This window comes from Pseudomonas sp. OG7 (assembly GCF_014192825.1).
GTDB classification, from domain to species: domain Bacteria; phylum Pseudomonadota; class Gammaproteobacteria; order Pseudomonadales; family Pseudomonadaceae; genus Aquipseudomonas; species Aquipseudomonas monteilii.
Window position 1 is genome coordinate 462,561 of the sequence record NZ_JACHYK010000005.1, and the last position, 42,811, is coordinate 505,371.

Below are 42,811 nucleotides of genomic sequence, written 5' to 3' on the forward strand. Positions count from 1 at the left end.
TTCCAGTTCGGCGTATTCCTTGGAGCTGGTGTATCCCAGCGGCAGGCTGATGGCCGCCAGCAGGATCACCAGTTGCCAGCCCCAGAAGGTGAACGCGGCCAGGCCCGGTGCGAACAGGGTGGTCTGGCAGGTGCGTTGCACCGAATAATAGGAGGTGGCGAACAGCGCGCAGCCGCCGAACGCGAAGATCACCGCATTGGTATGCAGGGGGCGCAGGCGGCCGAAGCTGGTCCAGGGGAGGTCGAAGTTGAGGGAAGGCCAGGCGAGCTGGGCGGCGATGAAGACGCCGAGCCCCATCCCGACGATTCCCCACACCACCGTCATGATGGCGAATTGGCGGACCACCTTGTAGTTATAGGCGGTACTGCTGGTTGTGTTCATGTATGGGTTCCCATCCACGGTTATTTGGCAGGCTTTACAGCGAGGCAAGCATGATTAATGGGCAAAGTGCCGGTATTGACGGGGATCAATGGGCGAAGGTCGGAAATGTCCCAGGCTTGCGCTGCGATCCTCCACAGGCTGAAGGTAAAGACGGCTACAAGGGCTGCCTGATCCTGGCCCATGGCGCCGGTGCGCCGATGGACAGCGGGTTCATGGACGAAATGGCGCAAAGGCTTGCGGCACTTGGCGTGGCGGTCGTGCGCTTCGAGTTCCCGTACATGGCCGAGCGCAGGGTTACCGGTGGCAAGCGGCCGCCGAACCCGCAGAAAGTGTTACTGGAATGCTGGCGCGAGGTGTACCGGCAGGTGCGACCTTTGGTCGCGGGCAGGTTGGCGGTGGGTGGCAAGTCCATGGGCGGGCGCATGGCCAGCCTGCTGGCCGACGAACTGGGTGCGGATGCGCTGGTGTGCCTGGGCTATCCGTTCTACGCGGTGGGTAAACCCGAGAAGCCGCGCGTGGAGCACCTGGCCGGGTTGAAAACACCGACGTTGATCGTGCAGGGCGAGCGCGATGCGCTGGGCAACCGTGAGGCGGTGGCAGGGTATGCGTTGTCGCCGGCGATCGAGGTGAGCTGGCTAGTGGCGGGGGACCATGACCTGAAGCCGTTGAAGGCTTCGGGGTTCAGCCATGAGCAGCATTTGCAGGCGGCGGCTGAAAAGGTTGCGGCATTCCTGAAGGGTTGTTAATGCTGGATTCTTCGCGGGCTAGCCCGCGAAGAGGCCGGATCGGGCTACGGCTTAGTCGCGGTACTCGCACAGGTAGGCGGTATCCACTTTCACCTGCAGCTGGAACTTGCTGTCAGCCGGTACATTGAACTTGTCGCCCGCCTTGAAGGTTTCCCAGTTGTCGCTGCCTGGCAGCTTCACGGTCAGCGCACCCGACACCACATGCATGATCTCGCGTTTGGCGGTACCGAACTCGTATTCGCCCGGGGCCATCACGCCGACAGTGGCCGGGCCTTCTTCGCCCGCGAATGCGATCGACTTGACGGTGCCGTTGAAGTACTCGTTGACCTGGAACATGGGCGACTCCTGAACAGGGTGATGAAAAAGAGCTGGCCAGTATGCCCAAGCCCATTGCCTGCGTCATCTGCTTTCAGGGGCGATTGGCGGGGAGCGTCAGCGGCAGCAACCGCGCCGTATTGCGCGCGTCTTCCAGCGCCCTGTGCTGCTGCCCGCAAAAGTGCATGCCGGCCAGTTGCAAGGCCCCGTTCAAACCCGTGGGGCGTTGCAGGTGGCGGGCTTTGGCAAAGCGCTGTTTGAGGTTGATGTGCGGCAGGGTGCGCAGCAGGCTGTCGAGCCCGTGCTGCTGCCATTCCTGGTGCAGTTGCTGGCGGTCGTAGTCGCCCCAGCTGACCCAGGCCTGAAGCTGCCCACGGTGGTGCCCGAGCCAGCGCTCGAAACTTGCCCACACCTCGTGAAACGGTGCGGCGCCGTCCACGCAGGCCTGGCTGATGTGCGTCAGCTCACGGCAGAACGGGGTAAGCTGCGGACGCCGCCGTGGCCGCACAAAACGCTGGAAATGGTCGACCTCGCGGCCTTCGCGGGTGACCAGGCTTGCGCCGATTTCAATGATTTCCATCTCTGTGACCGGCCACCCACCATCGTCGGTGGTGGCTTCCAGGTCGATCACCAACCAATGGCCCATACCAGGCTCCCTTGCAGATCCTGCTAGAGCGTAGCCAATGTCTGGGCATACGGCACCCTATGGCATTTTGCCGCCTGCTTTGGCACAAAGACTGGGAACCGGCAGTTGTGCCGCCAAGGGAAAACGCCTAGCTTAGACGGACCCAGGCATGAACCGTGATGAGTGTCCGTCTTGACTCCAGCGCCCGGCCTCAAGGCCCTGTCCTCCCTGATGCTGCTGGCCGTGTATTGGTTGGCGGTGCCGGCATGGGCCGCAGATGCCGTCGAGGTGAAGATCGGCGCTGCGCACTTCCCGCCTTACACGGTACGCCCCGAACAGGGGGCGGACACCGGCCTGCTGCCGCAGTTGGTCGACGCACTCAACCGCTTGCAACAGGGTTACCACTTTGTCCTGGTGCCCACGTCCATCCAGCGGCGTTTTGGTGACTTCCAGCAGGGCCGCACCGACATGGCCATTTTCGAGAACCCGCAATGGGGCTGGGAGCAGATTGCCCACCAGACCGTGGACATGGGCCTGGAAGATGCCGAAGTGTTCGTCGCCCGCCAGGCCAATGGCCGTGACCCGCGTTACTTCGACGACCTGAGTGGCAAACGCCTGGCCTTGTTCAACGGCTACCACTACGCGTTCGCCCGTTTCAACTCCGACCCGGACTACCTGCGCAAGGCGTACAACGCGACCTTGACGTACTCCCATGACAGCAACCTGCTGATGGTACAGGCCGGTCGCGCCGACATCGCCCTGGTCACACGCTCCTACCTCAGCGACTTCATGGCGCGCAACCCGGCCAGCAAGGCGCAGCTGGTGCCTTCGCAACGCATTGACCAGGTGTATCACCACTACGCCTTGCTACGCCCGGGGGCACCTATCGGCGAGCAGTCGTTCGCCGGCTTGCTGCGAGACCTGCGTGACAGCGGTGAGCTGGCACGGATCTTCGAGCCTTACCGCATCACGGTTTCGGCCCCGAAAGACTAAATTCATGCGCCACGGCAACGTTCTCAGCAGTGAGCCTTTTCTTCATTTTCGTGAGTCAAGCCCATGCCGTTCGATGCCGCTTCGCAGCCCCTGTCACCGCCACGCTGGCGCCACCTCAGTGCCGAGGAGGGGGGCGGCTGGCTGAGCCTTACCCTTGAAGGCCGGCCGTTGATCCAGGTGCGCCTGGAGGCCGGTGCCACCTTGCATGTTCACCTTGAACGCCTATGCCCCGAGCGCCCGTACCAGGCCTTGTGGGCTGCCTGTTACTGGTTGCTGTCTCGCGACACGGCCTGCCAGCGCCTGGTCTGGCACTTGCCGGATGCACAGCCTCAGGCGCTGGCTTGTGGTTTGCTGCGGGTGGGCGAGCAGCCTGGCCAATACCTGTGCGAGCGGTCGTTGTTCTGGCAGTTGCCACAGCCTTGGCTGGGGGAGTCGGTGGCGGCGGTGTACCCGCAGCAGATGCAGATCAGCAACGGCAAACGCCACCCACGCCGCGCGCCCAAGCCGCGTGGTGAGGTGTACCGGCGCTTCGATGCGCGCCTGGGCAGTTGGGTGTCGTTGCGCACCCTGGAGATCGAGCACGACCTGGAGCGTTTCAACCGCTGGCAGAACAACCCACGGGTAGAGGCATTCTGGCAGGAGGGCGGTACGCTGGCGCAGCACCGTGAATACCTGGACAAACTCGAAGCCGACCCGCATACCCTGACGCTGATCGGCTGCTTTGATGACCAGCCGTTTGCCTACTTCGAGGCGTACTGGGCCAAGGAAGACCGCATTGCTCCGTTCTACCCGGCCGATGATTACGACCGTGGCATCCACATGCTGGTCGGCGAAGAGAGCCATCGCGGGCCACACAAAGTGGCCAGCTGGCTGTCGGCGCTGGTGCACTACCTGTTCCTGGATGACCCGCGTACCCAGCGGGTGGTGGCTGAGCCGCGCGCCGACAACGGCAAGATGATCGGCTACATGCAGGACCAGTGCTTCCATTGCGACAAGGAGTTCGACTTCCCGCACAAGCGGGCGGCGTTGATGATTCTGGGGCGGGAACGCTTCTTCGATCGCTGCAAACTGGCTTGAGGGCCATGGGGCCGCTTAGCGGCCCCATAAGATCAGCCTTGGCGATTGGCCGTCTTGCGGCAATGCACCAGTGCATCGCGGATCATGAAGTTGACCAGTGTCGGCGACACGCCCAGCTCCTTGGCGATGTCTTTCTGCGGCACGCCATGCAGGCGGTACATCTCGAAGGCGTAGCGGGTGCGCTGCGGCAGCTCGTTCAGCGCCTCGGCGATGTCATCCAGCGCGGCGAGGTTGATGTGCGTGGCTTCGGGCGAGGCGTTCTGGATGACCACATTCAGGCCTTCCTCCTCGCTGCCGGAGTATTTCAGCTCCATCGCCTGCTTGCGGTAATGGTCGATCGCCAGGTTGCGCACGATCTGGAACAGGTAGCTGAGCTGCGCCTTGAACGACGATGTGATCTGCGGGGCGGCGCTGAGCCGGAAGAAGGCGTCCTGCACCACATCTTCGGCACGCGAGCGGCAGCCGGTAATGCGCGCAGCGATCTTGACCAGGATGCTGCGGTTGTCGACGAAGGCCTGCAGTAATGGTGAATCGCACTTACTTGTGGATAGTTGTTCCGCCATGGAAATCACCTTGTCACAGAGGGGAAAGGAGGCACCCAAGGTTGGGAAGCTTCCTACGACGTGCGACAAGCTATTCAGAATGATAATGATTGTCAAATACGAAACGTAATTAGTATCTGTATCTTTCAGTTCTAAGGGCGCGGGCCTCTGTCCCGTTAATTTCTGCCCCCGCCCATCCGTTCCCCTGTGTACATCCTTGGTCGCCAATTGCTGCCCGCCACGTTCGCGTTGCAGCCGGCCCGACTCAACCAGACACTGGCAGGAACACCCCATGACGGACGCCTTCGAACTCCCGCTCTCGCTGGTCCAGGCTCTGGCGCAACGCGCCGCACAGACCCCGGACAAGGTAGCCTTGCGCTTTCTGGCCGACGCCCCTGGCGAGCAGGCGGTGCTCAGCTATCGGGACCTCGACCAGCGCGCGCGCACCATCGCCGCCGCCCTGCAGGCCCGTGCCAGCTTCGGCGACCGTGCGGTGTTGTTGTTCCCCAGTGGCCCGGATTATGTGGCAGCGTTCTTTGGCTGCCTGTATGCGGGCGTGATCGCGGTGCCGGCCTACCCGCCGGAGTCTGCACGTCAGCACCACCAGGAACGCCTGCTGTCGATCATCGCCGATGCCGAACCACGCCTGCTGTTGACCGTGACGGCGTTGCACGAAAACCTGCAGGGCCTGGAAGCGCTGGCGGCGCACAACGCCCCCGAACTGCTGGCGGTGGACGGCCTGGACCCGGCGCTGGCGGCGAACTGGCGCGCGCCCACGCTGAAGGGCGATGACATCGCCTTCCTGCAATACACCTCGGGCTCCACCGCGTTGCCCAAGGGCGTGCAGGTCAGCCATGGCAACCTGGTGGCCAACGAACAGTTGATCCGCCAAGGCTTCGGCATCGACCTCAACCCCGACGACGTGATCGTCAGCTGGCTGCCGCTCTATCACGACATGGGCCTGATCGGTGGCCTGCTGCAGCCAATTTTCAGCGGCGTGCCGTGCGTGCTGATGTCGCCGGGCTACTTCCTGGCCCGGCCACTGCGCTGGTTGCAGGCCATCAGCGAGTACGGTGGCACCATCAGCGGCGGCCCCGATTTCGCCTACCGCCTGTGCAGCGAAAGGGTCAGCGAGGCCTCGTTGGCCGGGCTCGACCTGAGCCGCTGGCGCGTGGCCTATTCCGGCTCCGAACCGATCCGCCAGGACAGCCTGGCCACCTTCGCCGACAAGTTCCAGGCCTGCGGTTTCGATGCGTCCAGTTTCTTCGCCAGCTACGGCCTGGCCGAAGCCACCCTGTTCGTCAGCGGCAGCCGCCGCGGCCAGGGTATCGCCGCGCTGGAGCTGGACGCCGAAGCCTTCGCCGCCAACCGTGCCCAACCGGGCCAGGGCAGCGTGCTGATGAGCTGCGGCTACCCGCAGCCCGGGCACGCCGTGCGCATCGTCGAGCCCCGGCAACTGCAGGTGCTGGGCGATAACCAGGTGGGTGAAATCTGGGCTGGCGGGCCGAGCATCGCCCGGGGGTACTGGCGCAACCCCGAAGCCAGCGCCCGCACCTTCGTTGAAATGGACGGCCAGACCTGGCTGCGCACCGGCGACCTGGGCTTTATGCGCGAGGGCGAGGTGTTCGTCACCGGGCGCCTGAAAGACATGCTGATCGTGCGTGGGCAGAACCTCTACCCGCAGGACCTGGAGAAAACCCTCGAGCGTGAAGTTGAAGTACTGCGCAAAGGCCGGGTGGCCGTGTTCGCTGTCGAGCATCAGGGCGAGGAGGGCATCGGCGTGGCGGTGGAGATCAGCCGCAACGTGCAAAAGGCAATCAAGCCCCAGGACCTCATCAAGACCCTGCGCCAGGTAATCGCCGATGCCTGCCGCCAGGCCCCTGCCGTGGTCCTGCTGCTGAACCCCGGCGCGCTGCCCAAGACCTCCAGTGGCAAGCTGCAGCGCTCGGCCTGCCGCCTGCGCATGGACGATGGCAGCCTGGACTGCTATGCCCGCTTCCCGGATGTGAGCGAAGCCGCTACAGGCGCGGGTGCTGCCGATGAACTGCAGGCACGCATCGCTGCGGTGTGGCGCGACATCCTCAAGGTCGAGGCGATTGCGGCGCACGACCACTTCCTGCTGCTGGGCGGCAACTCCATCGCCGCCACCCAGGCCACCGCCCGACTGGCCGATGAGCTGGGTATCAACCTGAGCCTGCGCACCCTGTTCGAAGCGCCGGTGCTGGCCGATTACAGTAGCGCTGTGGCGTCGATCATCGCGCAGGGCGCTGCTGAAGGCGCCACTATCGCAACCCTGGAACGCGGCCACGCCTTGCCCCAGTCGCTGGCGCAAAACCGCTTGTGGCTGATGTGGCAGTTGGAGCCACAATCGGCAGCCTACAACATTCCGGCCGGCCTGCAGCTGCGTGGCGAGCTGGATGAAAGCGCGCTGGAGGCTGCCTTCCAGGCGCTGGTGGCACGCCACGAATCCCTGCGTACCGTCTTCAGTGAAGAAGACGGCCAGGCCCTGCAGCGTATCCTGCCGCAACAGCCGTTCAGCCTGCGCCGCCTGGACCTCGAAGGCCAGGCCGCAGAGCAGGTCAGCGCCCAGCGTGAAGCCGAAGCCCGTCAGCCGTTCGACCTGACCCAAGGCCCGTTGCTGCGCGTGACCCTGGCCCGGCTGGGCGACGAAGACCACCAGCTGTGGGTGACCCTGCACCACATCGTCGCCGACGGCTGGTCGCTGAACATCCTGCTGGATGAATTCGCCAAGCTGTACGCCGCCCGCTGCCAAGGCCTGGAGACCAGCCTGGCGCCGCTGACCCTGGGTTACGCCGACTATGGCACCTGGCAGCGACAATGGTTGGCCGACGGTGAAGCCGAACGCCAATTGCAGTACTGGAAGGCACAGTTGGGTGATGACCTGCCGGCGCTAGATCTGTGCACCGACCACCCCCGTGCCAGCCAGCGCGAGCACAGCGCCGCACGCTTCAACCTCAAGGTGCCGGCCAAGCTCGCCGAAGCACTCAAGGGCCTGGCCCGCGAACAACAGGCCAGCCTGTTCATGGTCCTGCTGGCCGGCTGGCAGGCGCTGCTGCACCGCTACAGCGGCCAGGCCGACATCCGCGTCGGCGTGCCCAACGCCAACCGCCCGCGCCTGGAAACCCAAGGCATGGTCGGCTTCTTCATCAACACCCAGGTGCTGCGCGCACAGCTCGACGGCCGCCTGCCGTTCACGCAGCTGCTGGCCCAGGTGCGCCAAGCCACCCTGGACGCCCAGGCCAACCAGGACCTGCCGTTCGAACAGCTGGTCGAAGCCCTGCCCGAAGCACGCGAGCAGGGCCTGTTCCAGGTCATGTTCAACCACCAGCAGCGCGACCTGTCGGCCTTGCGTCGCCTGCCGGGCCTGCTGGCCGAGGAGCTGCCGTGGCACAGCCGCGAAGCCAAGTTCGACTTGCAGTTGCACAGTGAAGAAGACCACCAGGGCCGCCTGAGCCTGGCCTTCGACTATGCCGCCGAGCTGTTCGACGTCAGCACTGTCAAACGCCTGGCCCATCACTTGCTGGCGCTGCTGGAGCAAGTCAGTGCTGCGCCACAGCGGGCCTTGGGCGAGGTGCAATTGCTGGACGAGGCTGGCCGAGCGCAGCTGCTGAGCTGGGGCCAGGCGCCGGCCATCGCGCCGCAACGGCTGCTGGTCGAGCAGCTTAACGAACAGGCCCGACTGACCCCGCAGCGCACAGCGCTGGCCTGGGACGGCGGCAGCCTCGACTACGCCGAGCTGCACCAGCAGGGCAACCGCCTGGCCCATTACCTGCGTGACAAAGGCGTCGGCCCCGACACCTGCGTAGCCATTGCCATCGAGCGTTCGCCGCAGTTGCTGGTTGGCCTGCTGGCCATCCTCAAGGCCGGCGGCGCCTACGTGCCGCTGGATGTCGACTACCCGGCCGAACGCCTGGCTTACATGCTCGCCGACTGCAACGCCGGCCTGTTGCTGAGCCACAGCAGCCTGCTGGGCAAGCTGCCACAGGTCGACGGCGTCAGCGCCATTGCCCTCGACCAGTTGCACCTGGACAGCTGGCCCAGCCACGCGCCCGGCCTGCACCTGCACGGCGACAACCTGGCCTACGTGATCTACACCTCCGGCTCCACCGGCCAGCCCAAAGGCGTGGGCAACACCCATGCGGCACTGGCCGAACGCTTGCAGTGGATGCAGACCACCTACGCGCTGAACGACAGCGATGTATTGATGCAGAAGGCGCCAATCAGCTTCGACGTATCGGTATGGGAATGCTTCTGGCCGCTGGTCACCGGTTGCAAGCTGGTACTGGCCGGCCCCGGCGAGCACCGCGACCCGCAGCGCATCGCTGCGCTGGTACAGGCCCATGGCGTGACCACGCTGCACTTCGTGCCGCCGCTGTTGCAAGTGTTCGTCCAGGAGCCGCAGGTGGCCGCCTGCAACAGCCTGCGCCGCGTGTTCTCGGGCGGCGAAGCGCTGTCTGCCGCCTTGCGCGACCGCGTATTGCAAGTGCTGCCGCAGGTGCAACTGCACAACCGCTATGGCCCGACCGAAACCGCCATCAACGTTACCCACTGGCACTGCCAGGTGGCGGATGGCGAGCGCTCGCCCATCGGCCGCCCGTTGGGCAATGTGCTGTGCCGCGTGCTGGACGATGAGCTGGAGCTGACGGCTCCCGGCGTACCGGGCGAGCTGTACCTCGGTGGCGCAGGCCTGGCCCGTGGCTATCTGGGCCGCCCCGGCCTTACCGCCGAACGCTTCGTGCCCCAGGCCGACGGCAATGGCGAACGCCTGTACCGCAGCGGCGACCGCGCCCGCTGGCAGGTTCAGCTTGAGGCCCTGGAGTACCTCGGTCGCCTCGACCAGCAGGTGAAGGTGCGCGGCTTCCGTGTCGAGCCTGAGGAAGTACAGGCCTGCCTGTTGGCCCAGGCCGGTGTCGAGCAGGCACTGGTATTGATTCACAAGGATGCCGTCGGCGCGCAACTGGTCGGCTATTACAGCGGCAGTGCCCAACCCGTCGAGTTGCTGGCGGTGCTGGCTGAGCAACTGCCGGCCTATATGGTGCCGGCGCAACTCATCCCGCTGGCACAGATGCCACTGGGCCCCAGCGGTAAAGTCGACCGCAAGGCGCTGCCGGCACCGGTGTGGCAGCAACGCGAACACGTCGAGCCAAAAACCGAACTGCAACAGCAGGTCGCTGCCATTTGGCGTGAGGTGCTGAAGCTGCCGCGTGTCGGCCTGCAGGACGACTTCTTCGCCCTGGGCGGGCACTCGCTGCTGGCCACCCAGATCGTCTCGCGCAGCCGCCAGGCTTGTGACGTCGAGCTGCCGCTCAAGGCCTTGTTCGAAGCCAGCGAGCTGGGCGCGTTCTGTGCCGAGATCGAACGCATCCGCGCCGCCGGCGAGCGCAACCTGCAAAGCGAAATCGCCCGTGTCGACCGCCGTCAGGCCGTACCGTTGTCGTATTCGCAGCAGCGCATGTGGTTCCTCTGGCAAATGGAGCCGGACAGCCCGGCCTACAACGTCGGCGGCATGGCGCGCCTGCGCGGCACCCTGCATGTAGACGCCTTCGAGCGTGCATTGCAGGCGCTGATCGTGCGCCACGAAACCCTGCGCACCACCTTCCCCAGCATCGACGGTGTGCCGTACCAGTGCGTGGCCGAAGACAGCGGCCTGCAACTGGACTGGCAAGACTTCAGCGCCTTGCCCGCCGATGCCCGCCGGCAACGCCTGCAACAACTGGCTGACGACCAGGCGCACCAGCCGTTTGACCTGGAGCGTGGCCCGCTGCTGCGCGCCTGCCTGGTCAAGGCCGAGGAGCGTGAGCACTTCTTCGTGCTGACCCTGCACCACATCGTCACCGAAGGCTGGGCCATGGACATCTTCGCCCGCGAACTGGGCGAACTGTACGAGGCCTTTGTCGATGACCGCGAATCGCCGCTGGCGCCGCTGCCGGTGCAATACCTGGACTACAGCGTGTGGCAACGGCAGTGGCTGGAAAGCGGCGAGGGGGCCCGCCAGCTGGATTACTGGAAGGCTCGCTTAGGCGACGAACACCCGGTGCTGGCATTGCCCGCCGACCGCCCGCGCCCGGCCGTGCAAAGCCACCGTGGCGAGCTGTACCGCTTCGAGCTCGACCCGGCATTGGTCGCTCGCGTGCATGCCTTCAACAGCCAGCGCGGCCTGACCCTGTTCATGACCATGACCGCCACCCTGGCCGCCTTGCTGCACCGCTACAGCGGCCAGCGAGACCTGCGCATTGGCGCGCCGGTGGCCAACCGCATTCGCCCGGAAAGTGAAGGCCTGATTGGCGCCTTCCTCAACACCCAGGTGCTGCGTTGCGAGCTGGACGGGCAGATGACCGCCAGCGAACTGCTGGAGCAGATGCGCCAGGCCGCCATCGAAGGCCAGTCGCACCAGGACCTGCCGTTCGACCAGCTGGTCGAGGCCTTGCAGCCACCGCGCAGCAGTGCCTACAACCCGCTGTTCCAGGTGATGTGCAACGTGCAGCGCTGGGCCTTCCAGCAAAGCCGTACGCTGGCCGGCATGCAGGTGGATTACCTGGTCAACGACGCCAGCGCCACCAAGTTCGACCTGTACCTGGAGGTGACCGACCTCGACGGCCGCCTGGGCTGCTGCCTGACCTACAGCCGCGACCTGTTCGACGAGCCACGCATCGCGCGGATGGCCGAGCACTGGCAACAACTGCTGGTCGGTCTGCTGGACAACCCGCAACAGCGCCTGTGCGAGCTGCCGATGCTGAGCAGCGCCGAGCAGCAGGTGTTGGTGGAGCAGTTGCAGGGTGAGCAGGACTTCGACCTTGACCACACGTTGCATGGCCTGTTCGCCGCCCAGGCGGCACGCACGCCACAGGCGGGTGCGCTGACCTTCGCCGGCCAGCACATGACCTACGCCGAGCTCGACCAGCAGGCCAACCGCCTGGCCCGCGCCTTGCGTGAGCGCGGTGTCGGTCCGCAGGTACGCGTGGGCCTGGCGCTGGAGCGCTCGCTGGAAATGGTCGTCGGCCTGCTGGCCATCCTCAAGGCGGGCGGCGCCTATGTGCCGCTGGACCCGGAGTACCCGCTCGACCGCCTGCGCTACATGATCGAAGACAGCCGCATTGGCTTGCTGATCAGCCAGCGCGAGCTGCTGCAAACCCTGGGCGAGCTGCCTGAAGGCGTGGCCCGCTGGAGCCTGGAAGACGATGCCGCCAGCCTGTCGGCCTACAGCGATGCACCGCTCGACAACGTCAGCCTGCCGCAGCACCAGGCCTACCTGATCTACACCTCCGGCTCTACCGGCAAGCCCAAGGGCGTGGTGGTCAGCCACGGCGAATTCGCCATGCATTGTCAGGCGGTGATTGCCGCATTCGGCATGCGCAGCGATGACTGCGAGCTGCATTTCTATTCGATCAACTTCGACGCGGCCAGCGAGCGCCTGTGGGTGCCGCTGCTGTGCGGTGCCCGCGTGGTGCTGCGCGCCCAGGGGCAGTGGGGTGCCGAAGAGATCTGCCAGCTGGTACGTGATCAGCAGGTAAGCATTCTGGGCTTTACCCCCAGCTATGGCAGCCAGTTGGCCCAGTATCTGGGCGGGCACGGCGAACAACTGGCGGTGCGCCTGGTGATTACCGGTGGCGAAGCGCTGACTGGCGAGCACCTGCAGCGTATTCGCCAGGCCTTTGCGCCGCAGCAGTTCTTCAACGCCTACGGCCCAACCGAGACCGTGGTCATGCCGCTGGCCTGCCTGGCGCCCCAAACGCTGCCGGCAGAGCTGGGCAGCGTGCCGATCGGCCGCGTCATTGGTAGCCGTACTGCTTACATCCTCGACGAAGACCTGGCCTTGTTGCCACAGGGCGGCATTGGCGAGCTGTATGTCGGCGGTGCCGGCCTGGCCCAGGGTTACCACGACCGCCCGGGCCTCAGCGCCGAGCGCTTCGTCGCCGACCCGTTCAACACCGAAGGCGGGCGCCTGTACCGCACCGGCGACCTGGTACGCCTGGGCACGGATGGCCTGGTGGAGTACGTCGGCCGTGCCGACCAGCAGGTGAAAATTCGCGGCTTCCGCATCGAGTTGGGCGAAATCGAAAGCCGCCTGCAGGCGCATGCCGATGTCGACGAGGCTGTGGTGCTGGCCCTCGACTTGCCCGGTGGCAAGCAACTGGTGGGTTACCTGGTGTGCAAGCAGGCGGCTGCCGGTAGCGAGGCGCAAAACGTGTTGCGCAACGCGGTGAAAGCCGATGCCCGCCAGCACCTGCCGGACTACATGGTGCCTGCGCACCTGGTGCTGCTCGAAAGCCTGCCGCTGATGGGTAACGGCAAGCTCGACCGTCGTGCCCTGCCGCTGCCCGATCTGGAACAGGCCCGCCAGCAATACCAGGCCCCCGGCAACGAAGTGGAGGCGCAACTGGCGCAGATCTGGCGCGATGTGCTCAACGTGGCCCAGGTTGGCGTGCAAGACAACTTCTTCGAACTGGGCGGCGACTCGATCCTGTCGATTCAGGTGGTCAGCCGGGCCCGCCAGGCCGGCTTGCAATTCACCCCGCGCGACCTGTTCCAGCACCAGACCATCCAGACCTTGGCAGCGGTGGTGAAGCACAGCGAAGCCGTGAGCACCATCGAGCAGGGCCAGCGCCAGGGCCAGGTCGGCCTGACGCCGATCCAGCACTGGTTCTTCGACAGCGAAGTGCCGCAGCCGCAGCACTGGAACCAGGCGGTGTTGCTGGAGGCGCGTCAATCGCTGGATGAGAATGCGCTGGCGCAGGCCTTGGCCGCACTGCTCGAGCACCACGACAGCTTGCGCCTGCGCTTCAGCGAGGCCCGTGGTCGCTGGCAGGCCGAGTACGCCCAGCCAGCCGCCGAGCAACTGCTGTGGACCGCCACGGTCGCCGACTTTGCCGATTGCCAGCCGCTGTACACCGACTTGCAGCGCAGCCTCGACCTGCAACAGGGCCCGCTGCTGCGTGCCTTGCTGGTGCGTGACGGGCAGGGCAGTCAGCGCCTGTTGCTGGCGATTCATCACCTGGTGGTCGATGGCGTGTCCTGGCGGGTACTGCTGGAAGACCTGCAGGCGTTGTACCGTGGCCAGCCGCTGCCGGCCAAGACCCACGCCATGGGCGACTGGGCCGCGCGCCTGGCCAGCTACGCGGGCAGCGATTCGCTGCGTGACGAACTGGGCTGGTGGCAAGGCCAGCTGGGTGGCGTGCGCCGCGAGTTGCCGTGCGACCACCCGCAAGGCGGCAACCTGCACCGCCACGCCCACACCCTGGCCATCGGCCTGGATGTGGAGCAGACCCGGCAACTGCTGCAACAGGCCCCGGCGGCCTACCACACCCAGGTCAACGACCTGCTGCTGACGGCGCTGGCGCGAGCCTTGTGCCGCTGGAGCGGCGATGAGGAAGTGCTGGTGCAGCTTGAAGGCCATGGCCGTGACGGGTTGTTCGAAGACATGGACCTGACCCGTAGCGTCGGTTGGTTCACCAACGCGTATCCGCTCAGCCTGCGCCCACAGCCAGGCGAGGACGATGCGGCGCGGGCCGGTTCGATCAAGCGCATCAAGGAACAACTGCGTCAGGTGCCGCACAAAGGCCTGGGCTACGGCGTGCTGCGCTACCTGGCCGACCCGCAAGGGCGCGAGCAGATGGCGGCCTTGCCGCAGGCGCGCATCACCTTCAACTACCTGGGCCAGTTCGACCAGCAGTTCGACAGCGCGGCGCTGTTCCAGCCGCTGGAAGCCCCGGCCGGCTTGGCGCATGACCTCGACGCACCGCTGCCCAACTGGCTGAGCGTCGATGGCCAGGTGTATGGCGGTGCCTTGCAACTGCGCTGGACCTTCAGTGCCGAACGCTACGACGAACGCACCATCGCAACGTTGGCCGAGGCCTACCGCCAGGAGCTGCTGGCGCTGGTCGCTCATTGCCTGGCCGATGGCAACGGCAGCTTCACCCCGTCGGACTTCCCGCTGGCACACCTTAGCCAGGAGCAGATCGACACGCTGCCTGTACCAGCAGCACAGATCGAAGACGTCTACCCGCTGACGCCAATGCAGGAAGGCATGCTGCTGCACACCCTGCTGGAGCCGGGCACGGGCCTGTACTACATGCAGGACCGCTACCGCATCAACAGCGCCCTGGACCCCGAGCGTTTCGCCCAGGCCTGGCAGGCCGTGGTGGCGCGCCACGAAGCGTTGCGCGCATCGTTCAGCTGGAACAGCGGCGAGGCGATGCTGCAGATCATTCACAAACCGGGCAACCTGGCGGTGGATTACCAAGACTGGCGCGGCCTCGCGGACGACGCTCAGGAGCAGCGCCTGCAAGCCCTGCACAAGCAGGAGCGCGAGGCCGGGTTCGCCCTGCTCAGCGAGGCGCCGTTCCACCTGCGCCTGGTGCGCGTGGCCGACGAGCGCTACTGGTTCATGATGAGCAACCACCACATCCTGATCGATGCCTGGTGCCGCTCGCTGTTGATGAACGACTTCTTCGAGGTGTACCAGGCCCTTGGCGAAGGCCGTCAGGCCCAACTGCCGGTGCCGCCACGTTACCGCGACTACATCGGCTGGCTGCAACGCCAGGGCCTGGACGATGCACGCGCCTGGTGGCAGGCGAACCTGGCCGGTTTCGAGCGCGCCACTGCCATCTCGAGTGACCGCCCGCTGCGCCATGACCACGCCGGCAGCGGCATGGTGGTGGGCGATTGCTACACCCGCCTTGACGCCAGTGATGGCGTGCGCCTGCGCGAACTGGCCCAGGCCCACCAGCTCACCGTCAACACCTTCGCCCAGGCGGCCTGGGCCTTGGTGCTGGCGCGTTACAGCGGCGACCGCGATGTGGCCTTTGGCGTGACCGTGGCCGGGCGCCCGGTGAGCATGCCGCAGATGCAGCGCACCGTCGGCCTGTTCATCAACAGCGTTGCCTTGCGCGTGCAGTTGCCGGAAGCCGGTGAGCGCCGCAGTGTGCGCCAGTGGCTGCAAGGCCTGCTGCAAAGCAACATGGAGCTGCGCGAGTACGAATACCTGCCGCTGGTGGCGATTCAGGAGTGCAGCGAGCTGCCCAAAGGCCAGCCGCTGTTCGACAGCCTGTTCGTGTTCGAGAACGCCCCGGTGGAAACCGCCGTGCTCGACCATGCCCAGCACCTGAATGCCAGTTCCGATTCGGGCCGTACCCACACCAACTTCCCGCTGACGGCAGTGTGCTACCCGGGCGACGACCTTGGCCTGCACCTGTCGTTCGACCAGCGCTACTTCGACTTCCCGACCGTCGAGCGCCTGCTGGCCGAGTTCAAGCGCCTACTGCTGGCGCTGGTGCAAGGCTTCGAGGGTGAGGTAAGCGAACTGCCGCTGCTGGGGGCAGAAGAACAGCGCTTCCTGCTGGAAGACTGCAACCGCACCGACCGCGACTACCCGCTGGAGCACAGTTACATTGCGCTGTTCGAAGCGCAGGTGGCCGCGCACCCGGAACGTACCGTGGCCCGCTGCCTGGAAGCGTCCTACGACTATGCCGGGCTGAACCTGGCAGCCAACCGCCTGGGCCACGCCCTGATCGCAGCGGGTGTGAGCGTGGACCAACCGGTGGCGCTGCTGGCCGAGCGCGGCTTGCCGCTGCTGGGCATGATCGTTGGCAGCTTCAAGGCCGGTGCGGGCTACCTGCCACTGGACCCGGGCCTGCCGGCGGCGCGCCTGCAAAGCATCATCCAGCTCAGCCGTACCCCGGTGCTGGTGTGCAGCGCGGCCTGTGCCGAGCAAGGTCGGCAACTGCTGGGCGAACTGGAGGCTGCGGTACGGCCACAGTTGCTGGTGTGGGAAGACATCCAGGCGAGTCAGGTTGCCAGCCATAACCCAGGCATTCACAGTGGCCCGGACAACCTGGCCTATGTGATCTACACCTCAGGCTCCACCGGCCTGCCAAAAGGGGTGATGGTGGAGCAGCGCGGCATGCTCAACAACCAGCTGAGCAAGGTGCCGTACCTGGCGCTGAGCGAGCAGGACGTGATCGCCCAGACTGCCTCGCAAAGCTTCGACATTTCGGTGTGGCAGTTCCTCGCCGCACCGTTGTTCGGGGCCAAGGTGGAGATTGTGCCGAACGCCATCGCCCATGACCCGCAGGGCCTGCTGGCACATGTGCAGGCTACCGGCATCACTGTGCTGGAAAGCGTGCCATCGCTGATTCAAGGCATGCTGGCCAACGACCACCAGGCCCTCGATGGCCTGCGCTGGATGCTGCCGACCGGCGAAGCCATGCCACCGGAGCTGGCGGCGCAGTGGCTGCAACGCTACCCGCACATCGGCCTGGTCAATGCCTACGGGCCGGCAGAATGCTCCGATGATGTGGCGTTCTTCCGTGTCGATGCTGCGTCGACCCAAGGCAGCTACCTGCCGATCGGCACACCGACCGACAACAACCGACTGTACCTGTTTGGTGAAGACCAGGCGCTGGTGCCGTTGGGTGCGGTGGGCGAGCTTTGCGTGGCGGGTACCGGTGTGGGCCGTGGCTATGTCGGCGACCCGGTGCGCACGGCCTTGGCGTTCATTCCTCATCCTTACGGAGCGCCGGGCGAGCGCCTGTACCGCACCGGCGATCTGGCGCGGCAGCGCCCGGACGGAGTGCTGGAGTACGTCGGGCGCATCGACCACCAGGTGAAGATCCGCGGTTACCGCATCGAGCTGGGCGAAATCGAAGCGCGCCTGCACGAACAGGCGGAAATCCGCGACGCTGCGGTGGGCGTGCAGGAAGGCGTCAATGGCAAGCATCTGGTCGGTTACCTGGTGGCCCACCAGGGTATCGCCGCTGACGCCGGGCTGCTGGAGCAGGTGAAGCAACGCCTGCGTGCCGAGTTGCCGGAATACATGGTGCCGCTGCACTGGGGCTGGTTCGACCACCTGCCGCACAACGCCAATGGCAAGCTCGACCGCAAGGCGTTGCCCGCCATCGACATCGGCGGCCAGCACAGCCAGGCCTATCAGGCGCCGCGCAACGAGCTGGAGGAAGTGTTGGCCGGTATCTGGGCCGATGTGCTCAAGACCGAGCGGGTGGGGGTGCGCGACAACTTCTTCGAGTTGGGCGGGCATTCGTTGCTGGCCACGCAGATCGCTTCGCGGGTGCAGAAACAGCTGCAACTGAACGTGCCACTGCGGGCGATGTTCGAGTGCAGCACGGTGGAGGAGCTGGCCGAGTATGTGCAGGGGTTGCAGGGCAGTGCGCTGGATGACGACAAGGTCGACCGGCTCAGTGACCTGATGGCCGAGCTGGAGGGGTTGTAGGGTTAGGGTTCGCCTTAGGTTTTGCGGGGCGGCGGAAATCGAGCGCCGCCCGCGCGGCGCATCGCGAGCTACGCTCGCTCCTACGTTTGTTTTTGGCCAGTAACGCCTGTTACAGCCGCGCGCGACCGCCTTGTTTGTACAACGCGATATCGTGCCATGCGCCAAGGCGTTCGCGCGCAGATGCCACAGGAATAACTGGCCCGAAACAAACGTAGGAGCGAGCGTAGCTCGCGATGCGCCGCGCGGGCGGCGCTCGATCTGCGCCCCACTGCAAAACTCAAGACATGCGCTAGCGTTTACCCAGAATTTTGCCCAGCATCTCCGGCCGAGGTGCCCCTTGCTGGCTCTGCAGGTTGCCCTGTTCATCCTGATAGAAAATCGCCGGGGTCGCCTGCAACCCCATCTCTTCCATCAACGCCATGTTCGCCGACAGCTTCTGCTGCACGGCCTCCGGCACCTGTTCCAGTGCCTTCAGCGTGCTGGCCTTGCCGGCTTTTTCATGTTGTTGCAGGGCCTTGGCCGGGTCTTTCGCGGCCAGCAGCGCCGCCGATTTACCCGGGCTGTCTTCGCGGATGATGCCGACCATGATATGGCGCAACTGCACCTTGCCCGACTCCACCCACGGCCGCGCCTGTTCCCAGAACATGTTGCAGTACGGGCAGTTCGGGTCGCTGAACAAATACACCTTGCGTGGCGCATCGGCCTTGCCGTCGGCGATCCAGGCGGTTTTCTCCAGCTTCGCCCACATGGCCTTGCTCATCGGCCCATACACCAGCTTTTCCAGCGGCTCGGCGCTCAGGTCCTTGCCTTGCTCGTCGAACAGGCTGCCAACCAGCACGTGCTTGCCGTCGGGTGTCAGGTACAGGGCCAGGGCGTTGTTCTGGTACTCGGCGGCGTAACCGCGCAGGCCGTTGGGCGCGTCGAAGCTGCCTTTGATCACGGCGCCCTTGGCTTGCAGTTGCTGAACGGCCTTGGGCAGCTCTTCGGCCTGCAAGGCGGGGGCGGCCAGCAGGGCCAGGGACAGGGGCAGCAGTGCAGTCAGTCGCATGTCAGTTTCCTTGTGCGGCAGGGGCGGGCGCGGTGGCCCGGTCGAAAGGCTCCAGGGCGTGGCGCAGGCTGGCCCGGGACAGCTCGCCCAGGTGGCTGCCGACCAGCCGCCCGTCGGCGTCGTAGAACAGGGTGGTGGGCAGGGCCATGGAGCCGACGCGCTGGGCCAGCAGGCCGGTGCCGTCGAACAGCACATGGGTCAGGCTCAGGCCGGTGGTGGCAAGGAAGGTGCTGACGTTTTCCGGGGTTTCGCCCTGGTTGACGAACAGGAAGGTCACATGCGGATAGTCGCTTTGCGCCTGTTGCAGCACCGGCATTTCCCTGCGGCAGGGCGGGCACCAGGTGGCCCAGATGTTGATCACCAGCGGCTTGCCACGGTAGCTGTGCAAGGCGACGGATTGGCCGCCAGCGTTGCGCAGGCTCAGTTCCGGCAGCTCGGTGCCTTTGCTGTACAGGTGCCCGCCCAGGCTGGCCAGGCCCCAGAACAACGCACCACTGAACAGCGCCCAACCCAGCGGGCGACGCAGGCCCGGTTGGCGCCAGCCCTGCCACAGGGCTGCGAGGACGATACCGGCCAGGCCCGACCAGAACAGGAAGCCGCCGTCGCGAATGTCGATGATCTGCAACGGCTCATCGCGGTACATCGGCCAGTAGGCCAGCACGAAGCCTGCGCGGGCAGCCAGCACACCGATCAGGAACAGGTTGAACAGTGCCGACTCGGGGCTTTCGCCGCCACGCCGGGCGACGAACCAGCCGACCACGCTGGCGATCCCCAGGGCGGCGAGCATCAGCAGGTGGTTGAGGGCCATGGTCAGTGGCCCGAGGGTTACGGTCAGCATCAGCCTTGGCTCCTGGTCTGGGCCCAGTGCTGCTGGAACGTGGCGGCGTCCACTTCACCCGTGATGCGCCGCGCGCGGCGTTCGTCGCCTTCCGGGCCGATCCAGATGATGCTGGGCGGACCGGGTACCTGGTAGCGCTGCAGCAAGGCTTTGCTGGCCGGGCTGTCGGCGGTCACGTCCAGGCGCAGCAGGTGCACACCGGCCAGGCCGGCCTGCACGTCGCTGCGGGCGAACACCTGCTTTTCCATGACCTTGCACGACACGCACCAGTCGGCGTAGTAGTCGAGCATCACCCACTGGCCACGGGCCTTTGCCGCATCCAGTTCACGTTGCAGGTCTTCAGGGCGGCTCACCGTCACGAAACGGTCTTCGGCTTGCTGGGCGGCGGCCGGCGTGGCGCCCCCAGCGAACGGGCGCAGGGGTTGCCAGAGGTCGTCGCCGCCGGCTGCTGCGCCTACCAGCAACAGGCCGCCCCACAGGGCGCCCAGCAGTGGCACGGCGCGCAATGCTGGCTGGCGCTGCAAGGCCGGCCAGCTGGCCCAGGCCAGGGCGATCAGCCAGGCGCCACTCAGCGCCAGCAGCAGGGTGGCGGGCAGCAGGCTGCGCAGGGTGTACAGCGCCATGGCCAGGAACACGAAGCCGAACACGCCCTTGACCCGCTCCATCCAGGCGCCCGGACGCGGCAGGTAGCGGTTGCCCAGGGTCACCAGCAACAGCAGCGGTACGCCCATGCCCAGGCCAAGGCTGAACAGCACCAGCGCGCCTTGCAACACGTCGCCGCTCTGGGCGATGTACAGCAGCGCACCGGCCAGTGGCGCGGTCATGCACGGGCCAAGCAGCAGGCCGGACAACGCCCCCAGCAGTGCGGCGCCATACAGGTTGCCGCCACGGGTGCCTTGCCCGGCGCGGTCCAGGCGGTCGCGCAGGGCGGCGGGCAGTTGCAGTTCGAAGGCGCCGAACATTGGCAGGGCCAGCAGCACGAACAACACTGCCAGGCTGCCCAGCAGCCAGGGTTGCTGCAGCCAGGCTTGCAGGCTGGCACCCAGCAGCGCGGCGACCACGCCCAGGGCGGCGTACACCAGCGCCATGCTTAGCACATACACCCCGGCCAGCAGCCAGCCGCGGCGGGCGCTGGCGCCGTTGCCCAGCACCAGCCCGGCCAGAATCGGCAGCATTGGCAGCGAGCAGGGGGTAAAGGCCAGCAGCAGGCCAAGGCCGAAGAACGCCAGCAGGCTCCAGGCCAGGTGGCCCTGTTGCAGGCCGCTGGCCAGTGCCTGGTCGCCGGCTTGCTCGGCGACAGGCGCCACACTGCCACCCAGGTCGATTTGCGTGGTTTGCGGCGGGTAGCACAGGCCGGCGTCGGCACAGCCCTGCCAGCCCAGGCGTAGTTGTCCCTGGGCATTGGCGGGCAGCAGCAGCTCAAGCTGGTCGCGGTATACCGCGCTGTCACCAAAGAACTCGTCATGGTGGTTGAGCGCCGGCGGCAGCTGCGGGTGCTGGTCGGCGGGCAGGCCGTCGAACTTCAGGCGCTTCTGGTACAGGTAGTAGCCCGGCTTGATCTGGAAGTACAGGCGCATCTGGCCGTCGGCCTGGCGGTCGTGGGTGAGCACGAAGGCTTGGTTGACCGGTAGAAAGTCAGGTTTGACGTCGAACGGGTTGGCCTGCAAGGGGCCGGCCAGCAACAGTGTCAGGAAGAGCAGGAAAACGCGCATGTCTTCGCCTTGGCAGATCCAGGAATGGGGCCATGCTGGCTGGAGTCGATTAACTCAAGGTTAACCCCTTTTCAACGGATACGAATTGTGGCCCCCTGTATGTCGGTCTTGAATCTCTGCGATTCGTCGAACTGAAGGCGGAGCAAACGTGCAGCATTGTGAACGACAGGTGGTATGCCGGGCGCTGCAGTGGTTTGGCAAGCGCCAGAAGGTGGCGCTGTGAGTGTGATCGCGCTGGTGTTGGCGGCTGGCAGCAGCACGCGCTTCGGTTCCGACAAGCGCCGGGCGACCCTGGCCGATGGCCGCAGCCTGCTGGCGCACAGTGTGGCGCGGGCCAGGGCGGTGTTCGACGAGGTGCGTGTGGTCTTGCGTGAGGGGGAGCGCGGGGAGGATTTCGGGTTACCTGCCGGTTGCCGGGTAATCGGCAGCCCAGATGCCGCGTCCGGTATGGGGCATAGCCTGGCTGTCGGGGCACGGTCGCTTCACGACAGCCAGGCACAGGCGGTAGCGATTTTGCTGGGTGACATGCCATGGATCGAGCCGGCAACCCTGGGCCGGCTGGTCGGGGCCGCCCATGCGTCCCGTATCGTGCTGCCACGCCATGCAGGGCAGCAGGGGCACCCGGTGATCTTCGGGCGGGATTTCTGGCCGGCGCTGGGGCAACTGCATGGCGATGAAGGGGCACGCTCGGTGGTGCATGCTCACCGGGGTAGCTGTGTGGTGGTCGAGCTGGAAGATGCGGGGGTATTGCTGGATGTCGACACGCCGCAGGGCCTCGCTTGGTTCATAATCCCACCTTAATCCGCCCAAGGTGCAATGCCAGCCATACCACTCCGGGAGCTCCACCATGCACGTTCTGCTCTGCGAGGACGACGACCTGATCGCCGCCGGCATCTGCGCCGGCCTTACTGCCCAGGGCTTGACCGTTGACCGGGTGGGTAACGCCGCCGGTGCGCGGGCGATGCTGCAGGCCGCGCAGTTCGATGTGATGATTCTCGACCTCGGCCTGCCTGACGAAGACGGCTTGAAACTGCTGCGCCGCCTGCGCCAGCAGGGCGAAACACTGCCGGTACTGGTGCTGACTGCCCGTGATGCCGTCACCGACCGCGTCGATGGCCTGCAGGCCGGTGCCGACGACTACCTGCTCAAACCCTTCGACCTGCGCGAGCTGGCCGCTCGTCTGCACACCCTGCTGCGGCGGGTGGCGGGGCGGGCGGTGAATGTGATCGAGCACGGCCCGTTGCGTTACGACCCCAGCAGCTGCGAGGCGACCCTGGCCGGGCGGCCGGTCGACTTGTCCCGCCGGGAGCAGGCCCTGCTCCAGGCATTGCTGCAGAACCCCGGGCGGGTGTTGTCCAGCGAACAACTGAAAGACTGCGTGTATGGCTTTAGCGACGAAGTCGAGAGCAACGCCCTGAACGTGCATATCCACCACCTGCGGCGCAAGCTGGGCAACGGCATCGTCGAGACCGTACGTGGCCTGGGTTACCGCCTGGGCCCGGCGCAGGCGCCGGAAGAGGCCGCATCATGAGCCTGCGGGTACGCCTTAGCCTGATCCTGGGCAGTGCCTTCGTGATCATCTGGGTGCTGGCCGCCGCGTGGATGCTGCGCGACCTGCGCCAGCAGATGATGTTTTCCCTTGACCAGCGCCTGGTGGCGTCGGCGCGTATGGTCGCCGGGCTGATCGACCAGTTGCCGCAGCCGCTCACCGCCAAGGGCGGGGAGGCGCACATTTCTGCCGACCAGTTCAGCGTGCCGGACGGCATGGCCTGCCAGGTCAGCTCGCTGCGTGGCGAGATCCTTGCCAGCAACCACAAGCACGATGGCGCCATGGACGACGAGCGCAGTGGTTTCCGTGACCAGACGATCGACGGTGCACTGTGGCGTACCTTTACCTACAACCATGGTGATGTGCGCATCACCACGGCTGACCGGCACATGGAGCGTGAGGCGCTGAACCAGTCGATTCTGCTGGCGGCTTCGGCACCGGTGCTGATGGCCCTGCTCGGCAGCCTGGGGTTGTTGTGGATTGGCCTGGGCAAAGGCCTGGAGCCGCTCAACCGCATGCGCGATGCGCTACGGCGAAGGCGGGCTGATAGCGTCGAGCCACTGCAGGTGGCAGGCATGCCCAGCGAATTGCAGCCGTTGCTGGAAACCCAGAACCAGCTGTTCCTGCGCATTTCCCAGACCATCGAGCGCGAGCGGCGCCTGACTGACGATGCCGCCCATGAGCTGCGCAGCCCGCTGACCGCGATCAAGACCCACCTGCAAGTGGCGCGCATGACCGACGGCGCCGTGCGCGAGCAGGCGCTGGAGCATGCCGAACAAGGGGCCGACCGCATGCATCGCACGCTGGAGCAGTTGTTGATGCTGGCGCGGGTAGAAGGCAGCCTGTCGTTCGAAGATGGCGTGCAGTGCAGCGCCGAACAGGTGGCCCGGCAGGCGGTGCAGGACGCAGGTGGCGGCGATAACCGGCGCATCGTGGTACGTTTGCCTGAAGAAGCGACGCAGATCTACCTGGGCATGCCGGCCCCCTTGGCGGTGGCCGCACTGCGCAACCTGCTGGACAACGCCTTGCGCCATGGTGGCGACGAGGCAGTAGAGCTGGAGGTGCAGATGGCCGACGGGCAGGTGGGGTTCATGGTGCGCGACCATGGGCCGGGGATTGCCGACGCCGACCTTGAGCACCTGACCGAGCGCTTTTGGCGTAACGGACAGAGTAGTGGGTGCGGATTGGGCTTGGCGATCGTGCAGGCGATCGTGCAGCGGTGTGCGGGTAGCCTGAGGTTCGACAGCCGTAGCGATGGTTTGCGGGTCTTGTTGCAGGTGCCGGCGCGCTCGGCCAGTTGACTTCGCTGCCGGTGTTGGCCCTTTCGCGGCTTTACGCGCGAAAGGGCCAACACCGTTTAAGTAAAATCCAGTAACAACCGCTAAATCCTCCCGGCACTCAAGCGTTTTCCAAGCGATAACCGCTCATTCGCTTGCTTGCGAGGATTCACCCATGTCCACCGCTTCCAGCCTTGCCCAGCTCCCTGTGGCCAACGCGCCGCAGCCTTTGTACGCGTTCACTGATTCGCCTTTGCTGCAACGCCAGCAGCAACAAGAGTCCAACGCCCGCAGCTACCCACGGCGCATTCCGCTGGCACTCAAGCGCGCCCGTGGCATCCATGTGGAAGATGTCGAAGGCCGCCAGTTCATCGATTGCCTGGCCGGCGCAGGCACGTTGGCGTTGGGCCATAACCACCCGGTGGTGGTCGAGGCGATCCAGCGGGTACTGGCCGATGAGTTGCCCCTGCACACCCTGGACCTGACCACGCCGGTCAAGGACCGCTTCGTCCAGGACCTGTTCGGCATCCTGCCCGAGGCGCTACGCCGCGAGGCCAAGGTGCAGTTCTGTGGCCCGACCGGCACCGATGCGGTAGAAGCAGCGCTGAAACTGGTCCGCACGGCCACCGGTCGTAGCACCGTGCTGGCGTTCCAGGGCGCTTACCACGGCATGAGCCTGGGGGCGTTGAGCCTGATGGGCAGCCATGGGCCGAAGCAGCCACTGGGGGCCTTGCTCGGCAATGGGGCGCAGTTCATGCCGTACCCTTACGACTACCGCTGCCCGTTCGGCCTGGGTGGCGAAGCCGGGGTCAAGGCCAACCTGCATTACCTGCAAAACCTGCTGCTCGACCCGGAAAGTGGTGTGCCGTTGCCGGCTGCAGTCATCCTCGAGGTGGTGCAGGGTGAGGGCGGGGTGATTCCGGCCGATATCGAATGGCTCAAGGGCGTGCGCCGCATCACCGAGCAGGCCGGCGTGGCGCTGATCGTCGACGAGATCCAGAGCGGTTTTGCCCGTACCGGGCGCATGTTCGCCTTCGAGCATGCCGGCATCGTGCCGGACGTGGTCACCTTGTCCAAGGCCATTGGCGGCAGCCTGCCGTTGGCGGTGGTGGTGTACCGCGACTGGCTGGACACCTGGAAGCCGGGCGCGCATGCCGGCACATTCCGGGGCAACCAGATGGCCATGGCGGCGGGCTCGGCGGTAATCAACTACCTGGTGGAACACCGCCTGGCCGAGCACGCCGAGGCCATGGGGCTGCGCTTGCGCAGGCACCTGCAGCAGTTGCAGCGTGATTACCCGCAGTTGGGCGACATTCGCGGGCGTGGGTTGATGCTCGGCGTGGAGTTGGTGGACCCGCAGGGCAAGGATGCGCTTGGCCAGCCGCTGGCCAACCGCGATCTGGCGGCCAAGGTGCAGCGAGAGTGCCTGAAGCGCGGGCTGATTCTGGAGCTGGGTGGGCGGCATGGCGCCGTGGTGCGTTTCCTGCCACCGTTGATCATCAGCGGCGAGCAGATCGATGAAGTGGCGCAGCGTTTTGCCGAGGCGTTCATCGCGGCAGTCTGACCGATAGCCGGGGGCGCACGGCGCCCTCGGCTGTCTCACGTCAATCAAAGGTGCGACCGGCCCGCCAATACCCCATCAACGTCAGGCATTCTCGCTGCAATCCACGTTCCTTGATCAGGTACCGGCGTATCTCCATCACCGTCGCCGATTCCCCCGCCACCCAGGCGTGAAACTCGCTGCTGTCGCTACTGGCCTGTTCCCACAGGATGCGTGTATCAATATCCACGTCTTCCAGCTTCGCCCGTGGTGTGGCGTGCCCAAGTGGCAGGCTTGCCAGCTCGCGCAAGGCGTGCTGCATGGCTTGGCCATGTGCGCACCTCAGCCGTTCGCGCGGCAGCCAGCGCAGCGCAGTGGCATCGCCATGGCGCAGGCTCAGGCAATCCGCCTCCAGCGGCACCTCGATGAACGCGTGCACCGCCAGCTCGGGCTGGGTGTCGGCCAGTTGCTCCAGGATGCCGGCAATCGCCGGCAGTGCGGTTTCGTCACCTACCAACAGCACATTGCGCACGCCCTGGGGTGGCTTCCATTCATAACCGCCGGGGTCGCCCTCATAGGCCAGGTTGGGCGCGACTATCTGCAAACGGTCACCCACCTGCGCGTGGGTGGCCCAGGCCGAGGCGGGGCCGTTGACACCATGCAGCACGAAGTCGATATCCACCTCCAGCGCCTCACGGCGCAAGGCACGGATGGTGTAGGTGCGCATCGGCGGGCGCTGGGCCGGTGGCAGCGCGCTGTGCGCGGCCTTCCAGTGCAGGTCGTTGTTCAGGCTGGGCGGTGAGCCGTCGGGGGCGGGAAACAGCAGCTTGACCCGTTGGTCTGGGGCCAGGGTGGTCATTTCAACAACTTCTGGTCCGGTGAATACCAGCCGGGTGAGCGAAGGGCTGAGCGCGATCCGCCGCTTCAGCTGGATATTGAAGATTCGATAGCTGGGGCGTTTGCCGGGGAGCGCTTGAGTGACCCGCTTGCGCAGGTTGTTGGCCAGGGTGGAGAGCATCGCGAGGGCCGCCTTCTGGAGGATGGGTATGACGTTCAGACGAGTCGCCCACCCGGTGATTTAATCGCGCAGCCTGGGCTGCCGGCGGTGGCCGGGGCTTTGGCTAAATCAGCTCGCGGCTGTTTCGTCTTTGAGGGATGACTGGGCCCTGTGGTCCCGCTTCCTATCGCTAAGGACGCATTGCATGAATGCCGAAAACTCGTTGAAACTCGCTCGCCGCTTTATCGAACTGCCGCCGGAAAAACGCCGTTTGTTCCTGGCCGGGCTAAAGGCAGAGGGCGTCGATTTTTCCTTGTTTCCGATCCCTGCCGATGTTGCCTGCGATGACCGCGATGGGTTGTCCTACGCCCAGCGGCGTATGTCGTTTCTCTGGCAGCTGGACCCTCAGAGCGCTGCCTACAATCTACCCATGGCTGTGCGCCTGAAGGGCAAGCTCGACCGCCAGGCCCTGCAGCAAGCGTTCGATCGCCTGGTTGCGCGCCACGAGAGCCTGCGTACGCGCCTGCGTACCCAGGGTGAGCATCTGTACCAGGAGGTCCTCGCTGCCGAGGCCGTTGCCATCGTCGAGCACGACCTCACCGCCCTGGCAGCGGCGCAACGCGAAGCCCGTGTCGCGTCACTGGCCGAAGCCCAAGCGCAGGCACCTTTCAACCTGCTGCAAGGGCCGCTGTTGCGCGTGAACCTGCTGCAACTGGCCACCGACGAGCACGTGCTGCTGCTTACCCTGCACCACATCGTGGCTGATGGCTGGTCGCTGAACGTGCTGATCGACGAGTTCGTGCGTTTGTACGATGCCGCCTGTCAGGGCAGCGAAGCGACCCTGCCGGCGCTGCCCATCCAGTACCGCGACTATGCGCTGTGGCAACGCAGCTGGCTGCAAGCCGGTGAGCAGGAGCGACAGCTGAGCTACTGGCGCGAGAAGCTGGGCGATGATCATGCCGTGCTTGAGCTGCCGCTCGACCATTCCCGTGTCGGCGCACCGAGCCATCGCGGCGCGCGGCGCGAGTTGCAGGTCGACCCAGCGCTTGCCGAGCGTCTCAGGGCGTTGGCCAGTGCCCAGGGGGTTACCCTGTTCATGGTGCTGCTGGCATCGTTCAAGCTGCTGCTGCAACGCTACAGTGGCCAGCGCGCTATCCGCGTCGGCGTTCCGGTCGCCAACCGCCACCGTACTGAAGTAGAAGGCTTGATCGGTTGCTTCATCAACACCCAGGTGCTGCATACCGATATCGACCCGCTCATGGATGTGAGCCAGCTACTTGGCCGGGTCAAAGACACCGCCCTGGGCGCCCAGGCGCACCAGGACCTGCCGTTCGAGCGCCTGGTCGAGGCGCTCGAACTGGATCGCAGCAGCGCGCAAAGCCCGTTGTTCCAGGTGCTGTTCAACCACCAGGCGGCCATTGCCGACGCCGGTCAGGTTCGCCTTGGCAGTGGGCTGACGCTGGAAAAAGTCGCCCTGGACAAGCACAGCGCTCGCTTCGACCTTTCCCTGGACACCTATGAAAGTGCCGGGCGTCTGCACGCGGTGTTCACCTATGCGCTGGATGTCTTCGAAGAAGCCACGATCATCGGTTTCGGCGAGGATTGGCTGCGACTGCTCGATGGGCTGACCCAATCGCCCGCCACTGCGGTCGGCGAACTGCCCTTGGCGACCCAGGCGGTACAGCCGCTGGAGCCGCAAGCTGCCGGGGCGCAAACGCCCGGCCTGTGCGTCCATCACCTGATCGAAACGGCCGCCAACCTCAACCTGCAAGGCCTTGCAGCGAGCGGCGACGCCGGTCGAATCAGCTATGCCACCTTGCAGGCACGCTCGGATGCCCTGGCCCATGCACTGCTGGCGCGTGGCGTACAGCTGGATCAGCGGGTCGGCGTGGTGGCCGACCGGTCCTGCGAGATGCTCATCGGCATCCTGGCCGTGCTCAAGGCCGGTGCCGCCTACCTGCCGCTGGACCCTGACCAGCCTCAGTCGCGCATCGACTTCATGCTTGCCGACAGCGAGGTCAAGTGGGTAGTGGGCCGAGCAGGGCAGATCAGCCTGCCTGAAGGCGTCGCAGCGATTGACGTGGAGGGTGACTACCCGTCTGCGTCGGCGCCCAAGGTGGCGGTCCATGCCGACAACCTTGCCTATGTCATCTACACCTCCGGCACCACCGGCAAGCCCAAGGGCGTCGCGGTCAGCCATGGCGCCTTGGTCAACTACGTGCGCGGCGTCAGCCAACGCCTGCCCATGGACCAGATCGGCAACCTGGCAATGGTCACCACGCCGGCGGCCGACCTTGGCCACACCATGCTGTTCGGTGCACTGTGCTACGGCAAGACCCTGCACATGCTGCCCAAGGAGACCGTGCTCGATGCCCAGGTCTTCGCCGCCTACCTGCAGGCGCATGCCATCGATGCACTGAAGATCGTCCCCTCGCACTTGCAGGCCATGCTCGCCGCAGGCGCCGAAGCCTTGCCACGGCGCTGCCTGGTGGTGGGGGGCGAAGCGTGCACTGCGGCGCTTCTGTGCCGCATCAAGGCCTTGGCGCCCGACCTCGACGTGATCAACCACTATGGTCCCACCGAAACAACGGTCGGCGTCCTTACCCATGCCCTGCAGGATCGCCCGGTGCTCGGCCAGCCGCTGGACAACCTGCGCGCCCATGCGCTGGACAGCTGCCTTCAACCCGTGCCCGGCAAGGCCAGGGGGGAACTCTATATCGCCGGTGCAGGGCTTGCGCGTGGCTACCTGGGCCAGGCGGCGCTGACTGCCGAGCGCTTCGTGCCCGACCCCTGCGGCACCGAGGGTGCGAGGATGTACCGTACCGGCGACTGGGTACGCCTGAACGCTGACGGCGAATGCATTTTTGCCGGGCGCATCGATGGCCAGGTGAAGATTCGCGGCTACCGCGTCGAACTGGCCGAGATCGATGCCTGTCTGCGGCAGTTGCCGGGGATCGAAAGCGCCGTTGTGCGCGTGGTTGGCGAAGACGCCGATCGGCAGCTGGCCGCCTACCTGGTCCCGCAGCACTGGGCTGCGCAGGACGAAGCCCGTCAAGCTGTCGTCGACGGTATCCGGGCCGCGTTGAAGCTCGCCCTGCCCGAGCATCTGGTGCCGCATTACCTGATGCTGCTGGAGCATCTGCCGGTAACCCTCAATGGCAAGGTCGACGTCAAGGCATTGCCTGAGCCGGTCGCCGTCACAGCCCTTTACCGGGCTCCCGAGACCGCACTGCAGATGCAGGTCGCGGCCATTTGGGCCGACGTGTTGCAACAGGCCCAGGTCGGCCTCGACGACAATTTCTTCGCCTTGGGTGGCCATTCGCTGCTGGCCACTCAGGTGGTCTCGCGGATCAGGCAGCAACTGCGCCTGGACGTGGCCTTGCGGGTGCTGTTCGACACTGCCGACCTGTCCGGTTTCGTCGAGGCGCTGCAGGGGCTGGAGCAGGTCGCCGGAGGCGAGATCCAGGTGCTGGACCGGACGTTGCCGCTGCAGGTTTCGCACGCCCAGTATCGCCAGTGGATGTTCTGGAAGCTGCACCCGCAAAGCACTGCCTACAACACCCCCCTGGCCATTCGCTTGCACGGCCAGTTGGACCGGGACGCGTTGCAGGCCGCGTTCGATGCGCTGGTGATGCGCCATGAATCCCTGCGCACGATCTTCGAAGAGCATGACGGCATCCCCCGGCAGCGCATACTGCCCGCAGCGTCGCCGTGCATCGAGTACCATGACCTCAGCACTGCCGACAGCCGGGCGCTGCAGCAGCGCCTACAGGACGAGGCGCTTACGCCCTTCGATCTCGAACAGGGGCCGCTGATTCGGGTCAAGCTGTTCCAGGGTGGCCCGCAGGAGCAGGTGCTGACCGTGCTGTTGCACCACATCGTCTCGGACGGCTGGTCCATGAGCGTCATGGTCCGCGAGCTGGCTGCCGTCTACAACGCCCACACTACCGGCCAGTCGCTCGAACGCCAGGCGTTGGCGGTGCAGTACGCCGATTACGCCGCCTGGCAGCGCGAACGCCTGGCCTCGGGCGAGCTGCAGGCCCAGTTGGCATTCTGGAAAACCACGCTGGAAGACGATTTCGCAGTCCTCGAACTGCCTGCCGACCGTATTCGCCCTCAGGTCCAGAGCTACCGCGGCGGGCGCGTGGATGTGCTCCTGCCTGCCGCGCTCACCGCCGATCTGCAGCGCCTGGCGGTTGCCGCCAATGCCACGCTGTTCCATGTGTTCCTGGCCTCGTTCGCACTGCTGCTGTCGCGCTACAGCGGGCGCGAAACGCTCAACATCGGCATGCCGGTGACCAACCGCAATCGCCTTGAGCTGGAGGGGCTGATCGGTTTCTTCGTCAACACACTGGTCGCTCGCGTGGCGGTCGATCCGTTGCAGTCCTTCAGGCACTTGTTGCTGGCGGTCAAGGAGACCACCCTGCAGGCTCAGGCGAACAAGGACATCCCCTTCGATGTGCTGGTGGAAGCGCTCAAACCCGAGCGGGGGTTGGGCCACAACCCGCTGTTCCAGGTCATGTACAACCACCTGAGCGACCTTGGCGAGCGGGTCTTTGGCGACAGCGTGCAAGGGCTGCGTGTCGAGGAGGTCGACCTGGTCGAGCACACCACGCAGTTCGACCTGTCGCTGGACACCCTCGAACGCAGCGAGGGTGTGATCGCCTCCTTCGGCTATGCATCGGACCTGTTCGACGTCGAGCGTATCGAACGCCTGGCATCGGTCTGGGTCAACCTGCTGGGCGCCCTGGCCAGTAACGCGGCATTGCCGGTGGCCGAGCTGCCTCTGCTTTCGGCTGCCCAGCACAAGCTGGCACTTGAAGCCGTCGACCCGGCCCCCTTGCGTTTCGCCGAAGGCCTCGGCGTGCATCAGCTGTTCGAGGCGCAGGTGCTGCGCGCACCGGAGGCTACGGCGCTGGTCCTCGATGATCAGGCGTTGACGTATCAGGTACTCAACCGCCGCGCCAACCAGCTGGCCCACAAGCTGCGCGAGCTTGGCGTGGGGCCTGAGGTGCGTGTTGGCATCGCCGTGGAACGCAGCCTGGACATGGTGGTATGCCTGCTTGGCATTCTCAAGGCCGGTGGTGCCTATGTGCCGCTCGACCCGCAATACCCGCAGGAGCGCCTGCGTTTCATGGTGCAGGACAGCGGTGTTCACCTGCTCCTGACCCAGCCCCACCTGACACCGATGCTGCCGGTTTCCACAGCGGTGACCTGCCTTGAAATGCAGGCGGATGAGCACTGGCTGGGCAACTACAGTACGGCCAACCCGGTGAGCCTGACCGTCCCCGACAACCTGGCTTATGTGATCTACACCTCCGGGTCCACCGGCAAGCCCAAAGGTGTAGCCGTCGCTCATCGGGCGCTGTCGGTGTTCTGCAGCGTGGCGGCTGACTATTCGCGGCTCGATGCCAGTGATCGGGTGCTGCAGTTCGCCACGGTCAACTTCGACGGCTTTGTCGAGCAGCTCTACCCGGCCTTGTGTTGCGGTGCCCGGGTCGTCATGCGCGGCTCGCAGCTGTGGGACATCGAAACCCTCAAGCAGGCCATCGTCACCCACGGCATCACCGTGGCGGACCTGACCACCGCCTACTGGCGCATGCTGGCGGCGGAAAAGCTGCCCGCCGGTGCCTGCGCGTCGCTGCGTCAGGTGCACGTGGGCGGTGAAGCCATGCCGATGGAAAGCCTTGGCGACTGGTACGCCAGCGGATTGCAGCAGGCACGTCTGCTCAATACCTATGGGCCTACCGAAGCGACGGTGGTAACCACCGTGCAGGACTGTGCAGGTTTGCAGCCTGGTGCCGCTGGCAAGGCCATCGTGCCGATCGGGCGGGCGGTGGGCGGCAGGGTGACCTATGTCTGTGACGATGGCCTTGTCCTGGCCCCGGCCGGTTGGGTGAACGAACTGCTGATCGGTGGTCGCGGCTGTCTCGCCCGTGGCTATTTCAACCGCCCTGCGCTGACCGCCGAGCGCTTCATTCCCGACCCGTTCGACCCGGTCGGCGGCGGCCGTCTGTACCGTACCGGCGATCTGGCAAGCGCCCGTGTCGAGGGTGTTCTCGACTATGTCGGTCGCATCGACCATCAAGTCAAGATTCGCGGCCTGCGCATCGAACTGGGCGAGATCGAAGCGCGACTGCAAGAGCATGCCAGGGTGCGTGAAGCACAGGTCATCGACATCGACGGGCCCACCGGCAAGCAACTGGTCGCCTATCTGGTGATCGAGGGCGGTGTTGAACCGCAGGATGCGCTGCGTGAAAACCTGGCAAGCCACCTCAAGGCTGCATTGCCGGACTACATGGTTCCGGCGCACCTGATGTTCCTCGGCCAATTGCCGCTGACGCCGAACGGCAAGCTGGACCGCAAGGCGCTGCCAAGGCCCGACCTGAGCCTCGAACAGCCAGCCTATGTGCCCGCTCGCAGCGAACGTGAAAAACAGATTGCAGCCATCTGGGCCCAGGTACTCAAGGTTGAACGCATCGGCCTGACCGACCATTTCTTCGAACTGGGCGGGCATTCGTTGCTGGCTACCCAGGTCACCTCGCGCATTCGCCAGGCCCTGGGCCTGGAAATACCCCTGCGCACGCTTTTCGAAGCCCCGGTGCTGGCTGATTTCGTCGCCTTGACAGGGCAGGGCACGCACGCGGCTGCCCTGGCGTTGCAGCCGGTCGACCGCACCCAGCCGTTGGCCTTGTCTTATGCCCAGCAGCGGCAGTGGTTCTTCTGGCAGATGGCCCCTGAAAGTACCGCCTACAACATGGCCACGGTCTTGCGACTGCGCGGTGAGCTGGATGTCGAGGCACTGCGCCTGAGTTTCGAAGCGCTGATCGCGCGGCACGAGACCCTGCGTACCACCTTCCGCCAGGCCGGTGACCAAGCCCTGCAGGTGATCCACCCGGCGCAGCCGTTCAGCTTGGCCTGCGAAGGGGTCGAACCGTGCGAGGGAGACGAACAGGCCGCGCTGCTCAAGCGCCTGGTCGAGGCAGAGACGCAACGTCCCTTCGATTTGGAGCACGGGCCGTTGCTGCGCGTGAAACTGTTGCGGGTGACCGAGGATGACCATGTCCTGGTACTGACCTTGCACCATATCGTCTCCGATGGCTGGTCGATGCCGGTGATGGTCGATGAGCTGGTGCAGCTGTACCAAGGGCGGCGCAACGGGCAGGCGGCGCAGTTGCCTGCGCTGCCTGTCCAGTACGCCGACTACGCCGTATGGCAGCGGCAGTGGATGGAAGCCGGTGAGCGTGAGCGCCAGTTGGCCTACTGGAAGGCCCAACTGGGGGACCGGCAGCCGGTACTCGAACTGCCCGGCGATCGCCCGCGCCCGGCTAACCAGGACTTCGCCGGCGCCAGTTTCGCCATCGACCTGGACCGCGACCTCGTGCACGCGCTCAAGGCATTGGCCCAGCAGCAGGGCGTCAGCCTGTTCATGCTGCTGTTGGCCAGCTTCCAGACCCTGTTGCACCGCTATTCGGGGCAGGACGACATTCGCGTCGGCGTGCCGATCGCTAACCGTAACCGCCTGGAAACCGAACGCCTGATCGGCTTCTTCGTCAATACCCAGGTGCTCAAGGCCGAGTTCGACCTGCACACCACCTTCAGCCAGCTGCTTGAGCAAACGCGTCAGACGGCCCTGGCGGCCCAGGCTCATCAGGATCTGCCGTTCGAGCAGTTGGTCGAGGCGCTGCACCCTGAGCGCAGTCTGAGCCACAGCCCGCTGTTCCAGGCGCTCTACAATCACCAGACCGAACAGCGGGGGCAGGCGCGCAGCCTGCCCGGGCTGGAAGTTCAAGGCATGGCCTGGGAGCGCTATACCGCACAGTTCGACCTCACCCTTGATACCTTCGAGCATGCCGAGGGGCTGGGCGCCTCGCTGGTCTACGCCACGTCGCTGTTCGACCGCCCGCGCATCGAGGCGCTGGCGCAGCATTGGTGCAACCTGCTGGCCGACATCGTGCGTCAGCCCCATCAGCGTGTCGCCGAGCTGGCGATGCTGGGCAGCCAGGAGCGTGAACAACTGTTGGCAAGGTGGGACCAGACTGGCGACGACCATCCGGACGACCGTTTCGTCCATCAACTGTTCGCAGACCAGGTTGCCCGCACGCCCGAAGCCATCGCAATCCGCTTCGACGATCAACGCCTGAGCTACCGCCAACTCGATGCGCAGGCCAATCGCCTGGCGCACCGCTTGATCGAGCAAGGGGTCGGCCCGGAGGTCAGGGTGGTCATCGCCATGCGCCGCTCCACCGACATCATGGTGGCGTTCATGGCAGTGCTCAAGGCAGGTGGCGTGTATGTGCCGCTGGACATCGCCTATCCGCAGGACCGCCTGCGCTACATGATGCAGGACTGTGCTGCGGCCTTGGTGCTGACGCAGAGCGATGTGCTGGGCACGCTGCCGATCCCCCACGGGTTGCCGACGCTGTCGGTGGACCTGCCGGCCGCCTGGCAGCAAGGCCCGGACACGGCGCCCGAGGTGGCGCTGTCAAAGCACAACCTTGCCTATGTGATCTACACCTCGGGCTCGACCGGCATGCCCAAGGGTGTCGCAGTGGCGCACGGGCCTCTGGCCTCGCACATTCTGGCCAACGGTGAACGCTATGAAACCGGCCCGCAGGATTGCGAGTTGCACTTCATGTCCTTCGCCTTCGATGGCGCCCATGAGGCCTGGATGCACCTGCTGATCAACGGCGCCAGTGTGCTGGTGCGTGACGACAGCCTGTGGCTGCCCGAGCAGGCCTACGCCGAGATGCACCGGCATGGCGTGACCATTGCCGTGTTCCCGCCGGTCTATCTGCAACAGCTGGCCGAGCATGCCCTGCGCGTGGGCAACCCACCACCGGTGCGAATCTACTGCTTCGGTGGTGATGCCGTACCGCAAGCCGGATACGAGCTGGCCTGGCAGGCCCTGCGCCCGCAATACATCTTCAACGGCTACGGGCCGACCGAAACCGTGGTCACACCGTTGCTCTGGAGCGCATCGCCAGGCGATACCTGCGGCGCGGCCTACGCGCCTATCGGCCGCCTGGTCGGGCGCCGCCGCAGTTATGTCCTCGACGCAAGCCTCAACCTGGTGCCGTTGGGGCACAGTGGCGAACTGTTCCTCGGCGGGCTCTGCCTGGCGCGTGGCTATCTCGACCGGCCAAGCCTGACCGCCGAGCGCTTCGTCCCCGACCCGTTCGCCGCGAACGGCGAGCGCGTCTACCGCAGTGGTGACCTGACTCGCACCCGCGCCGACGGTCTGGTTGACTACCTGGGGCGCATCGACCACCAGGTCAAGATCCGCGGTTTCCGTATCGAGCTTGGCGAGATCGAGGCGCGGTTGCAGGATCACCCGGCGGTGCGCGAAAGTGTGGTCATCGACATCCAGGGGCCAGGCGGCAAGCAGCTTGCCGCGTATCTGGTCAGTGCGGATGTGCAGCTCGACGACCTGCCGGGGCAGAGCCTGCTGCGCAGCGAACTGCGCGATCACCTCAAGGCGACCTTGCCGGACTACATGGTGCCCACGCACCTGGTGTTCCTCGACAAGTTACCGCTCACGCCCAATGGCAAGCTGGACCGCAAGGGCCTGCCAGCGCCTGACGTCACTCAGCTGCAGCAGGTGTACGTGGCACCTCGAAACGCGCTGGAGCAGACCATCGCCGGGATCTGGGCGGATGTTCTGAAAGTCGACAAGGTGGGGCTGTCCGACAACTTCTTCGAACTGGGTGGCGACTCCATCATTTCGATCCAGGTGGTCAGCCGCGCGCGCCAGGCGGGTATCCGCTTCACCCCCAAAGAGCTGTTCCAGCACCAGACCGTCCAAGGGCTGGCCTCGGTCGCCAGGCAAGGGGACGAAGGCGGATTGCTGATCGAGCAGAAGGCTGCCACTGGCCAGACCCTGCTGCTGCCGATCCAGCAATCGTTCTTCGAGCAGGACATTGCCCAGCGCCACCACTGGAACCAGGCGCTGTTGCTCAAGGCAGGTCAGGCGCTCGACAGCCAGGCACTGGAGCAAGCGCTTCAGGCTTTGGTGATCCACCATGACGCGCTGCGCCTGCGCTTCGATTGTGCAGAGGGTCAATGGACGGCTCGTTACGGTTCGCCAGCGCCACAGCAAGGTCTGCTGTGGCAGGCTACTGTGGCGGATGCCGAGGCGCTTGAAGCGTTGTGCAATGACGTTCAGGGTAGCCTTGATCTGCAGCGTGGCCCGTTGCTGCGGGCATTGCTGGCAACCCTCGCGGATGGCAGCCAGCGCGTGTTGCTGGCGATCCATCACCTGGTGGTGGACGGGGTGTCCTGGCGGGTGCTGTTGGAAGACCTGCAAACCGCCTACCACCAGTTGCACGCCGGCAAGCCACTCGACCTGCCTGCCAAGACCAGCTCGACCCAGGCGTGGGCTGCGCACTTGCAGCGCTACGCACGCAGCGAAACGCTGCAGGCGCAGCTGGCTTACTGGCAGGCGCAACTCGGCCAGGCTGATGCAGACCTGCCTTGCGACAACCCGGGTTGCTCGTTGCATGGCATGCATGTCGGCACCGCCCGCACCCGTCTTGACTCGGCCAGTACCCGGCAACTGCTGCAACAGGCACCTGCTGCCTACCGTACGCAGGTCAACGACCTGCTGCTGACCGCACTGGCCCGCGTCATCGCACGCTGGACCCAGCGCAGCGACGTGCTCGTGCAACTGGAGGGGCATGGCCGCGAAGAATTGTTCGATACCGTTGACCTGACGCGGACCGTGGGCTGGTTCACCAGCGTGTTCCCGGTGCGGCTGAGCCCGGAGCAGACGCTTGATGCGTCGATCAAGCGGATCAAGGAACAGCTGCGGTCGATCCCCGACAAAGGCCTGGGCTACGGTGCCCTGCGCTACCTGGGCGATGAGCAGGCCCGCGCGGCGCTTGCGCAGTTGCCGAACCCACACATCACCTTCAACTACCTGGGGCAGTTCGACGGCAGCTTCGCGCCAGGTTCGGACGCCGATGCGTCGGCGTTCCTGGTGCCCGCTGGCGAAAGCGCCGGCGCCAGCCAGAGCAGCGAAGCGCCGCTGGACAATTGGTTGTCGATCAATGGCCAGGTCTATGCCGGTGAGCTGAACCTTGAGTGGACCTTCAGCCGTGACATGTTCAACGTTGACACGGTGCAGCGCCTGGCCGACCAGTTCGCTGCCGAGCTCAAGGCGATTGTCGAGCATTGCCTGGCGGATGCCCACGCAGGTTTGACGCCTTCGGATGTTCCGCTGGCCGGGCTGACCCAGGCCCAACTGGACAGCCTGCCTGTTCCGGCGGCGCTGATCGAAGACCTCTATCCCCTTGCGCCCATGCAGCAGGGCATGCTGTTCCACAGCCTGTTCGAGCAAGGCGGGGGGCATTACATCAACCAGATGCGCGTTGACGTCAAAGGGCTCGACGTACCACGCTTCAGGCTCGCCTGGCAGGCCGCTGTCGATCGCCATGAGGTGCTCAGGGCCAACTTCGTGACCTGCTTCCAGCACCCGCTGCAGGTCATTCGCAGGCAGCTCGAATTGCCGTTCACGTACCTGGACTGGGCCGGCATCGCCGAGCAGGGTGCGGCCGTGGACAGCTGGGCCGAAGCCGATCTGCGCAAGGGCTTCGACCTGCAGCATGACCCCCTGCTGCGCCTGGCGGTTATCCGCACCAGCGAAGCATCGTGCCATCTGGTTTTCACCAGTCATCACATTCTGATGGATGGCTGGAGCAATGCGCAGTTGCTCGCTGAGGTGCTCCAGGCTTATGCCGGGGTGCCGAACGGTGGGGTGACGGGCCGCTATCGCGATTACATCGAATGGCTGCAGCGCCAGGATGCCGGGCAAGCTCAGGCCTTCTGGCAGCAGCAGTTGCATGACCTGAACGAGCCTACGCGCCTGGCACTGGCCATCCGTCAGGACAAGGCCCGCCTGGGTACCGGCTACGGTGAACACCAGCAGCGTTTGAGCGAGCAGCAGACGCAGGCGCTGGCTGCCTTTGCCCGGCAGCAGCGGGTGACCGTCAATACCTTGGTGCAAGCGGCTTGGCTGCTGCTTCTGCAGCGTTACACCGGGCAATCGTGCGTGAGCTTCGGCGCGACGGTATCCGGTCGCCCGGCGGAGCTGCGCGGTGTCGAGCAACAGCTGGGGCTGTTCATCAACACGCTGCCGGTGGTCGCCAACCCGCTTCCGCAGCAGCGGGTGGCGCAATGGGTGCAGCAACTGCAGGTGCAGAACCTGGCGCTGCGCGAATACGAGCACAGCCCCTTGTACGATATCCAGCGCTGGGCCGGATCGGGTGGGGAAGGGCTGTTCGATACCTTGCTGGTGTTCGAGAACTACCCGGTCGGCGATGCCCTGCAGCAGGGCGCACCCGCCGGGCTCGTGTTCGGCAACGTGCGCGGGCATGAACAGTCGAGCGTGCCGCTGACCTTGGCGATTGGCGCAGGTACGCACCTGTCGGTGCACTACAGCTACGACCGCCAGTGTTTCACGCAAGAAAGCATCGCGCAGATCGCCCGCCACTTCGGCACGCTGTTGCAGGCGCTGGTCAGTGGCGCAGATCAGAGGCTGGGTGACCTGGCAATGACGACAGAGGACGAGGACCTGCAAGACCTCGCTCATCGACACGGTGATGCCTTGTCGCTTTCGGACGCGCCTTGTGTGCACCTGTTGATCGAAGCGCAGGCCGCTCGCACGCCGAACGCCACCGCGCTGATTTTCGGCGACCAGCACCTGACCTATCAGCAGCTCAACCGGCGTGCCAGCCAGTTGGCGCACCACCTTCGCGAACGCGGGGTGGGCCCGGATGTGCTGGTAGGGGTCGCACTCGAGCGCGGCCTGGAGATGGTGATCGGTCTGCTTGCCATCTTGAAGGCAGGCGGTGCGTATGTGCCGCTGGACCCTCTCTACCCCCGTGATCGCCTGGCTTACATGATGCAGGACAGTCAGGCTCGTCTGTTGCTGTCCCAGGCTTCGCTGGCGGATCGCCTGCCGCAGGGCGGGACGGCCGAAGTCTTGCTGCTTGACCGGTTGCAGCTGCGAGACGACGCTGATGGGAATCTGGACAATGTCACCGCGCCGGGCAACCTGGCACTGAGCATCTACACCTCGGGATCCACGGGGTTGCCCAAAGGTGTGCTGATCGAGCACCGCAATGTCACGGCGCTGATCGGCTGGGCGCGCACGGTCTACACCACGCAGGACCTGCAAGGCGTGCTGGCATCGACGTCCATCTGTTTCGACCTGTCGGTATGGGAGCTGTTTGTCACGCTGGCTGCGGGTGGCTACGCGGTGCTCGCGCAGAATGCGCTGGAACTGCCCTACCTGGCGGCGCGAGAACGCGTACGCCTGGTCAACACCGTGCCCTCGGCCATCAAGGCACTGCTCGACGCCGGTTCGTTGCCTGCGAGCGTGCGCATTGTCAACCTGGCAGGCGAACCCTTGCGGCAGCCAGTGGTGGACAGGCTCTATGCGCTGGGCCATGTGGAGCATGTCTACGACCTGTACGGCCCGTCCGAAGACACCACCTATTCCACCTGGACCCGCCGTGAGTCCGGTGGGCGAGCCAATATTGGCCGGCCTATCGCGAACACGACAGCGTATACGCTGGACATCAATGGCAAATCCATGCCGTCCGGGGTTGCGGGCGAGCTCTGCCTTACCGGTGCCGGTCTTGCCCGGGGCTACCTGGGGCGTCCGGCACTGACCGCGGAGAAATTCCTGCCCGATCCTTTCGATACTTCCGAGCATGGCGGAGGCCGTCTGTACCGGACAGGTGATCTGGCGTCCTATCGCAACGACGGCATGATCGAGTACATCGGGCGTATCGATCATCAGGTGAAGATCCGTGGCTTCCGCATCGAGCTGGGCGAGATCGAACTCAAGCTGCTTGCGCATCCCGCCATTCGCGAAGCGGTGGTGATCGATAGCGAAGGCCCGGGTGGGCGGCAACTGGTCGCGTACCTTGTGGCTGATGCGTGCATGCAGGCGCTTCGCGACACCCTGCGTGAGTACCTGAAGGCCATGCTCCCGGAATACATGGTCCCGGCGCACTTCGTCGCGCTGGACGCTCTGCCACTGACCCCCAATGGCAAGTTGGACCGCAAAGCCCTGCCTGCACCGGACGCAAACACGCTTCAGCAAGGTTTCGTGGCGCCTTGCGGCGAACTTGAAGCGCAGGTGGCAGCGATCTGGGCCGATGTGCTGAAGCTTGAAAGGGTCGGCATGAACGACAACTTCTTCGAGCTGGGCGGGCATTCGCTGCTGGCAGTCCAGGCGACCCAGCGCGTGCAGTTGCTGCTGGGGCTGGAGGTGCCGCTTTCGGCCCTGTTCGGTGCCGGGCGACTTGCGGACTACGTGGCGACGATGGCTGAGCTGGCGCCTGCCAGCGCAGCGGATGTCGATGAGTTGAGTGATTTCCTGGCAGAACTGGAGAGTGTTTGAAATGACGGCCCAGAACATCGAGCTGGTTAAACGGTTCCTGCATCTGCCACTGGAGCAGCGTAAGCAATTCTTTGAAAAGATGCAGTCCAAGGGCATGAGCTTCGCTCGGCTGCCGATCCCGCGGATACGGGACCAATGGGGGCCCATCGGGTTGTCGTATGCCCAGCAGCGCCAGTGGTTCCTTTGGCAGTTCGAGCCCGAAAGCGCGGCCTACAACATCAGCATGGCCCTGCGTTTCAGGGGCGCATTGGACCCCGCGCTTCTGCAACGTAGCCTTGAAGACCTGGTGCACCGCCACGAAAGCCTGCGCACCGCTTTTGCCCAGGACGGCGACCAGCCTGTGCAGGTCATTGAACCGAGTGTGCGGGTGGAAATTGTACGGGAGCCCTTTGCAGCGGCACCAGACGCTGATTTTGCCGAGCGCCTTGAACGTCGCATCGAAGAAGAGGCCGGCCAGCCTTTCGACCTGGGGCAGGCGCCCCTGTGGCGGGTAAGGCTGCTGCAGGTGAACGAGGCCGACCATGTGCTGATCCTGGTCATGCACCATATCGTCTCCGATGGCTGGTCGATGCCGATACTGCTGGACGAGTGGATCCGCAGCTACGAGGGGCATCGCCTTGGCCAGCCGGCGTCGTTGCCGGAACTGCCGATCCAGTATGCCGACTATGCCATCTGGCAACGCCGGTGCATGGAAGCGGGCGAGCTGGCGCGTCAGCTGGCGTACTGGGAGGCCGAGCTGGGGGGGGAGCAGCCGGTGCTGGAACTGCCGATCGACCGTCCTCGCCCGGCGGTGCAGAGCCGGGCAGGTGCAAGCCTGGATATCAGCCTGGACGACACACTGTGTGCCGGCCTCAAGCAGCTGGCGCGTGATCGGGGCGTGACAGTGTTCATGCTCCTGCTGGCCAGCTACCAGACCTTGCTGCACCGCTACAGCGGGCAGAACGATATCCGTGTCGGCATACCCACGGCCAACCGCAATCGAATGGAGACCGAAGGCCTGATCGGCTTTTTCGTCAACACCCAGGTACTCAAGGCGGACTTCGACCTGGGGATGACCTTCACTGAACTGCTTGAGCAGACTCAGCGACGCGTCTCGGGTGCCCAGGCCCATCAGGACCTGCCGTTCGAGCAGCTGGTCGAAGCCTTGCAGCCAGAGCGCAGCCTCAGCCATAGCCCGTTGTTCCAGGTCATGTTCAACCACCAGACCGAAGCGCGCGGGCAGGGGCGGCAGCTGCCTGGCTTGGCTGTCGAGACGCTGAACTGGGAACGCGGGACCGCGCAGTTCGACCTGACGCTGGAGACCGTGGAGCACGAGGCAGGGATCGCGGTGTCGCTGACCTACGCAACCGCGCTGTTCGACGAAGCCACCATTGCCCAGCTCGCCGGGCACTGGCAGGGCCTGTTGGCCGCCATCGTCGCCCAGCCGCAGCAGCGCATCGCCGAGCTGCCGCTGTTGAATGCCGCGCAGCAGCAACAGGTGGTCTACGACTGGAACCGCACCCACGCCGACTACCC

Annotated in this window: 18 protein-coding genes (1 of these 18 running past the window's edge); 10 read left to right on the forward strand and 8 right to left on the reverse strand. The window is 65.4% G+C overall.

The annotated features are described in order from the left end of the window. Positions 1–381, reverse strand: partial view of a cytochrome-c oxidase, cbb3-type subunit I gene (gene ccoN / locus FHW75_RS15445; protein ID WP_016488335.1) — the 5' end (the start) only. Its footprint begins 1,044 nt before the window's first position; 381 of the gene's 1,425 nt are visible here — the first part of the coding sequence; its start codon is at positions 379–381; its stop codon lies beyond the left edge, outside the window. 50 nt (positions 382–431) lie between these two features. Between ccoN and FHW75_RS15450 the strand changes: the two genes are divergently transcribed. Then, the gene (locus FHW75_RS15450; protein ID WP_027615217.1) at positions 432–1,127 is read left to right on the forward strand and encodes an alpha/beta family hydrolase; all 696 of its coding nucleotides are present in this window, start codon (positions 432–434) and stop codon (positions 1,125–1,127) included. A 51-nt stretch (positions 1,128–1,178) separates the two neighbouring features. On the opposite strand, the gene FHW75_RS15455 is transcribed toward FHW75_RS15450, so the two are convergent. Both FHW75_RS15455 and FHW75_RS15460 read right to left on the reverse strand, forming a co-directional pair. Beyond that, on the reverse strand, positions 1,179–1,463 hold the full coding sequence (locus tag FHW75_RS15455) for a pyrimidine/purine nucleoside phosphorylase (protein ID WP_003259920.1): 285 nt from the start codon (positions 1,461–1,463) through the stop codon (positions 1,179–1,181). Between the two features lie 73 nt (positions 1,464–1,536). After that, positions 1,537–2,088: an exonuclease domain-containing protein gene (locus FHW75_RS15460; RefSeq protein WP_027609462.1), complete on the reverse strand. Its 552-nt coding sequence runs from the start codon at positions 2,086–2,088 to the stop codon at positions 1,537–1,539. Positions 2,089–2,259: 171 nt separating this feature from the next. Here FHW75_RS15460 and FHW75_RS15465 point away from each other — a divergent pair, with 171 nt between their 5' ends. After that, complete coding sequence (locus tag FHW75_RS15465; protein WP_084296986.1) at positions 2,260–3,060, forward strand: ABC transporter substrate-binding protein; 801 nt, start codon at positions 2,260–2,262, stop codon at positions 3,058–3,060. 63 nt (positions 3,061–3,123) lie between these two features. Next, positions 3,124–4,137 carry a GNAT family N-acetyltransferase gene (locus FHW75_RS15470; protein WP_025754792.1) on the forward strand — a complete coding sequence of 338 codons (1,014 nt, stop codon included), beginning with the start codon at positions 3,124–3,126 and terminating at the stop codon, positions 4,135–4,137. Positions 4,138–4,169: 32 nt separating this feature from the next. Here the strand turns inward: FHW75_RS15470 and FHW75_RS15475 are convergent, their stop codons facing one another. After that, complete coding sequence (locus FHW75_RS15475; protein ID WP_016711688.1) at positions 4,170–4,700, reverse strand: RNA polymerase factor sigma-70; 531 nt, start codon at positions 4,698–4,700, stop codon at positions 4,170–4,172. A gap of 271 nt (positions 4,701–4,971) precedes the next feature. On the opposite strand from FHW75_RS15475, the gene FHW75_RS15480 reads away from it, so the two are divergent. Continuing rightward, positions 4,972–17,925, forward strand: a complete 12,954-nt coding sequence (locus FHW75_RS15480) for a non-ribosomal peptide synthetase (protein WP_183674037.1) — start codon at positions 4,972–4,974, stop codon at positions 17,923–17,925. Positions 17,926–18,214: 289 nt separating this feature from the next. On the opposite strand, the gene dsbG is transcribed toward FHW75_RS15480, so the two are convergent. Genes dsbG through dsbD form a run of 3 tightly spaced genes read right to left on the reverse strand, consistent with a single transcriptional unit; the run spans position 18,215 to position 21,523 of the window. Next, positions 18,215–18,973, reverse strand: coding sequence for a thiol:disulfide interchange protein DsbG (gene dsbG, locus FHW75_RS15485; protein ID WP_183674039.1), 759 nt, complete (start codon positions 18,971–18,973; stop codon positions 18,215–18,217). Between the two features lies 1 nt (position 18,974). Beyond that, positions 18,975–19,811 carry a TlpA disulfide reductase family protein gene (locus FHW75_RS15490; RefSeq protein WP_016711685.1) on the reverse strand — a complete coding sequence of 279 codons (837 nt, stop codon included), beginning with the start codon at positions 19,809–19,811 and terminating at the stop codon, positions 18,975–18,977. After that, complete coding sequence (gene dsbD / locus FHW75_RS15495; RefSeq protein WP_016711684.1) at positions 19,811–21,523, reverse strand: protein-disulfide reductase DsbD; 1,713 nt, start codon at positions 21,521–21,523, stop codon at positions 19,811–19,813. The genes FHW75_RS15490 and dsbD overlap by 1 nt, the downstream gene beginning before the upstream one ends. 219 nt (positions 21,524–21,742) lie before the next feature. On the opposite strand from dsbD, the gene FHW75_RS15500 reads away from it, so the two are divergent. From FHW75_RS15500 to FHW75_RS15515, 4 genes are all read left to right on the forward strand, one after another. Further along, a complete protein-coding gene (locus FHW75_RS15500; RefSeq protein WP_025754794.1) occupies positions 21,743–22,324 on the forward strand; it encodes an NTP transferase domain-containing protein in 582 nt (193 codons plus the stop codon). Positions 22,325–22,370: 46 nt separating this feature from the next. Next, positions 22,371–23,054, forward strand: coding sequence for a response regulator transcription factor (locus tag FHW75_RS15505; RefSeq protein ID WP_016711682.1), 684 nt, complete (start codon positions 22,371–22,373; stop codon positions 23,052–23,054). Further along, entirely contained in the window at positions 23,051–24,373 is a 1,323-nt protein-coding gene (locus tag FHW75_RS15510) for an ATP-binding protein (RefSeq protein ID WP_019096927.1), read from the forward strand. Before FHW75_RS15505 ends, FHW75_RS15510 begins: the two co-directional genes overlap by 4 nt. Positions 24,374–24,524: 151 nt before the next feature. Next, positions 24,525–25,913: an aspartate aminotransferase family protein gene (locus FHW75_RS15515; protein WP_016711680.1), complete on the forward strand. Its 1,389-nt coding sequence runs from the start codon at positions 24,525–24,527 to the stop codon at positions 25,911–25,913. Between the two features lie 40 nt (positions 25,914–25,953). Here FHW75_RS15515 and FHW75_RS15520 read toward each other — a convergent pair whose 3' ends face one another. Further along, positions 25,954–26,907, reverse strand: a complete 954-nt coding sequence (locus FHW75_RS15520) for a siderophore-interacting protein (protein WP_183674041.1) — start codon at positions 26,905–26,907, stop codon at positions 25,954–25,956. A gap of 184 nt (positions 26,908–27,091) precedes the next feature. Here FHW75_RS15520 and FHW75_RS15525 point away from each other — a divergent pair, with 184 nt between their 5' ends. Further along, positions 27,092–41,296, forward strand: a complete 14,205-nt coding sequence (locus tag FHW75_RS15525) for a non-ribosomal peptide synthase/polyketide synthase (RefSeq protein ID WP_183674043.1) — start codon at positions 27,092–27,094, stop codon at positions 41,294–41,296. A 1-nt stretch (position 41,297) separates the two neighbouring features. Beyond that, a partial coding sequence (locus FHW75_RS15530) for a condensation domain-containing protein (protein ID WP_260308781.1) occupies positions 41,298–42,811 on the forward strand: 1,514 nt, incomplete at its 3' end.

Bases quoted from the DNA above. Each gene is read 5' to 3' on its own strand.
- FHW75_RS15450 (WP_027615217.1), top strand. From the start codon at position 432: ATGATTAATGGGCAAAGTGCCGGTATTGACGGGGATCAATGGGCGAAG.
- FHW75_RS15455 (WP_003259920.1), bottom strand. From the start codon at position 1,463: ATGTTCCAGGTCAACGAGTACTTCAACGGCACCGTCAAGTCGATCGCA.
- FHW75_RS15460 (WP_027609462.1), bottom strand. From the start codon at position 2,088: ATGGGCCATTGGTTGGTGATCGACCTGGAAGCCACCACCGACGATGGT.
- FHW75_RS15470 (WP_025754792.1), top strand. From the start codon at position 3,124: ATGCCGTTCGATGCCGCTTCGCAGCCCCTGTCACCGCCACGCTGGCGC.
- FHW75_RS15475 (WP_016711688.1), bottom strand. From the start codon at position 4,700: ATGGCGGAACAACTATCCACAAGTAAGTGCGATTCACCATTACTGCAG.
- FHW75_RS15480 (WP_183674037.1), top strand. From the start codon at position 4,972: ATGACGGACGCCTTCGAACTCCCGCTCTCGCTGGTCCAGGCTCTGGCG.
- dsbG (WP_183674039.1), bottom strand. From the start codon at position 18,973: ATGCGACTGACTGCACTGCTGCCCCTGTCCCTGGCCCTGCTGGCCGCC.
- FHW75_RS15490 (WP_016711685.1), bottom strand. From the start codon at position 19,811: ATGCTGACCGTAACCCTCGGGCCACTGACCATGGCCCTCAACCACCTG.
- dsbD (WP_016711684.1), bottom strand. From the start codon at position 21,523: ATGCGCGTTTTCCTGCTCTTCCTGACACTGTTGCTGGCCGGCCCCTTG.
- FHW75_RS15505 (WP_016711682.1), top strand. From the start codon at position 22,371: ATGCACGTTCTGCTCTGCGAGGACGACGACCTGATCGCCGCCGGCATC.
- FHW75_RS15510 (WP_019096927.1), top strand. From the start codon at position 23,051: ATGAGCCTGCGGGTACGCCTTAGCCTGATCCTGGGCAGTGCCTTCGTG.
- FHW75_RS15515 (WP_016711680.1), top strand. From the start codon at position 24,525: ATGTCCACCGCTTCCAGCCTTGCCCAGCTCCCTGTGGCCAACGCGCCG.
- FHW75_RS15520 (WP_183674041.1), bottom strand. From the start codon at position 26,907: ATGCTCTCCACCCTGGCCAACAACCTGCGCAAGCGGGTCACTCAAGCG.
- FHW75_RS15525 (WP_183674043.1), top strand. From the start codon at position 27,092: ATGAATGCCGAAAACTCGTTGAAACTCGCTCGCCGCTTTATCGAACTG.